This is a genomic window from Nonomuraea sp. NPDC052634 (assembly GCF_040678535.1).
Classification (GTDB): Bacteria; Actinomycetota; Actinomycetes; order Streptosporangiales; family Streptosporangiaceae; genus Nonomuraea; species Nonomuraea fastidiosa.
Genome location: NZ_JBFATY010000009.1, coordinates 226,123 through 282,766, shown reverse-complemented (window position 1 = coordinate 282,766; position 56,644 = coordinate 226,123). Strand labels below are relative to the sequence as shown.

At 72.3% G+C, this 56,644-nt stretch carries 46 protein-coding genes and 1 pseudogene (2 of these 47 running past the window's edge); 22 read left to right on the top strand and 25 right to left on the bottom strand.

The genetic code is table 11. The features are described from left to right. The 3 genes in view from AB0K67_RS31735 to AB0K67_RS31725 are tightly spaced (at most 57 nt apart) and all read left to right on the top strand, a layout consistent with a single transcriptional unit that may run on beyond the window. Positions 1-903: the 3' portion of a hypothetical protein gene (locus AB0K67_RS31735; protein WP_364067627.1), read on the top strand. The gene continues 300 nt to the left of window position 1, outside the view; 903 of the gene's 1,203 nt are visible here — the last part of the coding sequence; its start codon lies beyond the left edge, outside the window; it ends in the stop codon at positions 901-903. After that, positions 896-2,131 (top strand): hypothetical protein, encoded by a 1,236-nt coding sequence (locus AB0K67_RS31730; protein WP_364067625.1) that lies wholly within the window; start codon positions 896-898, stop codon positions 2,129-2,131. The genes AB0K67_RS31735 and AB0K67_RS31730 overlap by 8 nt, the downstream gene beginning before the upstream one ends. Positions 2,132-2,188: 57 nt before the next feature. Further along, a complete protein-coding gene (locus AB0K67_RS31725) occupies positions 2,189-5,308 on the top strand; it encodes a chromosome partitioning protein ParA (protein WP_364067624.1) in 3,120 nt (1,039 codons plus the stop codon). 140 nt (positions 5,309-5,448) lie between these two features. On the opposite strand, the gene AB0K67_RS31720 is transcribed toward AB0K67_RS31725, so the two are convergent. Then, entirely contained in the window at positions 5,449-6,843 is a 1,395-nt protein-coding gene (locus AB0K67_RS31720; RefSeq protein ID WP_364067622.1) for a citrate synthase, read from the bottom strand. A 28-nt stretch (positions 6,844-6,871) separates the two neighbouring features. Further along, positions 6,872-8,158 (bottom strand): MFS transporter, encoded by a 1,287-nt coding sequence (locus tag AB0K67_RS31715; protein WP_364067620.1) that lies wholly within the window; start codon positions 8,156-8,158, stop codon positions 6,872-6,874. A gap of 107 nt (positions 8,159-8,265) precedes the next feature. On the opposite strand from AB0K67_RS31715, the gene AB0K67_RS31710 reads away from it, so the two are divergent. Further along, positions 8,266-8,898 (top strand): HAD family hydrolase, encoded by a 633-nt coding sequence (locus AB0K67_RS31710; RefSeq protein WP_364067618.1) that lies wholly within the window; start codon positions 8,266-8,268, stop codon positions 8,896-8,898. 63 nt (positions 8,899-8,961) lie between these two features. Here the strand turns inward: AB0K67_RS31710 and AB0K67_RS31705 are convergent, their stop codons facing one another. The 3 genes from AB0K67_RS31705 to AB0K67_RS31695 form a co-directional block, all read right to left on the bottom strand. Continuing rightward, positions 8,962-9,846, bottom strand: coding sequence for an NAD(P)-dependent oxidoreductase (locus AB0K67_RS31705; RefSeq protein ID WP_364067616.1), 885 nt, complete (start codon positions 9,844-9,846; stop codon positions 8,962-8,964). A 76-nt stretch (positions 9,847-9,922) separates the two neighbouring features. Continuing rightward, positions 9,923-13,888 carry an AAA family ATPase gene (locus AB0K67_RS31700; RefSeq protein ID WP_364067614.1) on the bottom strand — a complete coding sequence of 1,322 codons (3,966 nt, stop codon included), beginning with the start codon at positions 13,886-13,888 and terminating at the stop codon, positions 9,923-9,925. Then, positions 13,889-15,007, bottom strand: coding sequence for an exonuclease SbcCD subunit D (locus AB0K67_RS31695; protein WP_364067612.1), 1,119 nt, complete (start codon positions 15,005-15,007; stop codon positions 13,889-13,891). A 107-nt stretch (positions 15,008-15,114) separates the two neighbouring features. On the opposite strand from AB0K67_RS31695, the gene AB0K67_RS31690 reads away from it, so the two are divergent. Beyond that, a complete protein-coding gene (locus AB0K67_RS31690; RefSeq protein ID WP_364067610.1) occupies positions 15,115-16,608 on the top strand; it encodes a prolyl oligopeptidase family serine peptidase in 1,494 nt (497 codons plus the stop codon). Here the strand turns inward: AB0K67_RS31690 and AB0K67_RS31685 are convergent. Both AB0K67_RS31685 and AB0K67_RS31680 read right to left on the bottom strand, forming a co-directional pair. Further along, positions 16,581-17,558 carry an alpha/beta hydrolase gene (locus tag AB0K67_RS31685; protein WP_364067608.1) on the bottom strand — a complete coding sequence of 326 codons (978 nt, stop codon included), beginning with the start codon at positions 17,556-17,558 and terminating at the stop codon, positions 16,581-16,583. The genes AB0K67_RS31690 and AB0K67_RS31685 overlap by 28 nt on opposite strands. A 1-nt stretch (position 17,559) precedes the next feature. After that, positions 17,560-18,420, bottom strand: a complete 861-nt coding sequence (locus AB0K67_RS31680; protein WP_364067606.1) for an enoyl-CoA hydratase-related protein — start codon at positions 18,418-18,420, stop codon at positions 17,560-17,562. Positions 18,421-18,619: 199 nt separating this feature from the next. On the opposite strand from AB0K67_RS31680, the gene AB0K67_RS31675 reads away from it, so the two are divergent. Both AB0K67_RS31675 and AB0K67_RS31670 read left to right on the top strand, forming a co-directional pair. Further along, a complete protein-coding gene (locus tag AB0K67_RS31675; protein WP_364067604.1) occupies positions 18,620-20,101 on the top strand; it encodes an LCP family protein in 1,482 nt (493 codons plus the stop codon). A 68-nt stretch (positions 20,102-20,169) separates the two neighbouring features. Beyond that, positions 20,170-20,388: a hypothetical protein gene (locus AB0K67_RS31670; protein WP_364067602.1), complete on the top strand. Its 219-nt coding sequence runs from the start codon at positions 20,170-20,172 to the stop codon at positions 20,386-20,388. Positions 20,389-20,492: 104 nt separating this feature from the next. Here AB0K67_RS31670 and AB0K67_RS31665 read toward each other — a convergent pair whose 3' ends face one another. The 3 genes from AB0K67_RS31665 to AB0K67_RS31655 all read right to left on the bottom strand — a co-directional run bounded on the left by AB0K67_RS31665 (position 20,493) and on the right by AB0K67_RS31655 (position 23,722). Further along, complete coding sequence (locus AB0K67_RS31665) at positions 20,493-21,497, bottom strand: enolase C-terminal domain-like protein (protein ID WP_364067600.1); 1,005 nt, start codon at positions 21,495-21,497, stop codon at positions 20,493-20,495. A gap of 11 nt (positions 21,498-21,508) precedes the next feature. Continuing rightward, the gene (locus AB0K67_RS31660) at positions 21,509-22,903 is read right to left on the bottom strand and encodes an MFS transporter (RefSeq protein WP_364067598.1); all 1,395 of its coding nucleotides are present in this window, start codon (positions 22,901-22,903) and stop codon (positions 21,509-21,511) included. A gap of 72 nt (positions 22,904-22,975) precedes the next feature. Next, positions 22,976-23,722, bottom strand: coding sequence for a TetR/AcrR family transcriptional regulator C-terminal domain-containing protein (locus tag AB0K67_RS31655; protein WP_364067596.1), 747 nt, complete (start codon positions 23,720-23,722; stop codon positions 22,976-22,978). A 102-nt stretch (positions 23,723-23,824) separates the two neighbouring features. Here AB0K67_RS31655 and AB0K67_RS31650 point away from each other — a divergent pair, with 102 nt between their 5' ends. Beyond that, entirely contained in the window at positions 23,825-25,270 is a 1,446-nt protein-coding gene (locus tag AB0K67_RS31650; RefSeq protein WP_364067594.1) for a DHA2 family efflux MFS transporter permease subunit, read from the top strand. A gap of 10 nt (positions 25,271-25,280) precedes the next feature. Here the strand turns inward: AB0K67_RS31650 and AB0K67_RS31645 are convergent, their stop codons facing one another. The 5 genes and pseudogenes from AB0K67_RS31645 to AB0K67_RS31625 form a co-directional block, all read right to left on the bottom strand. Further along, on the bottom strand, positions 25,281-26,441 hold the full coding sequence (locus AB0K67_RS31645) for a VWA domain-containing protein (RefSeq protein WP_364067708.1): 1,161 nt from the start codon (positions 26,439-26,441) through the stop codon (positions 25,281-25,283). A 59-nt stretch (positions 26,442-26,500) separates the two neighbouring features. Further along, the gene (locus AB0K67_RS31640; RefSeq protein WP_364067592.1) at positions 26,501-29,104 is read right to left on the bottom strand and encodes a DUF5682 family protein; all 2,604 of its coding nucleotides are present in this window, start codon (positions 29,102-29,104) and stop codon (positions 26,501-26,503) included. A gap of 485 nt (positions 29,105-29,589) precedes the next feature. Then, positions 29,590-30,654, bottom strand: a complete 1,065-nt coding sequence (locus AB0K67_RS31635) for an AAA family ATPase (protein ID WP_364067590.1) — start codon at positions 30,652-30,654, stop codon at positions 29,590-29,592. Beyond that, the gene (locus AB0K67_RS31630; protein WP_364067588.1) at positions 30,651-32,084 is read right to left on the bottom strand and encodes a DUF5691 domain-containing protein; all 1,434 of its coding nucleotides are present in this window, start codon (positions 32,082-32,084) and stop codon (positions 30,651-30,653) included. Before AB0K67_RS31630 ends, AB0K67_RS31635 begins: the two co-directional genes overlap by 4 nt. A 1,510-nt stretch (positions 32,085-33,594) precedes the next feature. Continuing rightward, positions 33,595-33,816: pseudogene (locus AB0K67_RS31625) on the bottom strand (SWIM zinc finger family protein); the annotation flags it as partial. A gap of 472 nt (positions 33,817-34,288) precedes the next feature. Between AB0K67_RS31625 and AB0K67_RS31620 the strand changes: the two are divergent. The 4 genes from AB0K67_RS31620 to AB0K67_RS31605 all read left to right on the top strand — a co-directional run bounded on the left by AB0K67_RS31620 (position 34,289) and on the right by AB0K67_RS31605 (position 38,103). Beyond that, positions 34,289-34,831 carry a cupin domain-containing protein gene (locus AB0K67_RS31620; RefSeq protein ID WP_364067586.1) on the top strand — a complete coding sequence of 181 codons (543 nt, stop codon included), beginning with the start codon at positions 34,289-34,291 and terminating at the stop codon, positions 34,829-34,831. Between the two features lie 281 nt (positions 34,832-35,112). Further along, positions 35,113-35,382 carry a DUF1876 domain-containing protein gene (locus AB0K67_RS31615; protein ID WP_364067584.1) on the top strand — a complete coding sequence of 90 codons (270 nt, stop codon included), beginning with the start codon at positions 35,113-35,115 and terminating at the stop codon, positions 35,380-35,382. A gap of 74 nt (positions 35,383-35,456) precedes the next feature. Beyond that, positions 35,457-36,359 carry an alpha/beta fold hydrolase gene (locus AB0K67_RS31610; RefSeq protein WP_364067582.1) on the top strand — a complete coding sequence of 301 codons (903 nt, stop codon included), beginning with the start codon at positions 35,457-35,459 and terminating at the stop codon, positions 36,357-36,359. Positions 36,360-36,564: 205 nt separating this feature from the next. Then, complete coding sequence (locus AB0K67_RS31605) at positions 36,565-38,103, top strand: aldehyde dehydrogenase family protein (protein WP_364067580.1); 1,539 nt, start codon at positions 36,565-36,567, stop codon at positions 38,101-38,103. 69 nt (positions 38,104-38,172) lie between these two features. On the opposite strand, the gene glnII is transcribed toward AB0K67_RS31605, so the two are convergent. Together glnII and AB0K67_RS31595 are read right to left on the bottom strand one after the other, a co-directional pair. Beyond that, entirely contained in the window at positions 38,173-39,192 is a 1,020-nt protein-coding gene (gene glnII / locus AB0K67_RS31600) for a glutamine synthetase (protein ID WP_364067578.1), read from the bottom strand. An 89-nt stretch (positions 39,193-39,281) separates the two neighbouring features. Then, positions 39,282-39,773, bottom strand: a complete 492-nt coding sequence (locus tag AB0K67_RS31595) for a hypothetical protein (protein ID WP_364067576.1) — start codon at positions 39,771-39,773, stop codon at positions 39,282-39,284. A 71-nt stretch (positions 39,774-39,844) separates the two neighbouring features. Here AB0K67_RS31595 and AB0K67_RS31590 point away from each other — a divergent pair, with 71 nt between their 5' ends. Then, on the top strand, positions 39,845-41,338 hold the full coding sequence (locus tag AB0K67_RS31590) for an LLM class flavin-dependent oxidoreductase (RefSeq protein WP_364067574.1): 1,494 nt from the start codon (positions 39,845-39,847) through the stop codon (positions 41,336-41,338). 18 nt (positions 41,339-41,356) lie between these two features. Here the strand turns inward: AB0K67_RS31590 and AB0K67_RS31585 are convergent, their stop codons facing one another. After that, positions 41,357-42,523 (bottom strand): TerC family protein, encoded by a 1,167-nt coding sequence (locus tag AB0K67_RS31585; RefSeq protein WP_364067572.1) that lies wholly within the window; start codon positions 42,521-42,523, stop codon positions 41,357-41,359. Here AB0K67_RS31585 and AB0K67_RS31580 point away from each other — a divergent pair. Both AB0K67_RS31580 and AB0K67_RS31575 read left to right on the top strand, forming a co-directional pair. Further along, the gene (locus AB0K67_RS31580) at positions 42,405-43,202 is read left to right on the top strand and encodes a class I SAM-dependent methyltransferase (RefSeq protein WP_364067570.1); all 798 of its coding nucleotides are present in this window, start codon (positions 42,405-42,407) and stop codon (positions 43,200-43,202) included. The genes AB0K67_RS31585 and AB0K67_RS31580 overlap by 119 nt on opposite strands. Further along, positions 43,148-43,402, top strand: coding sequence for a hypothetical protein (locus AB0K67_RS31575; RefSeq protein WP_364067568.1), 255 nt, complete (start codon positions 43,148-43,150; stop codon positions 43,400-43,402). The genes AB0K67_RS31580 and AB0K67_RS31575 overlap by 55 nt, the downstream gene beginning before the upstream one ends. Positions 43,403-43,424: 22 nt before the next feature. Here AB0K67_RS31575 and AB0K67_RS31570 read toward each other — a convergent pair whose 3' ends face one another. Continuing rightward, a complete protein-coding gene (locus tag AB0K67_RS31570) occupies positions 43,425-45,620 on the bottom strand; it encodes an AAA family ATPase (protein WP_364067567.1) in 2,196 nt (731 codons plus the stop codon). A 248-nt stretch (positions 45,621-45,868) separates the two neighbouring features. Here AB0K67_RS31570 and AB0K67_RS31565 point away from each other — a divergent pair, with 248 nt between their 5' ends. Together AB0K67_RS31565 and AB0K67_RS31560 are read left to right on the top strand one after the other, a co-directional pair. After that, positions 45,869-46,204, top strand: coding sequence for a carboxymuconolactone decarboxylase family protein (locus AB0K67_RS31565; protein WP_364067565.1), 336 nt, complete (start codon positions 45,869-45,871; stop codon positions 46,202-46,204). Between the two features lie 254 nt (positions 46,205-46,458). Beyond that, the gene (locus AB0K67_RS31560) at positions 46,459-47,208 is read left to right on the top strand and encodes an SDR family oxidoreductase (RefSeq protein WP_364067563.1); all 750 of its coding nucleotides are present in this window, start codon (positions 46,459-46,461) and stop codon (positions 47,206-47,208) included. A 128-nt stretch (positions 47,209-47,336) separates the two neighbouring features. Here the strand turns inward: AB0K67_RS31560 and ugpC are convergent, their stop codons facing one another. Then, positions 47,337-48,551 carry a sn-glycerol-3-phosphate ABC transporter ATP-binding protein UgpC gene (ugpC, locus tag AB0K67_RS31555; protein ID WP_364067561.1) on the bottom strand — a complete coding sequence of 405 codons (1,215 nt, stop codon included), beginning with the start codon at positions 48,549-48,551 and terminating at the stop codon, positions 47,337-47,339. A gap of 177 nt (positions 48,552-48,728) precedes the next feature. On the opposite strand from ugpC, the gene AB0K67_RS31550 reads away from it, so the two are divergent. After that, complete coding sequence (locus AB0K67_RS31550; protein ID WP_364067559.1) at positions 48,729-49,793, top strand: LacI family DNA-binding transcriptional regulator; 1,065 nt, start codon at positions 48,729-48,731, stop codon at positions 49,791-49,793. Positions 49,794-49,867: 74 nt separating this feature from the next. Here AB0K67_RS31550 and AB0K67_RS31545 read toward each other — a convergent pair whose 3' ends face one another. Both AB0K67_RS31545 and AB0K67_RS31540 read right to left on the bottom strand, forming a co-directional pair. After that, on the bottom strand, positions 49,868-51,016 hold the full coding sequence (locus tag AB0K67_RS31545; RefSeq protein ID WP_364067557.1) for a hypothetical protein: 1,149 nt from the start codon (positions 51,014-51,016) through the stop codon (positions 49,868-49,870). 96 nt (positions 51,017-51,112) lie between these two features. After that, positions 51,113-51,598: a glutathione peroxidase gene (locus AB0K67_RS31540; RefSeq protein ID WP_364067555.1), complete on the bottom strand. Its 486-nt coding sequence runs from the start codon at positions 51,596-51,598 to the stop codon at positions 51,113-51,115. A gap of 189 nt (positions 51,599-51,787) precedes the next feature. On the opposite strand from AB0K67_RS31540, the gene AB0K67_RS31535 reads away from it, so the two are divergent. Together AB0K67_RS31535 and AB0K67_RS31530 are read left to right on the top strand one after the other, a co-directional pair. Continuing rightward, on the top strand, positions 51,788-52,189 hold the full coding sequence (locus AB0K67_RS31535) for a transglycosylase SLT domain-containing protein (RefSeq protein ID WP_364067553.1): 402 nt from the start codon (positions 51,788-51,790) through the stop codon (positions 52,187-52,189). Positions 52,190-52,523: 334 nt separating this feature from the next. Continuing rightward, positions 52,524-52,976: a transglycosylase SLT domain-containing protein gene (locus AB0K67_RS31530; RefSeq protein WP_364067552.1), complete on the top strand. Its 453-nt coding sequence runs from the start codon at positions 52,524-52,526 to the stop codon at positions 52,974-52,976. 28 nt (positions 52,977-53,004) lie between these two features. On the opposite strand, the gene AB0K67_RS31525 is transcribed toward AB0K67_RS31530, so the two are convergent. Next, entirely contained in the window at positions 53,005-53,376 is a 372-nt protein-coding gene (locus AB0K67_RS31525; RefSeq protein ID WP_364067550.1) for a TetR/AcrR family transcriptional regulator C-terminal domain-containing protein, read from the bottom strand. 148 nt (positions 53,377-53,524) lie between these two features. Here AB0K67_RS31525 and AB0K67_RS31520 point away from each other — a divergent pair, with 148 nt between their 5' ends. Next, positions 53,525-54,283 (top strand): hypothetical protein, encoded by a 759-nt coding sequence (locus tag AB0K67_RS31520; protein WP_364067548.1) that lies wholly within the window; start codon positions 53,525-53,527, stop codon positions 54,281-54,283. A 14-nt stretch (positions 54,284-54,297) separates the two neighbouring features. Here the strand turns inward: AB0K67_RS31520 and AB0K67_RS31515 are convergent, their stop codons facing one another. Continuing rightward, complete coding sequence (locus tag AB0K67_RS31515) at positions 54,298-55,608, bottom strand: ATP-binding protein (protein ID WP_364067546.1); 1,311 nt, start codon at positions 55,606-55,608, stop codon at positions 54,298-54,300. Between the two features lie 36 nt (positions 55,609-55,644). Beyond that, a complete protein-coding gene (locus AB0K67_RS31510) occupies positions 55,645-56,136 on the bottom strand; it encodes a nucleoside deaminase (RefSeq protein WP_364067544.1) in 492 nt (163 codons plus the stop codon). A gap of 222 nt (positions 56,137-56,358) precedes the next feature. Here AB0K67_RS31510 and AB0K67_RS31505 point away from each other — a divergent pair, with 222 nt between their 5' ends. Beyond that, on the top strand, positions 56,359-56,644 hold the start of the coding sequence (locus AB0K67_RS31505) for an ABC transporter ATP-binding protein (protein WP_364067542.1). It continues 1,439 nt past the right edge of the window; only the first 286 of its 1,725 coding nucleotides appear in the window; the start codon lies at positions 56,359-56,361; its stop codon lies beyond the right edge, outside the window.

Below are 56,644 nucleotides of genomic sequence, written 5' to 3'. Positions count from 1 at the left end.
CGCTACCGCGCGTCGTTCACGAGCGTGGTGGGGCTGATGTTCATCAGGCGGATGATGGACGACGGCGGCCAGTCAGAGATGCACCGGCTGCTCGCGCTCGAGGACCTCAATGTCGCCGATCCGCGCACCACGATGGAGGAGGCCAGGCAGAGTGCGCTCAACCTGGCGCGGGCGTTCCGGCTGTGGGCGCTGGAGCTGATCACGCTCACCCACGGCACCATCGAGGAGCTGCGCGAGCAGGCGCCCAAGCTGTGGGGCACCGAGGAGATCGCCCAGCGGGCGCAGGGCCTGCACGCCACGATCCTGACCCGCTGGCCGGAGCTCGACCGGGTCTGCACCGACCTGCGCGCGGCCATCTACGCCTACAGCGACGCCTCACGGCGGGCGGCCGGCCGGCTGGCCGACTCGGCGGGCACCACCCGTAATCTCACGCTGCTGCCGACCGAGACGTGGCGCACGTTCGCGCAGACCGCGTCGAAGGAGCGGCTGGCGGCGGTGCTCGACGGGTTCGTGTTCGACGCGCCCGCGCCTTGGCACGATCCCGCGGCGATCGCCCGCGCGGTCGACGAGGCGCCGCGTCCCGCGCCCGCGCAGCCCACTCCCCCGCGTTCCAACCTGCCCGATCCGGGTCCCGAGTCCGAGCTGGACACCTCGCAGGACGCCGCGCTCGAGCGGCTGCGGCAGACGGCGGAGTCGCTGCTCGGCGATGCCGACCGGGTGGCGCTGCGCGACGCGCTGGGCTCCGACTGGGCGGCGGCGCGGCGTGTGCTGGCCGACCTGACCACCGTCGATCTGCGGCCCGAGCTTCCCTACCGCCTGGTCTGGTCCGACGGGCTCGCCATCGATCCCGACCGCGAGCCCACCTGGCTGTCCGAGGGTTACCTGGAGCGCGTCCATGGCTGAACGTCCCGTGCCGGAGCCCGCGGCTCTCGCCCACGCCCGCGCCCGCTCGGGCGGTCCCGTCAAGCTCGGCGCCGCGGAGCCCGCGCCGCCCGGCATGATGCGCCTGACCAGGGCCGACTCCACCGGCGAAGCGCTGCCGGTGTGGCCTGACGGTGTGACGCCGTCGCTGCTCGACGAGCATCAGGTGGCGCCGGTGCCGGTGGAGCGCTCCGGCGAGACGCGGCGGGTGCTGGCGGCGGTGCTCAAGTGCTGCTGGCAGGACCTGTCGGCCGGCCCGTGGCCGGGCCGGCCCGCCCCCGTCGACGTGGTGCTCGACACCTATCGCGAGCTGATCGGCCGTACCGACGACCTGATGCGCAACTGGGCGGTTGGCGCGCTGCGGCGGCTGCACGACTCCGCGTGGGTGGTGCTGGACGACGGCGTGGTGACGCTGGGCCCGCGCTGCGCCCTGTGGCCGCCCGAGTCGCACGCGCAGCTTCAAGAGCTCGTACGCCGGCTGCCCGAGCCCGCGCGTCCCGAGCTGACCGTGGTGCCCGACGACGACCTGGTGGCCGCCGGGCAGAGCGCCGTCGGCGGCGAGGCGGGCGGCAGGGCGGAGCCGGCCATGGCCGAGTTCGACGACCTGCTGAGCGGCTACGACGAGCGGCGCAGGGCCGAGCTGGTGGCGGCGTTCATGGTGGTCGAGCACGCGGCCGAGCCGGTGCAGGAGGTGCGCTTCGCCGCCCTGCGCGACCCGGCGCTGCGCCACACGCTGGCCGAGATGCTGGCCAGGCGCGGCCGTACGCTGATCCAGCACCGCGACCGCTGGATCTCCGGCTACGACGACGCCGTCGCCGCCCGCGTCGCCGCCGATGGCCCGGCCCGGCTGGGGGTGAGCGAGCGCGCGGTGCTGACGCTCATCCTCGTGCACTCGGTCGCCATCCCGCGCGCCGAGGGCCTGCTGCCCGAGGACTCCTGGCTGTCGCCGCACCCCACACCGGCCGACGAGCTGCGCCGCCACACCCAGCTGCCGATCGGCGAGCTGGAGTCGGCGCTGCGCGTGCTGCGGCACGCGGGGCTGATCAGCCAGGTGAAGGCGGGCGAGGAGGCGGGCGGCTACGTGCCGGGGCCGCAGTTCCACCGGCTCACCCCCGCGGCGCGGCGGCGGTTGCAGGAGGAGCTGATCCTGGCAGCCGGGCCCAACACGCCGCTCGCGGCGGCGGTGCTCGCCCGAAGGTCGGCCAAATGAGTCACATGTCAGCGTTGATGAGGGATGGAAGGGTTACGGGGGGTTTAGGTGTCGCAGGTGGAGAACGTCGTCGGGGACCGCGTGCTGATCGCCGTGCAGGCGGTCAACATCTCGCGGTTGTCGACCCATCCGGTGCCCACCGTTCCCGGCACGCTGATCGTGGTGGCCGGCGCGGGGCCGAAGGACTCCAACGGCGCGGGCAAGTCGTCGTTCATCGCCTCGATCACGGCGCTGCTTGGCGACGAGCAGTGGCGGTTCGCCTCGGGTGCGAAGGCGGTGTCGGAGCTGCTGTTCAACGCGGAGCTGGCCAGCGGCGCCGGGTCGCGGCAGTGGGCGAGCGCCGACCACGGCTACATCGTGGGGGTCTTCGCGCCGCCCGGGATGAACGGGTTCGCCCCGCCGGCCTCCGGCTCTCGGGAGGCGGCGGCAGGCGTTGCCCCGTCCGATGGCGAGCCGTCCGGCGGTGGCTTGTCCGACGACGGGCCGTCCAAGGGGAGGCCCTCCGATCGCGGGTCGTCCGGCGGGGAGCCGTCCGGCGGCGACCTGTTCGGCGCGGAGCCTTCCGACGGCGAGCTGTTCGACGTGCCCGACACCTCAGGCGGGGCGCTGACCGTGTGGCTGCGGGTCAACCAGGAGGCGCCCCACCTGGAGATCCGCTGGCGGGAGGGGATTCACCTCGCGGCGTCGCCGTCGGAGGCCGAGCGGGTGGCGCGGGCCGACGAGATCTGGGCGTCGCTGCCGCGCTCTGCGGGGCGGCGCGACGTCGTGGCCCGCGACCTCACCAAGGTCCTCTACGGCGACAAGGTCAGGTGTGTGTCGTTCCTGTCCACGTCCGTGCGCAGCAAGGTCGCCACCAACCTGCTCTCCCAGCCGCTCAACGAGATCTCGCCCGAGCGGGTCTTCGAGGCCATCGCCGCGCTGACCGGCCTGGACGCCGAGCTGGAGCAGGAGCGCGAGGCCCGCCGCGACGAACACGCCAAGCGGGTGCGGGCGGCGCAGGCGGCCGACCGGCTGGCCGAGTTCGAGTCGGAGTCGAAGGCGCTGCTGAGCACGTTCGACCGGCGCGACCAGGCGCGCATCCGGCTGGCCGACGCGCAGCGGTGCTGGCGCGGGCGGCAGGCCCGCAGGCTGGCCGACGCCGCCGCCAAGGACGAGGCGCTGGCCGCCGACCTTGAGCGCCACCGCGCGGCTGGCGAGGCGGCGGCCGAGGCCGTCGCCCTGGTCAAGGCGGAGATCGCCACGCTGCGCGAGGACACCCTCGACCGGCAGGTGTCGCAGGCGCGCAAGGAGCTGGCGGCGCTGCAGGCGCGGGCGAGCAAGCTCGACGCCGACCGCGCCGTGACGGAGAACTCCGCCGACGAGCTGCGCGGGCTCATCCCCGCCCTGGAGGAGACCCGCCGCTTCGCCGACGGGCGCGACGTGCCGGCGGCCGAACGCGAGCTCGGCGAGGCGCGGCTGCGGCTCAACGAGGCGCTGAAGGCCCTCGGCGTGGCCGACCAGGAGGTGGCCTCGGCGCAGGCGGCCCTCGATGACGCTGAGGGCGGTCCGGCGGCGGCCCAGCTCAACGCGCTGGCGGCGGCGGGGATCGGCGCGACCGGGCTGCTCGACGCGCTCGACGTGGCCGAGCAGGCGCGCGACGCGGGCGCGTCCGGTGGCCTGCGCGGCTGGCCGCACGAGCACGCCGTGATCGTGGACGCCACTCAGCTCGGCGCGGCCGCCGAAGCCCTGGCCGACCTGCCGGGGTCGGTGCTGGTGAGCGCGGCCGGGGTGAGCGTCGTCGGGGCGTTCGAGGGGGTGGCGACCGGGCGCGAGGCCCGCATCAAGGCCGCCGAGCAGCGGCTCAACCGGGCCAAGGACGTCCAGGAGAGCGCGGCCCAGGCCGTACGCGACGCGGAGGAGACGGTCGCCGAGGCGCAGCGGCGGCTCGAAGGCGCCAGGGCCGGGGTGCGGCTGGCCGAGCTCGAGGTCAAGCTGGGCGAGCGGCGGGCCAAGCTGGCCGAGCTGAACGCCGCCATCGAGGAGCTCGCGCCCAAGGTCGCCGAGGCCGAGCGCCAGGCCGCCGCGCTCGACTTCCGGGCACGTACCCGCGACATGGAGATCGAGCGGCTGGAAGGGCGCAGGCACCGGCACGAGAGCGAGCGCGCGCAGGCCCGCGAGCAGGAGGCCAAGGTCACCGCCGAACGCGAGGCGCTCAAGCTCGACGCGCTCGCCGAAGACTGGGGCGGCACCATCGACAGCGCCCGCGAGTGGCTGGAGGCGCTGCCCGACGAGGAGCGCACGCGCACCGCCGACGAGTGGTGGCGGATCGCCGAACGCCACCTCGACCAGGCGCTGCGCGACACGTTCCCCGACGAGGACGCGGAGCTGCCCGAGGAGCTGCGCTTCCTGCTGAGCGAGCGGGAGGGCAGCACGGCGCGGGAGCAGGCGACGTTCTCGGCGGTCTGCGGGTCGCTGTCGTCCTATCTGCGCGGCCAGGAGGAGTACGAACGCCACCAGCGGCGGCAGATCGAGGCCCAGCTCGTCTCCCGGCAGCGCGACCTGGCGGCGGCGGCCAGGGGCGCGGAGGAGGCCGCCCAGTCCACGGCCGTGCACCGCGCCGCGCTGACCGCCGCGATCAAGGCGCGGCTGGCGCGGGTGGCCGAGGAGTTCGACAAGCTCGACACCTCGTACGGCGGTTACGGCGCCACGCTGGAGTTCCCCGTCCCGCCCGCGCCCGCCGACCCCGAGCAGCGCTGGCAGTGGCGGGTCACGCCCAAGTGGCGGCGGGGCGAGGGGCAGGCGTTCGTGCCGTACAACCGGCGGGCCAACACCGCGCTCATGGACGAGAAGGCCGTCAAGCTGGTGTGCGCGGCGGCCATCGCCTCATCCGGCGGCGGCCACCTGTGCCTGGTGCTCGACGAGCTCGGGCGCAACCTGGGCAAGGAGCACCGGCGGGAGGCGGTGGCGCTGTTCCGGCGGATCGGCGAGACGTACGGGATCACGGTGATCGGGGCGCTGCAGGACGACATGGAGCCGTACGCGATCGACGCGTGCGGGCAGTACATCAAGCTGCGGCGGTCGTCGGACGCCATGCCGTACAACGAGCCGCCGGTCATCGTGGGGCACGACCAGCACGCGGAGCGGGTCCGGGCGCTGGCGGCGTACGTGGAGCGCGGCGCGCCCGCGCTCACGGCGTGAGCCTGCCCGCGAACGGCGGGGCGGGCGCCCGCGGTCACGGCGTGAGCCCGCCCGCGAACGGTGAGGCGCCGGGCGCGGCCGGCTGAGCCCAGCGCGGGCTGCGCGCGGGCGGCGGTGGTGGACGTCCGGGGGCTTCGTGGTCACTTCGGTGGCGGGCCGGTGTAGGAGGCGCGGAGGCGGAGGAGAGAGCCGCGGCGATATTCCTCCATCGCGTGCGCCAGCCAGCCCGCCGCCCTGGCCACCGCGAAGATGGCCTCGCCCGCGCCGCGCGTCATGCCGCTGACGGTGACGAGGGTGGCGAGGGCGAGGTCCACGTTGGGGTGGGGCAGGCGGCGCCGGCGCATCTCCGCCAGCACGGCATCCACCACGTCGATCCGATCCGGCCGGAGAACGATCTCGCCCGGATCCCCAGGGCGCGCGGGCTCGCCCGGTCCGCCCCGATGCGCGCGCTTGGCCGGTGGGCAGGGTGCGGTGCGGGCGCCGGTTTCCGTGACGGCCTTCCTGATCAGGTCGAGGAGGAGGGTGCCGCGGGCGTCGCCGTTCTTGTAGACGCTGTGGCCGAAGCCGGGGATGCGCTCGCCGCGCCGTACGCGCTCGCCGATGACGCGGGGCGCCTCGCCGGGGTGGGTGATCTCGTCGAGGAGGCGTTCTGCGGCGTACGAGGCCCCGCCGTGCAGCGGTCCGCCCAGCACGCCGAGCCCGGTGAGGACGACGGCGTACGGGTCGGCCTTGGCGGAGGCGGCCACCCGGGCGGCGAGCGTGGAGGCGGCGAGTTCGTGGTCGGCGAGCAGCACCAGCGCGGCCCTGAGCGCGTCGAGCAGGCCGGGCGTGGCGGGGTGCGGGCACAGGCGGGACCAGAGACGTTCGGCGATCGTGTCGCCCTGGGGCTCGCCGAGCGGCGGCAGCGCGTCCACCAGCCCCGCGATGAGGCGGCGGGCGGTGGCGGTGACGGAGTCGGGGTCGAGCTGGTAGCGCAGGGAGTCGGACGCGCCGAGCACCGTGACGATGACCTGGAGGCGGTCGAGCGGCATGAGGTCGCCGGGCAGGCCGCGCTGAGCGGCGACGGCGGCCCGCAACCCGTCCCCGGGCTCGAAGCGCCACGTGCCCGGCGCGCCCCGCAGCCCCGCGTCAGGCTCGAGCCGTCGCTCGCCCGGCGTGGCCCGTAGCCCTCCGTCGGGCTGGAGCCGCCGCCCGCCTGGCGCGGCCCGTAGCCATACGCCGGGGTCGCCGGTCCACAGCCACTCGGCGACGGTCTCGAACGCCGCCGTACGCGCGAGCGCGAGCGCGTCCGTGCCCCGGTAGTAGGGCCGGTCCACGCCGAGCGACGTGACGGCGGACTCGATGACGAGCTCCGGCGGCTGGGCGCGCGGCCGGCCGCGGCGGGCGAGGCGTTCGATCTCCTCGGCGGAGAAGAGGCTGCGCCGGCCGTCCTCGCTGTGCCGGCGCTGCACGACGCCGCGGCTCACGTACGCGTACAGCGTGGCGGGCTTGATCCCGAGCCGCTCGGCCGCCGTGGCCGCGTCGATCCACTCCACCCCGGCAGAACCCTCCGTTGACGACACCTCACAGGGTACGGTCGCCGGTCTCCGGCAGGGCGAGCAGGCAGAGCAGGCTCAGGATCGCCATCGCGGAGACGTAACCGCCGACCGCCATGACGCCCAGCCCGCTCGCCTGCATGCTGGTGGCGACCAGCGGCGGCACCGCGCCGCCGAGCACGCCGCCGAGGCTGTAGGCGACGGACGAGCCGCTGTAGCGGTACTCGGTCTTGAACAGCTCGGGCAGGAACGCCCCCATCGGCCCGAAGACCAGCCCCATGAGCGCGAGCGCGCCCGCGAGGGCCAGCCCGACGAGGAACGTGGAGCGGGTCTCCATCAGCGGGAACATCACCAGCCCCCACACGACGGCGCCGATCGTGCCGGTGATGAGCGTGCGGCGGCGGCCCAGCCGGTCGGACACCATGGCCGAGGCCACCGTGCCGGCCGCCATGAACACCACGCCGACCATCGACAGCGCGAGCATCGTGGTCTTGGAGATCTTGAGGGTGTCGGTGCCGTACGCCAGGCAGTAGGTGGTGGCGGTGTAGAAGAGCGTGTACGCGATGGTCATGGCGCCGGCGCCGAGCAGGACACGCTTCCACTGGTGCTTCATCAGGCCGACGAACGGCACCCTGGCGATGCGGTGCTGGTCCATGGCGGCCTGGAAGACGGGCGTCTCGGAGATCTTGAGCCGGACGTACAGGCCGACGATCACCAGCAGCAGGCTCGCCACGAACGGCAGCCGCCATCCCCAGCTGTCGAACTGCCCGTCGCTCAGCACCTCGCCGAGGATCAGGAACAGCCCGTTGGCGACGATGAACCCGGCCGACGGGCCGAGCTGCGGGAACATCGCGTACAGGCCGCGCTTGCCGGGCGGGGCGTGCTCGGTGGCCAGCAGCGCCGCGCCACCCCACTCGCCGCCGAGCCCGATGCCCTGGGTGAAGCGCAGCAGCACGAGCAGGACGGGCGCGATCACGCCGATGGCGGCGTAACCGGGCAGCAGGCCGATCAGGACCGTGGACAGCCCCATCACCAGCAGCGAGACGACCAGCATGGACTTGCGGCCGATGCGGTCGCCCCAGTGCCCGAACAGGGCGGAGCCGAGCGGGCGGGAGATGAACGCCACGGCGAACGTCGAGAACGAGGCCAGGCTGCCCGCCACCGGGTCCATGTCGGGGAAGAACGCGGTGTTGAGCACCAGGGCGGCGGCGGTGCCGTAGATGTAGAAGTCGTAGAACTCGATGGCGGTGCCGATGAGGCTGGCCGCAGCGATCCTGGACCGGCTGGGGGCGCCGGTCTGAGGGGAAACCTTCATGGGTGTCTCACTATGTGGACGTGCGTCTTGTGAAGCGATACGAGGACGCTATCACCTGCGCAATGTTAGGTTTCACATACGGAACATCCATGTAGAAAGGGGGGCATTTGCCCGTCGAGCTGGTGATCTTCGACTGTGACGGCGTCCTGGTGGACAGCGAGTCCATCTCCGTACGCGTCGGGCTGGCGGCCCTGCGCCGCCTGGGCCGGACGATGACCGAGGCCGAATACATCGAGAAGTTCGTCGGCGCCACCGGCGACTACTGGGAGCAGCAGATCGGGCCCACCCCGCCCGGCTGGCGCGACCGGTTCAGAGCGGAGTACCGCGCGGCGATCCAGAGAGAGCTGCGCGCCGTCGAAGGCATCACCGACGTGCTCGAACGGCTCACCATCCCGTTCTGCGTGGCCTCCAACGCCCGCCATGCCACCATCCGCCGCAACCTGCGGCTGGCCGGGCTGTCCCACCACTTCGACGGGCGCGTCTTCAGCGTCGAGGACGTCGCCGCGGGCAAGCCCGCGCCCGACCTGTTCCTGCACGCCGCCGCCACCATGGGGGCCGAGCCGGACAAGTGCGTGGTGGTGGAGGACAGTCCCATCGGGGTGACGGCGGCGATCAGCGCGGGCATGCGGTGCTTCGCGTACGCCGGCGGCCTCACGCCGATCGCACGCCTGAAGGGGCTGGGCGCGACGCTCTTCCGCCACCCCGCCGAGCTCCCCGGCCTGATCGCGGCCCTCACCTGACAGGCCCCGCCTGACGACAGGCCCCGCCCGCAGACGAGGCCCGGCTCAACCGCGGGCCGGCCGTCACTTCTGGCGGGCGCGGCCGTTGTCGTCCAGGTAGTCGCGCCACGTCCGCTTGGGCGTCCAGCCGAGCATCCGGTACGCCTTCTCGCACGAGATGCCCGACGAGTCGGCCCTGGACAGCGGCCGCAGCTCGATCTTGTCGCCGAAGCTCCGCCGCAGCATGGCCGCGAAGTCGTGCCCGCCCGCGTTGTCAGGCGCGGCGATGTAGAACACCTCGTGCCCCGGCAGGTCGGACTCGACGGCCAGCACGATCGCATCGGCGAGGTCGTACACGTCGGTGTAGCTGCACAGCCCGGCCCCGACCTCGACCTCGCCGCGCACCTCCGGCCCGAGGTTGCGCTCGTAGTTGCCCTCGTGCTGCACCCAGCTCGGCCGCAGCGAGATGCACCTGATGTCCGACCGGCGCACCGCCGCGTCCATGAGCTGCTCGCCGAAGTATTTCGACAGCGCGTACGGGTCCTGCGGCCGGATCGGGTGCTCCTCGTCCACCGGCGCGTAGTCCGGCAGGAACGGCCGCTCGGCGAAGAAGAACCCGGGCACGGTCTCGCTGGAGATGTTCACGAACCGCCGCACGCCCAGCCGTACCGCCGCCTCGATCATGTTGAACGTGGCCATCAGGTTGTTCTGGAACACCACGTGCGGCGCGTTCATGGTGGGGTCGGGGATGGCCGCCGCGTGCACCACGGCGTCGGCCCCGTGCGTCACGGCGAACGCCTGCCCGGCGTCGGTCAGGTCGGCCTGCTTGTAGCGGGGCTCGCCGGGATCGTGGCGTTCCCAGACCGGGCGGGTGAGATCGGTGGCGGTGACCTCGTGCCCCGCCTCCTGCAGGGCCTTGACGGCGGCCCTGCCGACCTTGCCGTGTGCTCCGGTGACGACGACGCGCATGAGCCGCTCCTCGCAAGCTGGACCCCTCGATCTCGCCCACAACCTATACCCGCCCCGGCGGCCGGCCCTGCGGGGGTCAGCCGGTGCCGGCGGCGCGCAGCGTGGAGCCCGTACGGGTCTTGATGACCTTGAGCTGAGCCGTGATCCGGGAACGCAGCTCCGACACGTGGCTGACGATGCCCACGGCGCGGCCGCCGTCGCGCAGCCCGTCGAGGATGTCGAGAACGCCGTCGAGCGTGTCCTCGTCGAGCGTGCCGAACCCCTCGTCCACGAAGAGCGCGCCCAGCTCCGCGCCGCCCGCCTCGGCGGTGACGACGTCGGCCAGCCCGAGCGCCAGGGCCAGCGAGGTGATGAAGCTCTCGCCGCCGGACAGCGTGGCCGGGTCGCGGTCGACGCCGGTCCAGCCGTCCACCACGCGCAGGCCGAGCCCGCCGCCCGCGCGCGTCCGGGAGCCGGCCGTCTTGCCCAGGTCGTGCCTGAGCAGGTAGCGGCCGCCGGACATGTGGTCGAGCCGCTCGTTGGCGGCGGCCACCACCTGCCGCAGCCGCTCGCCGAGCACGAACGACGACAGGCTCATGCTCCACTGGTTGTCGCTGGAGGTGCCGCTGGCCAGCGAGGCCATGCGTTCGGCCAGGCGGTGCCGGTCGGCGGCGGGACGCCAGCGTTCGAGGTGGCCGGCCAGCTCGTCGTGCAGCTCGGCCAGCCGCCGCGCCCTGGCCGCCGCCCTGTCGCGTACGCTCGCCAGCCGCGTGTACGTCTCCTCCAGCGCGTCGCGCTCGGCCTGAACCGCCGCCAGGTCGGGCGCGGGCTCGGCCGCCGCGGCCACCAGCTCGGGGTCTGCCAGCACGCCGCTGACGGCCGCGTGCTGATCGTCGAGTCGCCGCAGCAGCTCGGCCTTGCGCTCGCGCTCCGCCTGGCTCCGGTAGGCGGCCTCCGCGTCGCGCACGTCGCCGAACCCGGCCTCGGCCGCCGCCTCCTCGGCCGCCTGCTTCGCCCTGGCCAGCTCGTCGCGCGCGGACACCGCCGCCTGCGTGGCCTCCAGCGCCTCGCGCAGCAGCTCGGCCTCGTCGCTCAGCCGGGACAGGCGGGCGGTCAGCGTGGCGTCGCCGCCGCGGGCCGCGTCGAGCCGCGCGGTGAGCCGTCCGGCGTCGCCGCTCAGCTCCTCCTGCCTGGTGCGGGCGGCCGCGAGGCGCGCCGCCACCTGGCGGCTCTGCTCCTCCAGCTCATTGCGTTCCTGTCCGAGCCTGGCCACCTCCTGCGCCAGCCGGGGCTCGGCGGCCGCCGACTCCTGCAGCCTGCGCAGCTCTCGCTCGGCCTCCGCCAGCACGGACTCGGCCACCGCGTCGGGGTCGAGGTCGAGCTGGGCGCGCACGCGGGCCCGCTCGGCCTCCCGCTGCGCCCGGTTCGCCCGGTGGGCGGCCAGGGCTTCGGCGATCTCGCGGGCCTGGTCGCGGACGCGTTCGCGGTCGGCCTCGACCCGTTCGAGGGCCTGCGCCAGCGCGGGCTCGCGGTCGGCGATCGCCTGGAGGCGGGCCAGCTCCTGCTCGGCCTGCTGCACCTGCTCCTCGGCGGCGGCCACGTCGAGATCGCCGGTGGCCGCGGCCGCGTCGGCGTGGCGGGACTCCAGCGAGGCCAGGGCCCGCTCGGCGGCCTCGCGTTCGCTCAGCGCGGCGTCGTGGGCGGCCTCGGCCTCGCGCTCGTCGTCGGCCGACGGGGCGCTCGGCGCGGGCTTGGCGGGCTGGGGGTGGTGCTCGGAGCCGCAGACCGCGCACGGCTGCCCGTCGGCGAGATCGCGCGCCAGCTCGGCGGCCATGCCGTCGATGCGGGCCTGCCGCAGGTCTAGCCAGCGCTCGCGGGCGGCCTGCGCCTGGTCCACGAGCACCTGGTGCGCGGCCCTCGCCTCCTCCAGCTCGGCGGCGAGCGCCTCCCTGCGGTGCGTCGCCTCCAGCGCCGCCCTGGCCGCCTCCAGCGCCGCCATCTGCGCGGGGATCGCGGCGGCCTGCGCGCGTACGTCGTCCAGCGCGGCCTCCGCCTCGGCGAGCCTGGCCGGCAGCTCGGCCTCCGCCGCCGCCACCTCGGCCTCCCGCTGCGCCAGGACGTCCAGCTCTTCCGCCAGGGCGGCCAGCTCGCGGTCGATCTCGATGAGGTGCGCGGCCGCGTCGCGCGCGGCCTTCGCCGCGGGGATCCGCGCGGCGTCCGTACGCGCGGCCGCCAGCCCCGCCTCGGCCCGCTCGATCAACGCCGGCAGCTCGGCCAGCCGGGCGCTCACCCGCTCGTCGGCGCGGAGCAGCTCGGCCAGCTCGTCTTCGACGCGCAGCAGGTCGCGCCGCACCACCGAGAGCCTGGCCTCCTCGGTCAGCAGCTCCTGCAGCCGCGCGATCTCGTCCTGCCGCGCCCGCTCCAACGCCGCCAGCTCCCCGGCACTCGGCGCACCCGCATCGATCCGCCCCTGGTCCGACGGGCTCTCCGTGGCAGGAGCCTTCCCGGCGGGCCACTGCGCGGCGGCGCCGGGAGCGGCGGGCCGCTGCGCGGTGGGCGCATCCGCACCGGGTGCGGTGGGCCGCTGCGCGGTGGGGCCGGGAGCGGGGGCGCCCTGCCTGGGCGCGCCGGATGGGTGGCCGGAGCCCGCGGGCGGGGCTGAGGTCAGGAGGGGGCGGGCGCGGGCGATGGCGTCGGCGGCCAGGGCGCGGGCCTTGGCGGCGGCCTCGGCGCGCTGCCGGGCGGCCGTGACGAGCGGGACGACGCGGTCGGCCCTGGCGGCGTCGTCGAGGATCGCTTGCAGGTCGGCGCGCTCGTCGGCCCGCTCGTCGAGGATGCGGCGCAGGGTGAGCGCCTCGGCGTACCGGCGCTGGCGCTCGGCCAGGGCGGCGGCCTGCTCGAAGCGCGTCCGCGCGGCCCGCAAGGCGGCACCCGCCGCGGCGTGCTCCTCCTCCGCCCGCGTCACGACGGCCCGCGCGGCGTCGAGCAGCGCGCCCGCCCACCGCAACGGCTCCTCCTCAGGCGACGGCGCCTCTCCGCCGGCGTCCACTTGTCCCTGCTCGTCGGAGGCGGCCCGCCCCTGCCGGTCGGAGACTGCTTGCCCCTGCCCGTCAGCGGCAGCCCGCACCTGTCCGTCGGCCGAACCCGCCGTACGGTCGTCCCCCGCCACGACGCCGGCCGCTCCGGCGCGCCCGTCCCGTAGGGCGGCCTCACGGTCCCGGCCCGCCGCCGCAACGGCCTCGCCCTCGCGATCCGACGCCGGAGCGGTGCCGGCCGAGGCGTCCTCGCCGCGCGCCGCCGGAGCGGGATCGTCGTCGAAGGCCAGGGTGGCGTGGACGCCGCCCCCGGCAGCCGCGCTCCCCAGCGCGGCCGAGGTGAGCCGGCCGAGGAGGTCGGGACCGGCGGCCTCCTCGACGCGTTTGACGGCGAAATCGACCTCCTGCCGCAGCTCCTGCGCCTCGCGCCAGGCCTGCTTGCGGTGCTCGGCGAGCCAGGACTCGGCCGCGGTGAACACCTTGACGCTGAAGAGGCGTTCGAGCAGCTTGGCGCGCTCGTCGCCGCCGGCGCGCAGGAAGCGGGCGAAGTCGCCCTGCGGCAGCATGGCGACCTGGCAGAACTGGTCGGCGTTCATGCCGAGCAGGCCGCCGATGAGGTCGCCGGCCTCGTCGAGGCGGGTGGTGAGGCCGTGCCAGTCGGAGCCCTGCCACTCCGAGACGACCACCTTGGCCTTCTCCTCGGTGAAGCCCGTGCCGCGCAGCTTGGGCCGCTGCCAGGCCGGGGAGCGCTGGATGCGCAGTAAACGCCCTCTGATGGACACCTCGAGGGTGACCGACGGCCCGGTGCCGGGCGGGGCGTGGTCGCAGCGCAGGCTGCGGGCGCTGTTGCGCTGTCCGGGCACCTGGCCGTAGAGGGCGAAGCAGAGCGCGTCGAGGATGGTGGTCTTGCCCGCCCCTGTGGGGCCGTGGACGAGGAAGAGCCCGGCTTCGGCCAGCGCGTCGAAGTCGACGGTCTCGGTGCCGGGGAAGGACCCGAACGCCGTCAGCGTGAGCCTGTGGGGGCGCATCTACGCCATCGTCTCCTTCACCCTGGACGCCTCGATGGCCTGTCTTAGCAGCTCCTCCTCTTCGGGTGCGGCAGGCTCGCCGCGTACTTCCTTGACGAAGTCGAGCGCGACCTCCGCCTCGGGCCGCCCGGTGACGCGTACGGGCTCGGCGGCGGCGACGGCGCCGACCGGCTCGAACGAGAGGGCGAGCGTGTGGGGGAAGCGGGCGCGCAGGCGGTCCATCGCGGACTTGGGCCGCACGGGGTCGGTGAGGACGATCTGCAGCCAGTGGTCCTCGTAGGCGGCGTAGCGGGGGTCGGTGAGCAGGTCGTCGATGTCGCCGCGCAGCCGGCCGACGGGGCGGGGCACGGGCGCGGGCACGAAGTCGACGTCCTCCACCTTCTCCCCCATCGTGACCAGCCAGGAGCCCTTGACGTGGCCGGCCTCGGAGAAGGAGTAGGCCAGCGGCGAGCCGGAGTAGCGCACAGTCTCGGACATGCGCTGGCGGCCGTGCAGATGGCCGAGTGCGACGTAGCCGACCCCGTCGAACGCGCTCAGCGGCACGTGGGCGACCCCGCCGACGCTGATGTCGCGCTCGCTGTCGCTGGCCTGCCCGCCGGTGACGAAGCAATGGGAGAGCACCACGGAGGCGCGGTGGCGGGCGGCGTCGGCCCTGATGCGGTCCATGGCGTAGGTGATGGCGGCGGTGTGGCTGCGGTCGGGCAGCTCCCACTGGGCGCGTACGAGCTCCGGCTCCAGGTAGGGAATGCCGTAGAAGGCGACGTCGTCCACCACGACGGGCTCCCACGACCTGTCGGGCGCGGTGCGGACGTGGACGCCCGCCGACTCGAACAGCGCCGAGCCGAACCGCAGCCGCAGCGCCGAGTCGTGGTTGCCGCTGATCAGCACCACGCGCGCGCCGGCGCCGCGCAGCCTGGCGAGCGCGTCGTCGAGCAGGGCGACGGCGTCGACGGGCGGCAGCGCCCTGTCGTAGACGTCGCCGGCCACCGCCACCACGTCGACCCGCTCGGAGCGCACGGTCTCGACCAGGTGATCGATGAACGCGGCCTGCCCGGCGAGCAGGCTCTCGCGGTGGAAGGAGCGCCCGAGATGCCAGTCGGAGGTGTGCAGGATCCGCATGTCGCAGGAAGCTAACAGGTCTCACTGACATATGGGGTCTCTCCAGCCCCACGCGCCGGGAGTACTCTGGAAGATCGGCGGGCAAACCAACGCACATGGGGAGGCCGATGCGCACTGGCCGTGGCACCTTGAGCGTCGCCGCCGGCCTGGTGCTGGTGGCTCTCGCGGCGGTCGGTTACGTCCTTCCGCCCGCGTTCGATCCGCCGCCGCTCAAGGTCGATCCCGCGTTCCAGGCCATCCCGCCGCAGCCCGCCGCCGAGCTGAAGCCCGTCGCGACCGTCCACGAGTTCCGCGAGGAGGAGATCTCGGTCCCCGCGGAGGGCCAGCGCCTGGAGGGCACGCTGCGGGTGCCGATCGCTCCCGGGCGGCATCCGGCGATGGTGTTCGTGTCGGGGTCGGGCAACGGCTCGCGTACGGAGTTCACGCCCCAGGCGGAGTTCCTGTCCAGGGCGGGCGTGGTGACGATCGCGTTCGACAAGCGCACGGTCGGCTACGACTTCCGTCACCGCGACTTCGGGCTGCTGGCGGACGACGCGCTGCGCATGGTCGAGTACCTGCGCACGCGGCCCGAGGTGAACCCGGATCTGGTGGGCGTGTGGGGCGTGTCCGAGGGCGGCTGGGTGGTGCCGATCGCGGCGGCCAAGAGCACGTCGGTGGGCTTCATCGTGCTGGTGTCGTCGCCCAACGTCTCCCCGCTGCGCCAGGTCGCCTGGGCGCTGAACGAGCAGCTGCTGCGGCTGCGCGCCCCCGTCGGCGTACGCGACCTGCTGACCAGGGCGATGGGCGGGGTCGGCTTCGACTTCCTGCGCTACGACGCGATGCCCGCGTTAAGCCAGGTCAAGCAGCCGGTCCTGGCGTTCTACGGCACCACCGACCCCTCGATCCCCTTCGTCGAGTCCACCAAGGCGCTCATCACGGCCCTGGAGAAGGCGGGCAACGACAAGTACACGATCCGCTTCATGGCCAAGGGCGACCATGCCATGCGGGTCAACGGCGGCGACTTCACCGCGGGCTACCTGGAGACCCTGGCCAACTGGATCAAGGGCCTGCCGGGCACGGCCAAGCCGGCGGTCCACATGGCGGGCGCGACCCCGGTGCAGCGGTTCGAGGCGAGCGACGTGCCCGCCGCCCCCTGGTACGCGGGCGGCACGATGCTCGGCCTGACGATCTGCCTGGCCGCCGTCGGCTACGTGGCGGGCCCGGTGGCGGCCATGGTCGTACGGCTGCGCCACCGCGACCAGACCCCCGTCGAGACCAACGCCCGCCTGTGGGCGCCGATCAGGCGCCGGCTGACCAGGATGGCGTGGACCGGGCTCGCCCTGCTGGCCTCGGTGGCGGCGTTCATCACGCTGCTGGTGCTGTTCTCGGTCAACCAGGCGGGCGCCTGGCCGGCCGTGCTGGCCGGCTGGCTCGTGGTGCGGCTGCTCGCCGTGCTCATGCTGATCCAGGAGGTCACGGCGGTGGCGGCGTACGTGTCGGCGCTGCGCGAGGGCCTGCAGCCCACCCGCTGGCAGTACGTGTCGGTCGGGGGCGTGCTGGGCGGGACCGGGCTGCTGCTGGTGGCGGCGGCTTACTACGGCCTTTTCTCGTTCCCCTGGTGAACGCCCTGGTGAACGCCCTGGTGAACGTCCTGGTGAGCGTCCTGGTGAACGAAGGCCTCCATCCAGCGGTCCATCTCGGCGAAGACCTGCTTGCGCACGGGCTCGGCGGACAGCACGAGGTCGTGCACGCCGTCCTGGATGCGCACGCACGTCACGTGCGGCCCGACCGAGGTGGACCAGCGGGCGATGTGGCGGGGGTCGAGCACGATGTCGGCCGAGCGGGCCTCGGGGACGAAGTCGCGGACGCGCAGGCCGTTGGCCGAGGCGAGCACCAGCACCGGCACGTCCACCGACAGCCCGGCGTGCAGCCGCCGCTGGGCGCGCCGGATGGCGGCCAGCCACATGGCGTGCACGGAGAACCCGCCGAGCGGCTTCAGCTCCAGGTCGTAGTCCCATTCGCCGCCGTGGCTGCGGTGCAGCGTGCGCCCGTAGACGTCGCTGGACGGCAGCGGCAGCACCCATTTCGTGTACGACAGCGGCGTCTTGAGCAGGTCGGCGGCCAGCCTTAACGGCGTGGGCACGTTGAGGTCGAAGAACGGGCTGTTGAGCACGAGCCCCTGCACCAGGCCGCGGCCGCGCACCCGGTCGGCCCACAGGGCGGCGACCAGCCCGCCGGTGGAGTGGGCGTTGACGGTCAGCTCGTCGTGGTCGCGCCTGATGATGCGCACGGCCTCGTCGATCTCGGCGAAGTACTCGGTGACGCTCCTGATCAGGCCCCTGGTCTGGTGCGGCAGCAGGGAACGGCCGTACTTGCGCAGGTCGAGCGCGTAGAAGTCGATGCCGCGCTGCACGTAGTGTTCGGCGAGGTGGTCCTGGAAGAAGTAGTCGGTGAAGCCGTGGAGGTAGAGCACCGCCCTGCGGGAGGCGGTCTCTGCCCTCCTGGACACCAGCGTCGCCACGACCTCGCCCTCGAAGTCGTCGGGCATGGACAGCACGGTGATCTCGTACATGCTAGACACCATAGGGATCATCCGGCCATGAGGGCACCCCGGGCGGCAGGTCGCTGCTAACCCGCATGGGGAAGTCGGGCCGCCGCTTCTCCAGGAACGCGGTGACGCCCTCGACCGTGTCGGGCGCGCCACCGAGCTCGGCCATCAGGCGGGAGTCCGCGGCGTGCGCCTCCCAGGGCGAGGACGCCGACAGGCCCGACCACATGAGGCGGCGGATGGCCGCGACGGAGACGGCGGAGGTGTTGTCGGCGATCTCCCTGGCCAGCTCGTACGCGGCGGGCAGCAGCTCGTCGGCCGGGCAGACGCGCGAGACCAGCCGCCCTTCGAGCGCCTCGGCCGCGGAGAAGACGCGGCCGGTGACGGCCCACTCCATGGCCTTGGAGATGCCGACGATCCTGGGCAGGAACCAGCTCGACGCCGCCTCGGTGACGATGCCGCGCCGCGCGAAGACGAACCCGAACCTGGCCGTCTCCGAGGCGAGCCTGACGTCCATCGGCAGCGTCATCGTGACGCCGACGCCGACGGCGGGGCCGTTGATCGCGGCGATGACGGGCTTGAGCGAGCGGGCGATGCGCAGCGCGACCGTGCCGCCGCCGTCGCGCGGCACGCCGTCGACGGTCTCGCCCCATGCGCGGCCCTTGAACGTGCCTCCGCCGCCGCCCAGGTCGGCCCCGGCGCAGAAGGCGCGGCCCGCGCCCGTGACCACCACCGCGCGGACGTCGTCGTCGGCGTCGGCCAGGTCGAAAGCCTCGATCAACTCTCCGCGCATCGTAAAGGTGAAGGCGTTCAGCCGGTCGGGGCGTTTCAATGTCACGGTGGCGATGCGATCGGTCACCCCGTACTCGATCTCAGAGAAGCCCATGCACAGAATGTTATTCGGTTGCTGAAGTTCACCCCCTGATAACGACATTTTTCGTATTAAGTGCATAGGCTGCCGCCTCAATGGAGCCTGGGGCGACCGCGCCACGCGGTTCACCGCGGGTGGAGGTCTCAGCACCTATGGTGGTACGCGGGGAAACGGGGAAGGCGTGGAGCAGGCGAAGAAACCAGTGAGCGCCCCAGTGAGCGCCGCGGGGGTCCTCGGGTGGCTCGTGCTGGCGGCACTGGCACCCGGGGCCGCTCATCTGCGTGCCGGCCGGCGCAAGACCGGCCTCGTCCTGATCTCCCTGTACGCCGTCGCGCTGCTCGGCCTGCTGGCGTTCGTGCTCTCCAACGACCTCGGCACGCTGCTCGGCTCGGCCACCCAGGACTCGTGGATCACCGCCGTCATGATCGGCTCGGGCGTGCTGGGCGCGGCCTGGTTCGCGCTGATCGTGCACTCGTTCGTGGTGCTGCGGCCCCACCGGCTCGGTCAGGCGGGGCAAGTGCTCACCGGCACGCTGGCCGGGCTGCTCGCCGTCGTGGTGGTGCTGCCGTTCGCGTACGCCGCGCACTCGGCGAGCACCTACCGGCAGGCGCTCGACGACATCTTCCAGGCCCCGGTCGAGGCCGTCGATGAGCCGACGCCCCCCGCGCCCAAGCCCGAGGACCCGTGGGCGGGGCGCGAGCGGATCAACATCCTGCTGCTGGGCGGGGACGCCGACGACCACCGGGTGGGCGTGCGCACCGACAGCATGCACCTGGCCAGCGTCAACGTGCGGACTGGCAACACCGTGCTGTTCAGCCTGCCGCGCAACCTCGAGGACGTGCGCTTCCGTCCGGGCACGCCGATGGCCCGCCGCTTCCCCCACGGCTTCGACCTGCCGAAGGACCCCAACGGCGGCAGCAGCGACCTGCTCAACAGCGTGTGGGAGTACGCCGACGCCCACCCCGAGCTGTTCGGCGGCAAGCAGCACCAGGGCGCCAAGGTCCTGATGGACACCATCGGCTACACGCTCGGCCTCCGCGTCGACTGGTACGCCCTGGTCAACATGTGGGGCTTCGCCCGGCTCATCGACGCCATCGGCGGCATCACGATCACCGTCGAGCAGGACGTCGTGTTCGGCAAGTACAACGAGGGCCTGGTCAAGGCGGGCACGCGCCGGCTGAAGGGCGCCGACGCCATGTGGTACGCCCGATCCCGTACGTTCAGCGACGACTACACGCGCATGCGCCGCCAGCGCTGCGTGCTCGGCGCACTGCTCGACCAGGCCGACCCGGCGACGCTGCTGACCAGGTTCAACCAGGTCGCGCGGGCCACGAAGGGCCTGATCAGGACCGACATCCCGCGGCCGATGCTGGAGCACCTGGTGCCGCTGGCGCTCAAGGTGAAGAACGCCAAGGTGACGAGCCTGCAGTTCGTCCCGCCGCTGATCAACACCGGCTACCCCGACTGGGAGCTGATCCGGTCGCTGGCCGCGAAGGCGATCCGCGAGTCCGAGCGCGCCGAGCGGCCGGTCGCCGCCACCGCCTCGCCGTCGCCGTCTCCGACCGGCTCCGGGACGGCCGCGCCGGCGAAGACGCCCAACCCGAAGAAGACCGCGAACAAGCGGCCCAAGCAGGACGACGACAACCCAGTGCAGGGCCTCACCCAGGGCTGCGGCGCCCCCTCGAACAAGGGGTAAAGAACGCGCCTGGCCGCTGTGGCGTACCCGCGATGAGGCGGGCCGGTCGTGATCTCCTGGGCGGTGTCGTGATCACACACCGCCTCGGGAGGTTCATCGTGCACCGCCGCAGCCACCTGCTCGCCCTCGCGGCGCTCGCGTTCGCCATCGTCGCCGGCACGCCCACGGGCGCGATCACGGACAGGACGGCCGGCATCCGGGACGCGCTCATCGCGGCCGGCGCCCACTTCTCCGGCATCTCCGAGTACATCACGCGCGTGAACCTGGCCCGCTCGCTGCATTCATGACCCCGCCTGAACGAGGGGCGCGGCGGGACGCGTACGGCCCGCCGGAAGGGGTGGCGTAGTGGTGGGACGAGGACGGCGACCCGATCCCCGCCCCCTGACACGCCCTACGCGTGGAACGACTCCTTGGTCATCCGCCGCAGGCGCTGCTCGTCGACGTCGTGGCCGAGCCCCGACCGGGTCAGCGGCACCGCGATGACCCCGGCGTTCGCGCCGACGACGGGCGTGACGATCTGGTTCTGGCGGGGCGGCTGCGTCACGTCGCACGGCAGCGTGCACCCCGGCAGGCTGGCCACCGCGACCGTGGCCGCCCTGGCCAGGCCCGCGCCCTGGCCGCCGGTGCACTGGATGTCCCACCCCGCGGCGGCGGCGCGGTCGTGGGCGCGCCTGGCCTCCGACAGCGACGGGAACGCCGACGGGCGCAGCAGCAGCACGCGGGCCGCGCGCAGGGTGAGGAAGTCGTCGAGCTCGGCGGATGAGGAGACCTCGACCGCGACGGAGGCGGCCACCTGGTCCTGGAGCGCGGCGTGGGAGTAGACGTCGGTGACGGCGAAGGGGCGTTCGATGACCTCGAGGCCGTAGGAGTCGAGCGCGACGAGCTGGCCGAGGTCGCTGTAGGCGTTGCCGCAGTCGACGGCCAGGGTCAGCGCCGGGTACGCCTGCCGCACCGCGCGTACGGGCTCGACGTCCCAGCCCGGCCTGACGTCGAGCGTGACGTGCCCGTATCCGGCGCAGATCTGCTGGTTGACCCGGGACACCAGGCTCTCGACCGACGTGTCGGGGCCGAGCCGCACGGTCGCCACGAGGGAGGTGCGGGTGCCGCCGATCGCCTCGGCGAGCGGCACGCCGCGCATCTTGGTCCACAGGTCCCAGCAGGCCATGTCGACGGCGCTGTCGCCGCTCGGCACGGTGTCGGGATGCTCCCAGTCGACGCCGATGAGCAGCGCGGCCAGCGTCTCTTCCAGCCTCGACCAGGCCTTGGCCGGAGGAGCGGTCGCCTCACCCCAGCCGACCATGCCTCCATGGTCGGTGAGCTTGACGAGCAGGGTCTCCGTCTTCCTGCCGAAGGGCAGGACAAGCCGGAAGACCTCAAGCTCCCGCACTCGCGGCATGCATCCCCCTTTTATGACGCGGCTCCCTCCATAGTGCCCGGTGCCGCGGCGTGCACGAAACGCGGGGCGAGCAGAAAGGCCCCGGCGGCGAGGAGGGCGGTGAAGGCGAGGCCGATCAGGTAGCTGCCGCCGGCGGCGGTGAACAGGGCGCCGCTGAGCGCGACGGCCATCACGGTGAACACCGACTCGCCGACGCCCACGGCCGCGCTGTTCGCGCCTTCCTCGCCTTCCTTGGACATCTCCAGCACCAGGACGGACACCGTGGGGTGCAGCACGCCGATACCGAGCCCGGCGATGGCCATGGCGACGTAGGCGACCGCGATCGGCACGGCGTCGATCAGCACGAGCGTGACCATCGCGATGCCGATGGCGATCATGGCGGCGCCGCCCCTGATGGCGACCAGGTTGCCGATCACGCCGCGGCCCTTGATCCAGGAGCCGGTTGACCAGCCGAGCGCACCGATGGTGAGCACGACGCCGGCGCCGGTGGCGCTCATCCCGCGCTCGTTCATGAGCATGAGCGGGATGAACACTTCGGTGGCCGTCAGCGCGCCGAAGGCCAGGCCGCGCAGGACGGGCGCGGTGGGCAGGCCGCGGGCGGCCCGCAGCGAGCCGGGCAGCAGCAGCTTGGGCAGGGCCACGGCCAGCAGCACGAGGCCCGCCGCGAGCAGGGGCAGGCCGGCCGTCTTGAGCGCGCCGCCGTACTGCAGCAGCGCGGCGGCGACGGCGGTCAGCGTGGCCCAGACGAGCTTGCGGCCGAGCGCGGGTGCGGGCTCGGCGTCGTCCTGGGTCTGGCCGTCGCCGTCCGTACGCCCGGCGGAGCCCCGCCACAGCAGCAGCGCCGACGGGATCACGATGAGCGTCACGCCGAGGAAGATCCACCGCCAGTTCGCGTTCTCCACGACGAACCCGGCGATGGCCGGGCCCACCATGGACGGCACGACCCAGGCGGCCGAGAACACGGCGAACACGCGGGGATGCATCTCGGGCGGATAGGCGCGGGCGACCAGCACGTACATCGACACCTGGATGAGCCCGGCGCCGAGGCCCTGCACGAACCGGCCGACCACGAACACCTCCATCGTGGGCGCCAGCCCGGCCAGCAGCAGGCCCGCCACGAAAGCGGCGACCCCGGCCGCGATGGGCTGCATGGGCCCGCGCAGGTCCGCCCACCGCCCGCCCAGCACGGTCGCGATCACACTGGCCGCCAGGGTGGCGCTGAAGGCGAGGTTGTACAGCGGCAGGCCGTCGAGGTCGCGCGCCACCACCGGCATCGCGGTGTTGACCGCCATGGCCTCGAACGCCGTCAGCGTCACCAGCGCCACAAGGCCGATGCTCAATGCCCGGTAAGCGGCGGACAGCACCCTGGCAGGGGCCGCCGCGTTCTTCTCCACAGTCGTTGTCATGCGGGCAAACTACGGGCCGGCCCCGTCCGGCACATCGGGCATCGGGCCTAGGCAATTGGGCCTAAGGCATGCCTACGCCCGCTTGCCCGGCATGCGCGCCTCGATGCCGTCGAGTATGAGGTCGAGCCCGTAGCGGAAGCGTTCCTCGCCGCCGGCGTCCACCAGGTCGTCGACGTGCTTGGTGACGTGGGGGAACTGCTCGGGCGGCAGCGCCCGGTAGTAGGTCATGATCTGGCCGACCCACGACTCGAAGTACTCCCGCTTGTCGGTGAAGCCGGCCGCGCGCATGCGGGTGTAGTGCAGCGACGCCTCGTAGGCGTCGCCGACGATGTAGAGGGAGAGCCGGTCAAGCGCGATGGCCGCCTCCCTGGGCGGCATGCCCGCCTCCACGAGCAGGCCGAAGATGAACTCGCCCGCGCGCACGGAGTTCTCGCCCGTGGGGATCGTGGCCAGCGCCGCCCTGGCGACGTCGCCGTGCGCCATGAGCACGCGGTGCACCTCCAGCGCGTACGCCCGCAGCTGCTCCTTCCAGCGGGCCGGATCGCGCTCCGGGAGCCGGATCTCGCCGAGCACCCGGTCGTAGAGCAGCTCCAGCAGCTCCTCCTTGTTGGCGACGTGGGCGTAGAGCGAGGCCGGGCCGGTGTCGAGCTCCTGGGCCACGCGTCTCATGCTGAGCGCGTCGAGCCCCTCGGTGTCGAGGATCCGCAGGCCGGTCTCGATGATCAGATCCTGGCTGAGCTGCCGCTTGGGCTGTGCCGGCTTGCGCGTCTTGCGCCACGGCGGCGCCGGGACGCCCTCCGCTCCTTTGCGATCCACCATGACGAACAGCGTACTTGACACGAACGGCGTTCGCCACTAAAACGATGTTCGTTTACGAACGCTGTTCGTTCGCTGGAACACCGTTATCGAAGGAGACCGCTCATGACCGTGACCGCCGCCTCGGCGCAGGCCGGGGTCCATCCGTACCGATGGCGGTGGATCGCCCTGTTCGTGATCCTCGCCGCCGAGGTCATGGACCTCCTGGACGCGCTCGTCACCACGATCGCCGCACCCACCATCCGGCGGGACCTGGGCGGCTCGGAGAGCCTCGTGCAGTGGCTCGGCGCCGGCTACACCCTCGCCATGGCCGTCGGCCTGATCACCGGCGGGCGCCTCGGCGACCTGTACGGCAAGAAGCGCATGTTCGTGATCGGCGCCTCCGGCTTCACCCTTGCCTCACTGCTGTGCGGGATCGCGGTCAGCCCCGAGATGCTGATCGCCAGCCGCGTGCTGCAGGGCCTGTTCGGCTCGGTGATGATCCCCCAGGGCCTGGGGCTGATCAAGGAGATGTTCCCGCCCCATGAGGTGGGCAAGGCGTTCGCCATGTTCGGGCCCGTCATGACGATCTCGTCCGTGGGCGGTCCCGTGCTGGCCGGCTGGCTGGTGGACGCCGACTTCTTCGGCACCGGCTGGCGCATGATCTTCCTGATCAACCTGCCGCTCGGCCTCACCGCCGTGCTCGCCGCGCTGCGCTACCTGCCGGAATACCGCTCCCCCGCCGCCACCCGCCTCGATCTGCCCGGTGTCGGGCTCGTCTCGCTCGCCGCGTTCCTGCTCGTCTTCCCGCTCATCCAGGGCCGCGAGCTGGGCTGGCCCGCCTGGACGTTCGTGTCGATGGCCGCCTCGATCGCGGTGTTCGCCCTCTTCGGCCGGTACGAGGCCCGCCGCACCGCCTCAGGCCGCGACCCGCTCGTCACGCCCAGCCTGTTCCGCAAGCGCGCCTTCACCGGCGGCCTGGTCGCCGGGCTCGCGTTCTTCTCCGGCATGATCGGCTTCAGCCTCGTCTTCACCCTCTACACGCAGCTCGGGCTCGGCTTCAGCCCGCTCGAGGCCGGTCTCGCCGCGCTGCCGCAGGCGCTCGGCGGCGTCGTCGGCTTCGGCCTGGCCATGTCGGGGCTACAGGAGAAGCTCGGCCGCGGCCTGCTGCAGATCGGCACGCTCGTCATGGCGGCCGGCGCGGCCGTCCTGGCCCCCACCATTCACCTGGCCGGCACGGACGTCTCCACCCTGCAGCTCGCCCCCGGCCTCGCGCTCGCCGGCATCGGCATGGGGCTCGTCATGGCGCCGTTCTTCGACATCGTGCTCGCCGGCGTCGAGCCGCACGAGTCCGGCTCCGCCTCCGGCACGCTGACCGGCATCCAGCAGCTCGGCGGCGCGTTCGGCACCGCGGTGCTCGGCACGCTCTTCTTCCACCTGCTCGCCGACCGGTGGAGCTTCGGCTCGGCCATGCAGCTCACGGTATGGGTCGAGGTGGGGCTGCTGGCGCTCACGTTCGGACTGTCGTACCTGCTGCCCCGCCACGCCCGGCCCCAAGAGCCGGGCGCGTGAGACGGGACGCTCAAGGGACAGGGGTGTGCTGCTCGGCCCAGCGGGCGATGTCGCGCCGCTCGATCGCCGCCGCCATGAGGCCGGGGAAGGCGTCAGGGGTGCAGGCGAACGCGGGCACCCCCATCGCGGCGAGCGCGGCCGCGTTCTCGTGGTCGTAGAACGGCGCGCCCTCGTCGGACAGCGCGAGCAGCACGATCACCTGGACGCCGGCCCGCGTCATCGCCGCCACCCGGCGCAGCATCTCCTCCCGGACCCCGCCCTCGTACAGGTCGCTGATCAGCACGAAGATCGAGTCTGTGGGGCGGGTGATGAGGCCCTGGCTGTAGGCGACGGCCCGGTTGATGTCGGTGCCGCCGCCGAGCTGCGTACCGAACAGCAGCTCCACCGGATCGTGCAGCCGGTCGGTGAGATCGACCACCGCCGTGTCGAACACCACCAGCGACGTCTTCAGCGCCCGCATCGACGCCAGCGCCGCGCCGAACACGCTCGCGTACACCACCGAGGACGCCATCGACCCGCTCTGGTCGATGCACAGCACCACCTCCCGCTGCACGGACCGCCGGCGGCGGGCGTACCCCACCAGCCGGGAGGGGACGACCGTGTTCTTCTCGGGCAGGTAGTTCTTCAGGTTCGCCCGGATCGTCCGGTCCCAGTCGATGTCGGCCACCCGTTTCGGCCGGTGCGTCCTCGCCGACCTGTCCAGCGCCCCCGACACCGCCGCCCGCGTCTTCTGCGTCAGCCTGCGCTCCAGCTCCGCCACCACTGTGCGCACCACCGCCCTGGCCGACTCCCTGGCCTGGTCGGGCATCACCTTGTTGAGCGCCAGCAGCGTGCCCACCAGGTGCACGTCGGGCTCGACGGCCTCCAGCATCTCGGGCTCCAGCAGCAGCCTGGTGAGGTCGAGCCGCTCGATGGCGTCCTTCTGCATGACCTGGACGACCGTGGACGGGAAGTACGTCCGGATGTCGCCCAGCCACCTCGCCACCCGAGGCGCCGACGCGCTCAGGCCGCCCTCCCGCCGGGCCGCCCGCCCGCCGTCGCCGTCCCTGGACGCGCCGCCTTGGTCGTAGAGGGCCGCCAGCGCCGCGTCCATCTGCGCGTCGGCGCCGTCCAGCGCGCACCCGGTGCCGTCGGCCGGGCCCCCGCCCAGCACCAGCCGCCACCGCCGCATCCGCTCATCCCGCTCACCGCTCACTGACGCCCCCCCGACTCGGCCGTTGCTGCTGACGATCATCCGCGTGACCTCGCTGCGGGTGCCGTCCCGCCGAGGATCGACAGGACGGTGGCGACGGCGGGGGCGGCGCGGCGCTCGTCCACGTCGTCCCGGCCCGCACCCTCGTCGCGACCCGCCGCACGCAGGCGCTCGCCGACGGCCCTGCGTTCGGGTGCCGCGAACGCGCCGAACGTGCGGCGCAGCAGCGGCAGCACGTCGGTGAACTGCTCGCGGGACAACCCCGTCAGCCACTCGTCGACCAGCCCCAGCAGGCGCGGATCGTGCACCAGCAACAACCCGCCGCCCGCCAGGAACCCCTCCACCCAGGCTGCCGCCCGCGCCGGGGCCTGCCCCCGGGACATCGCCCTGGCCATCCGGTCACCGGCGTCGTGCAGCTCACCGGCGTCCAGCAGGATTCGCGCGAGCCGGCCCTCGATCAGCCCGTGCAGGTCCTGGCGATCGCTGATACCGCGCAGCGTCGCCATCCACCGTCCCCGAGCCGTCCCGCTCCCGCGAGCCTCGTCCCGTGCGGCACCGCCCGCCGGAGGAGCCCCGGCGGCACTGACGGCCCGCCCTGCGGGGGTGCCCGCGTCGGGGGCGTCGAGGAGGGCGACCGCCGAATGCACCGCGTCCACATGTTTGAGCAGGTCGGCGGCCGCGTCGTCGTCCAGGCCGGTCACCGCGACCGGCAGGCCGACGCAGATGCGTTCCAGCATCGACCGGACGATCACCTCCAGCCCCTCCGCCGACGTGCCGCGCACATCGCCGTAACGGTGGGCACGCACCATCGCGGGCAGCGCCGCCATCAGCTTGGTGACGTCGGTGTCGAGTGCCGCCTTGGCCGACAGAGCGCCCAGAACGTCCGGCAGTGCCTCCGGCAGGTCGGCCAGCAGGCACTGCTCCACCAGCCCCGTCAGGTCCGCCAGCGTCGCCGTCCCGGTCGCCGCCAGGTCGCGGGCGCGCTGCGCGGCGGCGGCGACCACGGTGGTGCCCAGGGCGGCGTGTTCGATGAGCGCGAGGTCGTGTTCCGGCCGCCACCGCAGCGTCCACGTCTCCCTGAACGTGCCCTTCCCGCGCGCCTGCCCCGGCGTGCCCCAGCCGACCCCCAGCAGCCGCAGCCGGTGCAGCAGGTTGCTGCGGCCGACGTCGAGCGGTTTGCGCAGGTCGAGGTCGATCTCCCGGTCGAGCGCCTCGGGCTTGAGCTTCAATTTCCGCTGCCGGTCGCGCAGGTCACGCTGGAGCGGCACCATCGGTACGCCGTCGCAGACGTGCCCGAGCCGGTCGCCGACCACCATGCGCCGCTGAATCAGCTCCACCGCCAGGTCGTCGCCCTCGCATAGCACCGCCCTGGCCGCCTCGGTGACCTCCCCGAGCCCCGCCAGCGGTCGGCCGCGCAGCGTGGCGAGGGCCTCGGCGAGCCGTACCGACTCGATGACGTGCGCCGACGACACCGCCAGCCCCTCGTCGCGCAGCACCTCCGCCGCCTGTGCCAGCCACCGCTCGATCGGGCGGTCCCGGGCCTCGAACAGGTGGTGGTACCAGCCGGGCGAGGTGATCCCCGCGCCGTAGCCGCTCCAGGACGCCAGCCTCCCGTACGTCCACGGCACCCACGTCAGCTCCGCCTTCACCTTCGGCAGGCCGCGCAGGAGCGCGTTGTCGGCGGCGGCGGGCGGGAACGGGGCGGTGAGCGCGGGCACGTGCCAGGCGCCGCAGATCACCGCGATCCGGGTGAAACCCTGCTTGAGCGCCGTACGGATGGTCTTGCGCATGTACGCCTCGCGCCTGGCCTCCCGCTCGTCCGGCCGGTACCCCTCGCGTACGGCGGCCATGGCCTCGGCGATCACCGCGAACGGCGTATCACCGCCCCGGTGCTCGACCACGCCCCGGTGCTCGACAACGTCCTCCCACCAGCGCTCGGGATCGTCGTACCCGGCCGCCGCGGCCAGCGCCCCGATGGGGTCGATACGCGCTTTGCCGGGGCCTGCTTGGGCCGCTGGCTGCTCGCGAGGGTCCTGCGTGGCCCCGCCGCCCGTATCCCCGGCCTCGCCGCCCGTATCCCCGGCCTCGCCGCCCGGCCTCCCGGCCACGCCGTCACCCGACCCGGCCAGCCCGCCACCCGGCCTCCCGACGTCGCCGTTGCCCGGCCTTCCGGCTAGCTCGCCAGGCGAGGGGCCGGTTATTCCACCGGCCGCTTCCCCGGCCCGCCCGCCGACCACCCCCTCGGCTCGTCCACCTGCCGGAGCCTCGGCTGAGCCGCCTGCTTGCCCCTCGGCGGGACCGCTCGCCAGGGCTTCGGCGGGCTCTTCACCGGGGTCTTCGGCGAGGGAGTGGGCGGCGGGCAGGTCGCAGAAGCGGACCGGGATGCCGGCGGACGTGCCGTACAGGATCGCCTGCCACTCCGGCGAGAACGCGGCGAACGGCCAGAACGCCGCGCGCGACGGCGCCCCTGGCACGTGGGCGAGCAGCGCGACCGGCGGCTCGAGGCCGGGCGCGTGCGCGATCAGCGCGTCGGCTTCGGGCGGGCCTTCGATGAGGATGATGTCGGGACGCAGCCGCTCCAGCTCCCGCCGCACGGCCCGCGCCGACCCGGGGCCGTGATGCCGCACGCCAAGGACGGACACCCGCGGGTCCCCGCCTCCAGATTCCGCGCCACCAAACCCGGTGCCAGGCAGCACCCTGCCATCGGTCGTCACCCTGCCGTCGTCCGCCAATCCCGGTATCACCCCATCGCCATCCGACTCTCCGTCAAGGGCCGTCACGCCCTGCGTCGCGCCACCCAGTGCCTCCGCTCCCGGACCTAAGGCACCCGGCGTCCCGCCACCCGCTGCACTCCGGGCACCGCCGTCGAAAACGCCGCGCCCCAAGCCGGAACCGTCGAACACGGCACCACCGTCGAAAACGCCGCGCCCCGAGCCGGGACTGTCGGACTCGGCACCGCACGAAGTCGAAGCGCCACTGGCCGCAGCGACACCTTCCGCAGTGACACCGAGCGGAGGCGGACCGGCCGGTGAAGCGGCGGGCGACGCACAACCTGCCGGGGCGTCGCCGGGCCCAGGGACGCCGGACCCGGTGCCGGGAGCCGAAGACGAGGGCAGAGGTGAGATGGTCATGACACCTCGCGGCAGGCGCGGTAGAAGTCATGCCAGTCCGTACGCTCGCGTATCACCGTCTCCAGGTACTCCCGCCACACCACCCGATCCGACACCGGCTCCTGCACCACCGCGCCGACGATCCCGGCGGCCACGTCGGACGGGCGCAGCACCCCGTCGCCGAAGTGGGCGGCCAGGGCGATGCCGTTGGTCAGCACGGAGATGGCCTCGGCGGTGGAGAGGGTGCCGCTGGGCGACTTGATCTTGGTGCGGCCGTCCTCGGTCACCCCGTTGCGCAGCTCCCTGAACACGGTCACGACCCGCCGGATCTCCGCCAGCCCTGTGGTCGTCTCGGGCAGCTCGAGCGAGCGGCCGAGCTGGGCGACGCGGCGGGCGACGATGTCGACCTCTTCCTCTGCGGTGGCGGGCACGGGCAGCACGACGGTGTTGAAGCGGCGGCGCAGCGCGCTGGACAGCTCGTTGACGCCCCGGTCGCGGTCGTTGGCGGTGGCGATGACGTTGAAGCCGCGCTGGGCCTGGACCTCGCGGTTGAGCTCCGGGATGGGCAGCGTCTTCTCGGACAGTACGGTGATCAGCGCGTCCTGGACATCGGACGGCATGCGGGTGAGCTCCTCGATCCTGGCCACCCGGCCCTCGGCCATGGCGCGCATCACCGGCGACGGGGTGAGCGCGTCGAGCGACGGGCCTTCGGCCAGCAGCCGCGCGTAGTTCCAGCCGTACCGGATGGCCTCTTCCGCGGTGCCGGCCGTGCCCTGCACGAGCAGCGTCGAGTCGCCGCTGATGGCGGCGGCGAGGTGTTCGGACAGCCAGGTCTTCGCGGTGCCGGGCACGCCGAGCAGCAGCAGCGCGCGGTCGGTCGCGAGGGTGGCGACGGCGACCTCGACGATGCGGCGCGCACCCACGTATTTAGGGGTGATGTGGTCACCGTCGCCCATGATGTACGTGGTCACCGCCCACGGCGACAGCTTCCAGCCCGGTGGCCTTGGACGGTCGTCGTCCTTGGCGAGGAGGGCCAGCTCCTCGGCGTACTGGTCTTCCGCGTGCGGGCGCAGAACGGTCATCGGGTGAGCTCCTTGTACATGTCGGCGCGGAACCGCAGCAGGGAGGCGACCTTCTGGACGGGTTCGGCCGGTGAGAAGTCTTCGGCCAGCTCGTGCAGGGCCGGGTCGATGTGCTCGCCGGCCAGCTTGACGAGCTCGGCGAGGTTCCACGGCTGCGTGGTGTTCACTTTCACGATCTTGCGGAGGACGGCCGTGGCCAGGCCCTCGCCCCAATGGGACGACACCCCGCCGAGCACCATGATGAGCTGGCTGTCGAGGTCGTGCTCTGCGACGAACCTGGCCGCCAGCTCCTGCTGCTCCTCCGGCGGCAGGGCGACCAGCAGGTCGGCGATCGGGTCCCAGCCGAACATCGCCCGCGCCCACTCCGGATCGCGCTGCAAGACCGCCGCGCGCACCCAGGCGCTCTTCACGTCGGCGTCCCAGTCGGGGATCTTCATGGCGAGCAGCCGGGCGGGCCGGTGGCCCCATGCGCTGAGCGGGGCGCGCGCGATGATCTGCTGCAGCCACCAGGCGCGCTCGCCGATGCCGCGGGGCGGCTTCTGGCGGATGCCGTCGCGTTCCATCTCCTTATCGCAGTACGCAGGCGCCTCGACGGCGATGACGTCACCGTCGATCGTGACGCAGGCGCGCAGCCGTTCGGCCATGCGCCGGGACATGCGGGAGGACGGCAGACGGGTCAGCAGGTTGGCGGCGGCCTGGCGCACCTCCCTGCGGCGGTCGTCCAGCGCCTGCTCGAGGAACGGCTCGTCGGCCATGCTCAGCCCCTCGGCCAGCACCTCCACGAACCCGGCCCGGTCGTCGGGCGTCTCCTGCTCCCACGTGCTCTCCAGCAGCGCCCTCGCCTGGCCGGGGTCGGCCGCCCTGAGCGCGCTCAGGTGGGCGCGCCGGTCGGCGGCGCCGCCCAGCTCCCACGTTTCGCCGGTGGGCTCGTCCAGCAGGTAGTCCCACGCCGGGTTGAGCCCGGCCAGCCAGCGGCCCCGCTGCCCGGCCAGCACGCCGAGGTGCACCCGTATCGAACGGTCCCTCCGGCCGCGATCGAGCAGCTCGGGCAGCACGTACGGCGGCACCCTGCGGCCGGTCGCCGCCGCGGCGGCCAGCCACTCGGGCAGCAGGCGCTCGTGCTCGCCGTCGAGGATCCGCCGCAGCCGCTCCGCCGCCCGCCGCCCGATGGCCGCCCGCTCCTCCTCCGGCGCCCGGCCACCGCCCGGCTCCCGCCCTTCGCCGGCTCCGCGTTCTTCGGCGGCTTTCCGTTCTTCGCCGGACGCGCCATCGCTCGGCTTTCCGCCGTCGGGCGTGTGCTCGCCGGGGGTGCTAGCGCCGGCTCGCCGCCGTACGGTCTCCACGGCCGCTGCCTCCAGCAGGTCACCGGTGTACGGGCGGCGGTCGGTGCCCACGAGCGCGGTCGAGGTCAGGTCGTCCCATCCGGTCATGGCGCCCCCGTTCGTTCGTCGTCTCGGCCGGTCACAAGATCACCGTCGTTCCCTCTTCGTCCCAGGTGGTCAGGGGACGCAGCCCGACCGGGGTCCATTCGACGGCCACGGTCAGCGGGTGCCCGCCGGAGACGGCGATGAGCCGCCACGGGTCGATGGAGCGCGGGTGCAGCGGGAGGCCGCCGAGGGTGCGCCGGTCGGGGATCACGTCCTTGAGTACGAGCGGCCAGGACTCGGTCCACGGATCCTCGGCCAGCACTCCGGCGATCTCGTCGAGCGCCTCGGCGACCGTCATCCCCGGCGGCACGGAACCGGCCTCCGCCACCGCCGATCCAGGCGATACCGAATCAGTCCCCGCCACCGCCGATCCGAACGGCACCGAACCAGTCCCCGCCGCCGATCCGAACGGCACCGAACCAGTCCCCGCCGCCGTGGATGCGGGCGGCACCGAACCGGGCCCCGCGAGTCCTTGCGCCATCGCACGGGCCGCCGTGGCCGGGCGAGGCGCTGCCACGGCGTAACGGGTCGCCACCAGGGCTCGAAGTGGGGCGGCGCCCGGGTAGTACGCCAGGTCGGCGTCGATCGCGGTGCCCGTCACCAGGGACGCGTCCAGCGGCCGGCCCTGGGGAGCGAAGGACAGGATCAGAGCGGCCCGCCCCGTGTGACGGCCGCGCAACCACACCCGGCGGGCCGTCAGCCGGTCCTGCGTCTCGTCACGCCGGCCCAGGACGTGCCACACATCGCGGACCACCGGCCCGGCCAGCACCTCCTCCTTCGTCACCGGGAACCCCACGCGGATGAGCACCGTACGCGCGAGGTCCGGCGGCAGCTCGGCCCTCCGGCGGTAGGCGACGGCGAGCAGGTTGAGCAGGGCGTATTCCTCCAGCAACCGCCCCGGCCAGCCTTCTTCGGCCCGTACGCGGGCCAGCCGCGACACCATGCCGGCCACTCCGGGCGCCTGAGCGTCGATCAGCCGCTCGGCCAGACCCTCCCAGTCGTGCTCGGCCGCCACCGCCAGACCTTGGCGTACCTGGTCGGCCAGCCACCGCTCCAGCTCGGCCAGCCCGGCGGCGACCCGCCCATGACGTACGGACTCCGCCCCCGAGCCACGCGAACCACCTCGCCCGCCTGCGCCCGCCTCACCCCTGCCGCCACCCGGCCCACCGCCGGGGGTCACGCTCGCGGTCTCGCCATCCCCGGCCGACACGGCACTCGTGGAATCAGCGACGGTGTTCGTCTCGGCGACCTCCCGGGCGGAGGTGCTCACCGCGGATTCTTCCGGCACGGCGGTCCTAAGCGCGGCGACCTCCGGGATCGCGGTCCCCGACCCGCCGGCCTCCGAGACAGCGGTCCGCCCCTCGGCGGCCTCTGAGACAGCGGTCCCAGGCTCGGCGGTATCCGAGACTGCGGTCTGCCCATCAGCGGCCTCTGAGACAGCGGTCTGTCCATCAGCGGCCTCTGAGACAGCGGTCTGCCCATCGGTGGCCTTCGAGGCGGCGGTCTTGCGGCGGGCGGCGCGTTCGGCGCGTGCGTCGAGCCACTCCGTCACCCACTGCGGCGCCGCCTCCTGACCCGGCACCGCCTCCTCCGACCACAGAAGCAGCAGCCCCAGAGCGTGCTTGCACGGGAACTTCCGGCTCGGGCAGCTGCAGCGGTAGGCGGGCTCGCTCAGGTCGACGCACGCCAGGTAGGGCTTGGCGCCGCTGCCCTTGCACTCGCCGTAAACGACCATGCCCGTACGGCCGCGCACCGGCCATTTCCCGGGCGCGGCCACGCCCTGCGCCGCCTTGCGAGACGAGGCATCGGGGGCGAGTGCGAGGACCTGATCACGGCTCCACCGTTCGATCACCTGCCGCAGACTAGCCAGCCGCACCGACAATTCCCGGCCCTGTTTTCCAGCCGTGACCAGCCTCCTCACCACCTCACGAACCCGCCCATATCTCTCCGGTTCGACCACCCCTGCCGGCGCCCCTACAGCCGTGGTCGGCCGACCCAGTCAAGTCGCCGGCTCGATTCGTGGCGCTTGTCGGGGAGGTGACCGACCCACCCTCGGACCCGAGTCCCGGCGCCAGCGGTGGACCGGGCCTCAGAGAAGCCGTCGTGGCCGGCTCCGCCCTGGTGCACCCGGCCGTGATCCGTCGCTTGTACGGGCAGATAGGTCAGGTCTCGTCCTTGATCGAGGTGGTACGTCCTAAACTCGGCGTGTGGAGTTGCGGATCTACCCCGACGGCCCGTCCATCGAGGTGGCGGACGAGGCGGAGGCACTGGCCGGCGATCTGGAAGGCCAGCTCGTCCTCGACGGTCGCTTTCTGCGCAGAGACGTGACCGGCGCCCCCGTCGCCTTCGTCGAGCGGCCGCCCATCGCCGCTGCCCTCGATCTTCTGCCCCACCCCGAGGGCGGCTGGTTCAGGGAGACGTGGCGGTCGCCGGTGACGTTCACGCCGGACGGCTATCCGGGCGAGCGGGCCAGCGCCACCGCCATCTACTTCCTGCTCCACCCGGGCGAGGAGTCCGTGCCGCACGTGGTGCGCTCGACGGAGCTGTGGCTGTGGCATCGGGGTGGGCCGCTGGCGCTGACCATCGGCGACTCCGTGGTCACCTTGGGCCCCGATGTCGAGAACGGCCAGGTGCCGCAGGCGATCGTGCCGGGCGGGGTCTGGCAGTCGGCGCGCCCGGCCGGGGACGAGGCGGTGCTGGTGAGCTGCATCGTCTCCCCAGGCTTCGACTTCGCCGATTTCTCCGCCTGACGCGCCCAGGCGTCTCCACCTGACGCGCACCCAGCGCCTCCACCTGACCGCACCCCAACCGTGTCTCCGCCTGACACGCCCCAAGCGCCTCCGCCTGACGCGCCCAGGCGTCTCCACCTGACGGCAGGCGTTACGGCAGCCCGTCTTCCGCCGGGTTCGGCTCATCCGCTCCGATCAGTACGCCCGTGTCCGCGCCGCCCCGCACAAGCACCTGGCGCCGATCTTCGCGGACAGGTTTAAGGGGATCCGCATGGGAAGGCGGCTGGGTGGAGGTGTTGGTCATGGAGACGAAGGAATGGATTGTACGGATCGCGCTCGACGAGGTCGGCGATGACACCTCGGCACGGGCGACGCTGACCACCACCGGCGGCCAGCGGGTGGAAGGAAGGGGCCACGCACGGAGAAACCCGTCGGACCCGGCCGTGCCGCGGATCGGGGACGAGCTGGCGGTCTCCCGCGCGCTGTCCGACCTGGCCGGACAGCTGGCGGCGATGACGAACCGCGACATCTCCGAGTCGATGGCGGCGGTCCCGACCTCCCGTTCTTGGTAAATCTATTATATCACGAATTCCGCTAATTCTGCATTTATTCGATAAATGCAGAATTAGCGGTTATATTCGCGGCCATGGCAGCCGACGAAGCACGATTCATCAATTCCGGGAACCTGCGTTTGTGGACCGAGCGCTCCGGCGATCCGGCCGATCCGGCGGTGCTGCTCGTCATGGGCACCTCGACCCCGGGCCCCGGCTGGCCGGACGAGCTGGTGGAGGTTCTGGTGTCCGGCGGGCGGCGGGTGATCCGGTTCGACCACCGCGACACGGGCCGCTCCGACTGGGTCGATTTCTCCGTCCACCCGTACGCGCTCGCCGACCTCGCCGGTGACGCCGTGGCCGTGCTCGACGCGTACGGCATCGGCGCCGCCCACATCGCCGGGGCCTCGCTCGGCGGCGCGGTCGCGCAGTGGCTGGGCGTGCACCGGCCGGAACGCGTCACGGCGCTGACCCTCGTCATGAGCACGCCCATGAACGTCGACCAAGGCCCCATCTGGGCACGCGCGCTGGCCGGCCAGGACCCCGACCCCGGCACGCTGCCGCCACCCCACCCGCGCTTCCTCGACCACCTCAAGACGGCGGCGACGACCCCGCGCACCACCCGCGAGGAGAGCATCGCGGCGGGCGTCGAGACGTGGCGGGTGCTGAGCGGCGACGCGCTGCCGTTCGACGAGGACGCGGCGCGGCGCCTGGCCGAGTACGCCCACGACGAGGCGGAGAACCCGGCCGCCGCGGCCAACCACGACCTGGCCGGGCGGGTGCTGAGCGACGACAGGCGCGCACCGCTCTCGCGGATCAAGGCGCCCACGCTGGTCGTGCACGGCACCGAGGATTCGCTGCTCCCGCTCCCCCACGGCGAGGCGCTGGCCGCCGCGATCCCGGGCGCGCGGCTGGAGACGGTCGAGGGGATGGGGCACTCGCTGCTGTCGGAGGGCGTGCCGCGCCGCGTCGCCAAGCTCATCCTGTCGAACGCATGATCGCGTCGCCGAACCGGCCCTCTCGAAGGTGCATCCCGCCGTCGCCTGCCACCCTCGGGGCGTGCGCGGCACCTGACCGCATCGCGGTCCTCGCCTCGGCCGGGAAGTCGCACGCCCACCCCGGCAAGGCGCGCCCGCCCGACCCACCTTGGGTTTTTTGCGGCGAGATGATTGTCTAGCCGAAGGAACTATGAGGAGGGCAGCGGTGAGCCGTCAGATCGTTTCCATCGTGGGTGGCAAGGACGCGGAGTCCGCGTCCACGTACGACTCCATCAACCCCGCCCGCACCGGCGAGATCGTGGCCCGGGTCGGGCTGGCGGACGCCGAGACGTTCGCCGCCGCCTGCCGTACGGCCAAGGAGGCGCAGCGCGAGTGGGCCAAGGTGCCCGCGCCGGTGCGCGGCCGGGTGATCGCCTCGATCGGGCGTCTGGTGGAGGCGAACGCCGAGCGCCTGGCGGCGCTGGTGACCGAGGAGATCGGCAAGCCGTACGGTGAGGCGCTCGGCGAGGTCAGGGAGATCGTCGACACCTGTGACTTCTTCCTCGGCGAGGGCCGCAGGCTGTACGGGCAGACGGTCCCGTCGGAGATGCCGGACAAGAACCTGTTCACCTTCCGCACGCCGGTCGGTGTGGCGGCGGTGGTGACGGCGGGCAACTTCCCCGTGGCGGTCCCGTCGTGGTACCTGGTGCCGGCGCTGCTGTGCGGCAACGCGGTGGTGTGGAAGCCCGCCGAGTACGCAGCCGCCTCCGCCCACGCGATGTACCGGCTGTTCGTGGCGGCCGGGCTGCCCGACGGCGTGCTGAACATCGTGTTCGCCGACGGCGCGGAGACGTTCAGGGGCCTGGAGCTGGCCCTTGAGGCGGGCAGCGTGCAGAAGGTGGGCTTCACCGGTTCGAGCGCGGTCGGCAGGAAGATCGGCGAGCTGGCCGGTCGCCACCTGCAGTCGCCCTGCCTGGAGCTGGGCGGCAAGAACCCGATGGTGATCATGCCGGACGCGGATCTCGACCTGGCCGTGGAGGGCGCGCTGTTCTCGGGGTTCGGTACGGCGGGCCAGCGCTGCACGAGCCTCGGCACGGTGATCGTGCACGAGAGCGTCCACGACGCGTTCCTCGAGCGGTTCGTACGCGCGGTGGACGCCGCCCGCATCGGCGATCCGCGCGAGGACGTGCTGGCCGGGCCGCTGCTCGACCAGAAGTTCGCCGACCGCTACGAGAAGTACCTGACCTGGATCGAGCCGCATCACCGCGTGGCGACGGCCGCGAAGGGCCGCATCACGAAGGACAACCCGCGCGGCGACTTCGACGGCGCTGACGGGCTCTACTACCACCCGGTGGTGGTGGACGGCGTGCGGCCGGGTGACCGGCTGTTCATGGAGGAGACGTTCGGCCCGATCGTGGGCGTGACGTCGTTCTCGACGCTGGACGAGGCGATCGAGCTGGCCAACCTGCCCGGGTACGGCCTGTCCAGCTCGATCTACACGACCGACGCCAAGAACGCCTTCCGCTTCCGCGAGGGCATCTCGGCGGGCATGGTCAGCGTCAACAACTCGACCTCGGGCGCGGAGGCGCACCTGCCGTTCGGCGGCAACGGCAAGTCGGGCAACGGCAGCCGCCAGTCCGGCATGTGGGTGCTGGATCAGTTCACCCGCTGGCAGGCGATGAACTGGGACCACTCGGGCCGGCTGCAGAAGGCGCAGATGGACGTCGCGGAGATCGTCCCCGACCTGGACTTCCGCCTGGCCTGAAAACGCGCTGACGGGCCCCCGCTCCCGCGAGGGGCCCGTCAAGCAGGGCAACGCGTCAGATCGCCGGGGTCAGACCTGGCCGGCCTTCTCCAGGGCGGCGCAGCAGGTGCTCACCAGCAGGCGGGTGACCACGTACGGGTCGACGTTGGCGTTGGGGCGGCGGTCCTCGATGTAGCCCTTCTTGTCCACCTCGACCTGCCACGGGATGCGCACCGAGGCGCCGCGGTCGGACACGCCGTAGGAGTACTTGTTCCACGGCGAGGTCTCGTGGTGGCCGGTCAGGCGCAGCTCGATGTCGGCGCCGTACTGGGAGACGTGCTCCATCGGCTTGTCGCCCTCACCGAGCGCCTCGCAGGCGGTGATGATGGCGTCGTAGCTCTCGCGCATGGCCTTGGTGGAGAAGTTGGTGTGCGCGCCGGCGCCGTTCCAGTCGCCGCGGGCGGGCTTGGGGTCGAGGGTGGCCTCGACGCCGAACTCCTCGGCGGTCCGGTAGAGCAGGTAGCGGGCGACCCAGAGGTGGTCGGCGACCTCGATCGGGCCGGCCGGGCCGACCTGGAACTCCCACTGGCCGGGCATGACCTCGGCGTTGATGCCGGAGATCTTCAGGCCGGCGGCGAGGCAGCGGTCGAGGTGCAGCTCGACGATCTCACGGCCGAACACGGCCTCGGCGCCGACACCGCAGTAGTAGTGGCCCTGCGGGGCGGGGAAGCCGCCCTCGGGGAAGCCGAGCGGGCGGCTGCCCTTGAAGAAGGTGTACTCCTGCTCGATGCCGAACCAGGACTCCTGGGCGGCGTACTGCTCGGCGACCGGGCGCAGCAGGGCGCGGGTGTTGCTGGCGTGGGGCGTGCCGTCGATCTCCTCGACCTCGCACAGCACGAGCTTGTTGTCGCCGCCGCGGATGGGGTCGGGGCAGACGAACACGGGCCGGAGCACGCGGTCGGAGGAGTGACCCTCGGCCTGGTTGGTGCTGGACCCGTCGAACCCCCAGACCGGCGGCTCGGCCCCGTCAGCCAGGATCTTCGTCTTCGAGCGCAGCAGAGCCGTCGGCTCGGTGCCGTCGATCCAGATGTACTCAGCCTTATAGCTCACGGCGGTCCTTTCGGGGTTCTTCTCAAGCCACGCCGAGTCTTACGGACAGCCGTTTCCCGGTTTTTGCTCTGATGTGAACGCCGTGTTAATCAGGATTCCGCCTGCATGTTCCCATCGGCCCCGACTGTAACAGTGGTGTTAGGGCCACCCGCGCCGCACCGGGGCCCGTTGGGATAGCGCTCCTTGGGGGTGGCCCGCACCGTGCCCTCGAGCAGCGGCCGCGATCCGGCGTCGAGCAGCGTGAGCCGTACCTCCACCGGTCGCGTGGGCAGCCCGGCGACGCCGGCGAAGCCGTGCTTGTCGCCGGTCGGCACGGCCGTCGCCGCGCACGTGTCGCCAGAGCACGTCTGCCCGCTCGCCCGCGTGCTGGGCAGCAGCTCGGTGCGGGTGCGCCGGCAGGAGCCGTCCCAGCAGACCTCCAGCTCGGCCGCCTGCGCGCGGGCGGCGAGCGGCGCGCGCACCGTGACGCCCACCCCCACCGGGGTGCCGATCGCCGTGCACTCCACCCCGCCGCCGCAGGCGACGGAGGCGACGCAGGTCAGGAGCAGGGCGGCGGTCAGCGGCGCGCGAGATCGAAGCACACCCTCAAGACGGAGGGCAGCGGGCGGCGGTTCACGGGGGCGTGCGAACATCGTCTCGGGGGGATTTCGACATGCACGATCTGTGGTTCGGCGCGTTCCTGTCGCCGGAGGCCGAGGGGCGCGAGCGGCTGCTACGCCACGTGACGCTGGCCGACCGGCTCGGCCTGGATCTGGTGGGGGTCCAGGACCATCCGTATCAGGAGGGGTTCCTGGACACGTGGACGCTGCTGTCGGTGGTGGCGGCGCGTACGGAGCGGATCCGGCTGGTGCCCGACGTGGTGAACGTGCCGCTGCGGCCGCCCGCCGTGCTGGCGCGCGCTGCCGCCTCGCTCGACCTGCTCAGCGGCGGCCGGGTGGAGCTGGGGCTGGGCGCGGGGGCGTTCTGGGACGCGATCGCCGCGATGGGCGGGCGGCGGCTGTCTCCGGGTGAGTCGATCGAGGCGCTGGCCGAGGCCGTCACCGTGCTGCGGGCGCTGTGGACGCCGGGCGCGCCGGTGACGTTCGAGGGCACGCATCATCGGCTGCGCGGGGCCAAGCCGGGGCCGTTGCCCGCGCACCCGATCGGCATCTGGATCGGTGCGATGAAGCGCAGGATGCTGGAGCTGACCGGGCGGATGGGCGACGGCTGGCTCACCTCGTCCTTCCACAGCCCGCCCGAGGCGGTGGCCAGGCAGGCGAAGGTGCTGGACGCGGCGGCCGAGGACGCGGGGCGCGACCCGGCCGGCATCCGCAAGGTCTACAACGTGGGCGGCGTGTTCTCGCCGCTGCCGGGCCGCGGGTTCCTGGAGGGGCCTGCCGCGTTGTGGGCGGAGCAGCTCACGGAGCTGGTGTTCGAGGTGGGGATGACCGGGTTCGTGCTGGCGCCGGGCGAGGACGCCGAGCGGGACCTGCGGGCGTTCGCCGAAGAGGTGGCGCCGGCCGTGCGCGAGGCCGTGTCCAAGGAAACGGCCAGGGAACGCGGCGCGCCGGGGGAGCCGGCCGAGGCGCCCGTCACACTCTCTTCTCCCGCGCCCGCCTGGGCCGACCTCGACGAGGACGACCGTCCGCGCATGCCCAAGCGGGACCCGGCCGCGCTCACGCCCGAGCAGCTGCGCATGGGCCGGCATCTCGTGCAGGTGCACAACGGCTACCGGCAGGAGCTGCGGCAGGTCCAGGACGCGGTGGAGCAGGTGGCCGCGGGCCAGGGGGACGCGGGCGCGCTGCGCTCGGCGATCAACCGGCTGAGCGTGCGGCAGAACCACTGGACGCTGGGCACGTTCTGCGCCACCTTCAACCGGCTGCTGACCGTGCACCACACGATCGAGGACGAGTCGATGTTCCCGGCGATCCTGGAGCGCGACTCGACGCTGGCACCGGTGATCAAGAAGCTGGAGCAGGAGCACGAGGTGATCGCCGAGATGCTCGGCGAGCTCGACGCCGCGTGCGTGGCGCTGCTTGCTGATCCGGCCGCGATCGAGCAGGTGCGGGCCGGGGTGGACCGGCTGGTGCAGGTGCTGTCGTCGCACTTCGCGTACGAGGAGGAGGAGCTGGTCGAGCCGATCGCCCGGCTCGGCATCCGCATCTGAGCCCCGGTCAGGCGCCGGTCAGGCTCTGTCGTGCTCCTCGTGGGCGCGGCGCACCAGGGAGATCAGCCGGTCGTCCACGAGGTCGCGGTGCCTGGCCGGCAGCGCGCGCAACCGGGCCTCCTCGTCCAGCAGCCGCCGGTAGATCTCCTCGCGTACCTCCGGGTCGCGCTCGATGTCCAGGTACTGCTGGGCGTGGCGGCGGACCCTGGACACCGTGTTGCGGGAGCGCCCGCGCGGGCTGAGCAGCGAGGCGATCACGGTGATCGCCAGCACGCCGATGATCACGCAGAGGGACAGCCCGGTGCTGATCTCGACGACCTTCACCGGCTGGCCGTCGTTGATGAACGGCACGTTGTTCTCGTGCAGCGCGTGCAGGATCAGCTTGACGCCGATGAAGCCGAGGATGACGGCCAGGCCGTAGGTCAGGTAGATGAGGCGGTCGAGCAGGCCGTCGATGAGGAAGTAGAGCTGGCGCAGGCCCAGCAGGGAGAACGCGGTCGCGGTGAAGACGATGTAGACGTTCTGGGTGAGGCCGAAGATCGCGGGGATGGAGTCGAGCGCGAAGAGGATGTCGGTGCCGCCGAGGGCGATCATGACGAGCAGCATCGGGGTCATCTCGCGCCGCCCGTTCCGGGTGGTGAACAGCCGGTCGCCGTCGTACTCCTGGCTGGTGCGCACGAGCCTGCGCGCCGTACGCACCATGAGGTTGTCCGGTGAGTGGCTCTCCTCCCCCTCCGGCTTGAGCAGGTTGCCCGCGGTGATCAGCAGCACGAGGCCGAACACGTAGAAAACCCAGGCGAACAGGTTGATCAGCGCGGCCCCCAGCACGATGAACGCGCTCCGCGCGAGCAGCGAGAAGACGATGCCGAACAGCAGCGCCTTCTGCTGGTCGGCGCGCGGCACCTTGAAACTGCTCATGATGACGAGGAAGACGAACAGGTTGTCCACCGACAGCGCCTTCTCCGTCACGTAACCGGCGAAGTACTCCGCACCCGGTTCCGAGCCGCCGAACCACCACACGCCCACGCCGAACAGCAGCGCGATGCCGACGTACAGGGCGGACCAGATGGTCGCTTCGCGCAGGGTGGGCACGTGCGCCTTGCGGACGTGGAAGAAGAAGTCGAACGCCAGCAGCGCGACGATCCCCAGGATCGTCAGCCACCACACCGCCGCTGATACGTCCATCGGGCTCCCCCACGGCTGGCCGGGCCGTCGTGGGGGCTGCGACTGCTCGCGTGCGCGTACTCCTCGCAGGGTGGTACCCGATACGGCGGCCATCCCACCATGGGACCCGTACGGTTCAGCGGCAGGAGACAGAGGGGAGCGCCGTGACAGAGCCCGCGTTCGACGCCGAAGGTCTCTTCGGAGACGACTATCTCTACTTCTTCGCCGACCACCTCGACGCCCGCGGCGACGCCGAGACCGATCTGGTCTGGCGGCTGCTCGATCTGCGGCCCGGCATGGAGGTGCTGGACCTCGCCTGCGGCCACGGGCGGACGCCAACAGGCTCGCCGCGCGCGGCTGCCGCGTCACCGGCCTGGACTCCTCGCAGCCCTTCCTGGACCGCGCCCGCACAACGGCCGGCGAGCTCGGCGTCACCGTCGACTACGTCCACGGCGACATGCGGCGGCTGCCGTGGACGGGCCGCTTCGACCGCGTCGTCAGCTGGTTCACCGCGTTCGGCTACTTCGACGACGCCGATGACCGGCGCGTGCTCGCCCAGGCGCCGCGGCGCTCAAACCAGGCGGCAGGCTCGCGCTCGACCTCAACAACTACGCCGCCGTCGTCCGCACCTACCAGGCGTCAACGGTGGTCGAGCGCGACGGCGACCTGCTCATCGACCGCTACCGGCTCGATCTGCTGACCAGCAGGAACGTGGTCAAGCGGACGGTCGTCCGGGACGGACGGGTGCGGCACGTGCCGTACTCCGTGCGCATGTTCACCTTCCCCGAGCTGCGCGACCGGCTGCTCGACGCCGGGTTCGCGGCCGTGCGGGGCTTCGGCGCGGACGGCGGGCCGCTCACGATGGACAGCCGCCGCATGATCGTGGTCGCCGAGCGCTGACCTCGCTTCGGTGCGGTTTCGTTCACGTACGTCCGGTGCCGTCGTAGCCGAGCAGGCGCATGGCCGTGGCCGGGTCCAGCGTGGCGGCCAGGAATTGGGCGCGTGCGTGCGCCTGGTCGCGTTCGCGTTCTGCGGCGAGCTGCGCCGTACGCATGCGTCTCACGGCCGCGTACGCCAGCCCCGCGCCGACGATCACCGCCACGATCACCACGAACAGCACGAACAGCAGCCCCGCTGACGGGACGCCGGGCTCGGCCACCGCATCACCGCCCGCCCCGACGATGGTGACGCCCGCCCTGCCGCCCGGCTCGGCGACACCGCCGGTGCGAGACAGCGTGCCCGTGACGGCCAGCGCGGTGAGCAGGGAGAGCAGGACGAGGACGAGGGCGCTCGCGACGACGGCCCAGACCCGCCCGGCGGTCCGCCGCCACACCGACGACCCGGCCCCCGCCGCCGCCGGAGCCGTCGCCGGAACCGCCGGCGGGGCCGACGGCTGAGCCGGCTGCCCGGGTGGCCGAGCGGACGGTCGTCCGGGCCGCTGGGCGAACGGCTGCCGGGGCGGCGCCGCGGCGGCCCAGGGCACGAACTGCGGCCGGTCCCCCGGCACGGCGGCCCCGGGCGGCACGGCGGCCTTGGGCGGCAGGGCGGCACCCGGTGGCAGGACGGCCCCGGGCGGCAGGGCGGTGCTGGGCGGCACCGGCGGATCCCTGTCGATCGGGCTGTGCGCCCAGTGCGCCTTGACGGCGTCCCGGTGGTAGTCCTCCAGCGCCTGGTAGAACGCGTCGGAGGCGTACACGGTGCCGTCGATCAGCGGCCCCCGCTCGGCGCGGATGACCGCGACGGCGTCGTCACCGTCGAGCGTCCCGTGCGTCTCCAGCGCGTGCGCCAGGCACAGCACCTCGCGGCGGTGTTCCCGCAGCAGCTCCCCGGTCCGTTCGAGCAGCCGGGCGAGGCCGGCCTCGACACGCTCGCCGACGGCGCCGGGCGCGGGCCTGATCTCCAGCTTCTGGAGCGCGGGCAGGGAGGCGAGGCCGGTGCCCATCCCCCAGCGCGACTCCATCGAAGCCATCAGGTACGTGGCGGCGTACAGGTCCTCGGAAACCCCGCAGGAGCTGTCGCCGCCGAAGAACATGCGCTCACCCGCCAGCGAGGCGAGGGCGACCATGATGTCGGCCTCGTGATCGGACTTCCACCGGGCCTCCTCTGTCCTGACCGGACCGAGGTGGCAGGTGCCCTTCTCGACGGTGGCGACGTCGAGATCACGGTGGGGGCGGGTGACGTACGCGATGACGGCGTGGCACGCCTCGTGCACGGCCAGGGCGTGCCGTTCGGCGCGCTCGACCTCCTCGGCCGCCCCGAACCGCTTGAGCCGTCTGGCCCGCAGCATGTCAGACCAGGTGATGACCTCCCGTCCGGCCCCGATGGCGGCGATGAGCGCCTCGTTGACGAGGTCCTTGATCTCGGCGCCGGTGGCGTACGGGGTGACGGCGGCGAGCCTGTCGATCTGCTCGGCGGTCAGCTGGTGCGCCACCTTGCCGAGGCATCCCTGGAAGATGCGCACGCGCCCGGCCTTGGACGGATGGCCGACCTGGTAGACGCGGTCGATACGGCCGGGCCGCAGCAGCGCCTCGTCGAGCGCGTCGGGCCGCCCGGCGGCCATGATCACGAAGATGCGGTACGCGGGCGGCGGCTCGGGCGGCATGCCGAGCAGCGGACGGACCAGCCGGTTGACGAACCCGCGCGGCCTGGTGAGCCCGGTCAGCTCGGCGGTGAGGGATCGCAGGACGCCGGAGCCGCCGAGCGCGTCCGCCTGGTCGAAGAAGACGACGACGCCGCCATGGCGCGCTGCGAGCCCGCGCAGCCTCCTGAACAGGAACCTGACCTTGAGGACGCCGAGTCCCATGAACGTGTTCGAGTCCACGTACACGTACGGCTTGCCGGTCTCCCCTGCCACCGCCTCGGCCAAGAGCGACTTGCCGGTGCCGGGCGGCCCCCACAGCAGCAGGCCGCCGGGCACGTACCCGCCGCGCCGCTCGATCTCGTCGGGCCGTTCGAGGACGACGATGTCCTCGCGTACGCGCTCGACGACGTGGTCCTGCCCCCACACGTCCCGCAAACGGGTCGTGATGTCGCCGGGAAGATACGTCTCGACGCCGCCCCGAGCAGCGTGTACGAACCCGCGCCGGGCATGCGCGAGCGCGGCCCGTGCCGTCTTCACCAGGGCTTACCTCCGCTTAACGGATCACCGCAGAGGTTGTGCCCGTTTCTCGCGGATTGAGGCCCGATTGCGCGCAGAAATTCTTGACCAAATCTTGGCCGCGCGTTGGCTTTACTTGAGATACGGCATCCGAGGGCCGGGGGCGGGTTCGCAACGCGGAGTTCCAACGTTCATGCAACCTCCCATTGGTTCATCTCGGGAAGTAGCGAAAGATATGAGGATCCCTTCCGACACCCGCGGAGTGCGCAATGACAGAACCCGCCATGGAGACCGTCGACTCCTTCGGCATGACCGCCGAGCGGATCTTCGCCGAGGTCTGGTCACGTCCGGTGCTGTCGGTCAGGGAGCGCCGGCTGCTCCTGCTCGGATTGCTCGTCGGCCAGGGCCTGCATGACCTGCTCGACGTGCAGCTCGACGTCGCCCTGCGCGCCGGAGAGCTGAACGAGGCGGAGCTGCGCGAGGTGGTGATCTTCCTCACCCACTACGCCGGCTGGGCCCGCGGCGCGAAGCTGAACGACCAGGTCGAGTCGCTGATCGAACGCGTCAGGCAGGATCGACGCGATCGAGCGGACCCCGCAGGCTGAGCGCGTAAAGCTCGCCGCCCGCGTCCTCACCGCACAGAACCCGGCGCCGCCCTTCGCGCCGGCCGGCTGCCGGTCGGCCTCCTGCCAGGCGTTCTCGTGCCGAGGTCCTGGCCGTGGTGGGGCGGGCGGCGGCGTGCCGGGAGCCGGGGCGGCCGGCGTGCGTGCCGGCAGGGCACCGGGCAGGAGCGCTGAGGAGCTCACGGCCGCGACGAGGCGCACGGGCCTCATCCTGCCACGAACGTTAGGGTTCAGACATGCCTACCGCACTGATCACCGGCGCCACCTCTGGGATCGGCGCCGCTTTCGCCCGGCGCCTGGCCGCCGACGCGTTTTCGCTCGTCCTCGTGGCCCGGGACGAGCTCCGTCTTGCCCGCACCGCCGACCAGCTGAAGCTGAGATACGGCGTTCCCGTCGAGGTGCTGCCCGCCGACCTGGCCACCGAGGAGGGCCTGGCCAAGGTGGAGTCACGCGTGCGCGAGGGCGTCGATCTCCTGATCAACAACGCCGGTTTCGGCAACGCGGGCCACTTCCCCGACGTTCCCGCCGAGCGCGAGGTGCGCATGCTCAGGGTGCACTGCGAGGCGGTGCTGCGGCTGACGCTTGCGGCCCTGCCCGGCATGCGCGAGCGCGACCGCGGCGCGATCGTGAACGTGGCGTCGGTGGCGGCGTTCTTCACCCGGGGCACCTACAGCGCCTCGAAGGCGTGGGTGGTGAACTTCAGCCAGTCGGCCGCCGCCGAGGTGGGCAACCCGCGCATCAAGATCATGGCGCTGTGCCCCGGTTTCGTCAGGACCGAGTTCCACCAGCGTGCGTCGATGGACACGTCGTCGATCCCGGGTTTCCTGTGGCTCAAGGCGGACGACGTGGTGCGCGCCGCGATGCGGGACCTCGCGCTCGGCAAGCGGGTGTCGATCCCCGACCTGCGTTACAAGACGATCGTGGCGGTCGGGAGGCTCGTACCGCGCAGCGTGCAGGAGAAGGTGTCGCAGCGGATCGGCCGCTGAGGGCCGCCGCGCCGTACACGCGCCGGGGGCTCTGAAGAAGCATGGGCCCCCGCCGCGGGAGGGGGTCGCGGTGGGGGCCCGGACGGTCGCGGGCGTCTAGCCGCGACCGGGAATGGGAGGCCGGTGCCTCAGCGGTTGGCCTCGTGACCGATGGCCAGACCCGAGGACGCGTCGAAGAAGTGCATGTTGTGCGTGTCGACGACCAGGTCGATCTGCTGGCCGGGGCGCACGTGGCTGCGGGCGTTGACGCGGGCGGTCCACAGGGACTTGTCGCCCGACAGCGGCAGCGAGGCGTCGTCGTCGTCACCGGCGTCGGCGGCGGCCACGGTGTCCTTGTGCTCGACCGGCGGGGCGTCGATCAGGAACAGGACGTTGATCTCGGAGCCCAGCTCCTCGGTGACCTCCGCCTTGACGGGCAGCGTGGCCCAGCCGTTGGCGTGGTTGCCGGCGGAGGCGGCGTCCTCGAAGTCGGAGGGACGGATGCCCAGGATGATCTTCTTGCCGATGTACTGGTCGAGGCCCGGCTTGTCGGAGAAGGTCGACTCGGGGATCGGCAGCTTGACGTCGGCGAAGGCCACCGCGGGGCCGTCGTCGGTGCGGACCAGCTCGGCGGTGACGAAGTTCATCGCGGGCGAGCCCATGAAGCCGGCCACGAAGAGGTTGACGGGCTTGTCGAACAGGTTCTGCGGGGTGTCGACCTGCTGGAGGATGCCGTCGCGGAGCACGCAGACGCGGTCGCCGAGGGTCATGGCCTCGACCTGGTCGTGCGTGACGTAGACGGTGGTGACGCCGAGGCGCTCGTGCATCTGGTTGAGCGAGGCGCGCATGGAGACGCGGAGCTTGGCGTCCAGGTTGGACAGCGGCTCGTCCATGAGGAACGCCTGCGGCTCACGCACGATGGCGCGGCCCATGGCGACACGCTGACGCTGACCACCGGAGAGCGCGGCCGGCTTGCGCTTGAGGTAGGTCTCCAGGCCGAGCATCTTGGCGGCCTCGTTGACCCGCTTCTGGATCTCCGGCTTGGGCATCTTGCGGAGCTTGAGGCCGAAGGCGAGGTTCTCCTCGACCGTCATGTGCGGGTACAGCGCGTAGTTCTGGAAGACCATCGCGATGTCGCGGTCCTTCGGCGGGAGGTGGTTGACCACCTTGCCGCCGATGGCGATCTCACCGGCGCTGATGTCCTCCAGGCCGGCGATCATCCGGAGCGCGGTCGACTTACCGCAACCGGACGGGCCGACGAGCACCATGAACTCGCCGTCCTTGATTTCAAGGTTGAGTCCGTTCACGGCCTTGACGCCACCGGCGTAGACCTTGTCGACGTTCGTCAGAACGATGGATGCCATGACATTCCTTCGCGCTCCAGGGCTGCAGCCCGGATGTTGGTCCCGTTTCCCACTTGCGTGGATACGTTTTCAAGCATCTCACCCGAAACGGACATGAGTGTCAAGGGTTACGGCATGACCAGCCTTTGTCGTCTCTAAACCTTTTCCTTTACCGGAAACCATGATGGAATCGTTTCCATGGCGAAGCGGGCGACGATCAAAGATGTGGCGGAGGCGGCCGGCGTGGGCGTCGCCACCGTCTCCCGGGTGCTGTCGGGAGGCTCGGCCAGCCCGCAGACCCGCGAGCGCGTTCTGGCCGTCGCCGCGCAGCTCGACTACCGCCCCAGCGCGCTCGGCCGCAACCTGCGCCAGCGCCGCACCGGCGGCATGGGCCTGCTCGTTCCCGACCTGACCGACACCTTCCACGCGCAGCTCGCCGAGGGCGTGCTCGCCTGCGCCCGCTCGGCCGGTGAGCCGGTGGTGATCGGCTCCACGGGAGGCGACCCCGAGCAGGAGTCGGAGCTGATCGGCATGCTGCTGGAGCAGAGCGTCGACCGGCTCATCGCGGTGCCGTCCGGCGACGAGGAGAGCTGGGCGCCGGCGATCCGCGCCGGCATGACGGTGGTCTTCGCCGACCGGCTGCCCGCCGCACCGCCCGTGGAGGAGGATCCCGCGGTCAGCGCCCTCAACGACCTGCTGCTGCTCGACGGCGCCGCGCCTCCTCCGGCCCGCGCCAAGCCGCTGGACGTGCCGTCCGTGGTGGCCGACGACCGGGGCGGCATCCGTACGGCGGTGCGCTACCTGCGCGGGCTCGGCCACCGGCGCATCGCCTTCATCGGCGGCCCAGGCCACGACCGGCGGGCCGCGGCCTTCAGGGAGGCGGTGGGCGAGCCGCTGGACGAGGAGCTGATCGTGTTCGGCACCGGCAGCCGCGACTCCGCCTACGCCGCCGCCTCCGGGCTGTTCCAGAGCCGCCCCGACCTGACGGCGGTGGTCGCGGGCGGAAACGTGCTCGGCGAGGCGGCCGTGCTCGCGGCCAGGGAGCTGGACCTGCGGGTGCCGAGGGACGTCTCGCTCATCATGTACGACGACGTGCCCTGGGCCGAGCTGTGCTCACCGCCGCTGACCGTCGTCGCCCAGCCGGGACGCGACATGGGCTATCGGGCGGCCGAGCTGGTGCTGCGCTCGGGCGGGCGGCGGCAGCGCTCGGTGGTGCTGCCCACGGAGCTGATCGTCCGGGGTAGCTGCGGCCCCCGCCGCTGAGCCGTTTTCACGCGACGCTGGTACCCGTGCGCTGGGCGGGGCCCGACGCTCAGGAGCCGGGCGGGCGGCTCTCGTTACGCGGCGCCGCCCGTGTAGCGGCGGGGCAGGACCATCACCGGGTTGTCGTCGAGGATCACCTCGGGCGGGCCGAAGCGGGCGGCCACCAGCTTGATCTCCGGCTCGTCCAGCATCAGCAGCCGCCCGTCCTCGACGAACAGCTCGCCGTCCACCACCACGGTCGGCCGGTCCACCTGGCAGTCACAGTGGGCGAAGCCGGGCCCGGACGTCACCGGCACGCCGCCGGTCAGTCCGTCGAGCCCGCAGTAGAAGGCGCCGGCGTGCTTCTCCCGTTCGAACTGGGTGCCGCCGGCCAGCCGCACCTTCGGATTGAGCCCGAACAGCGCGTGCCGCATGTAGAAGCCCTCGGGCGCGTACCTGCGCAGCTGCGCGGCGGCCGCGCCGCCCTCGATCTTGCGGACGAGGTTGCCTTCGAGCGTGATGCGCAGCGGCTCCTCGGGGACGCCGGTGACCGTGGAGTCCTCGACGACGAGCACGCCTTCGGTCTCGGTCGGCCAGAAGTTGACACCCCCGTACGGGAACGGCCGCCAGTCGCCGGGCCGCAGCCCGCCGGGCCCGGGGTCCTCGAACGTGAAGCCGCCGAAGGTCAGGTCGGTGCCCCGCGCGGAGGTCACCCTGATCGACGAGGCCGTGGAGAGCTGCCGCAGCGCCCTGGCCACCAGCGCGTAGAAGACCTCGACGGGCAGCCGGGCGCCGGTCAGCAGCGCGCCGGCCGTCGCGGTCATGTGCAGCGACACGAACCGGGCCGAGCGCGCCCTGATCTGGTCGAAGAACAGCGGCGCCGTGTGGACCTCGCCCCACCAGGTGCCGCTGATCACCACGTCGGCCTCGTGGAAGGCGGCGGTCTCGATCTGCAGCGGCGCCTCGCGGTCCCAGCCGCCCGCGCTGAACGGCGGCACCGACAGGATGCGCACGTCCGCGTCGCGCAGCGCCGCCGCTGCGGCGATGGCCTGCACCACCACCGGGTCCACGGTGTGCTCCATCAGCAGCAGCACCCGGTCACCCGGAGCCACGCGGGCGTACTCGCACAGGTTGCGCACGCCGGGCATGAGCTCGACGATCGCGTACGGCGACACGGCGGGCTCGGCGGCGTAGGTGAAGGGCGATCCCGCGTACGGGTTGCCGGCATACGGATTGATCGTCATCACGCTCCCTGCGGGCCGACCAGCGACAACGGGGTTGATTACCCACCGGCCCGCACGCGTAGCGTCATGACTTCGTAACGCTTGGCGATCAGGCCTTCACAGGAGTTTCTCGATCGCGGCGATGACCGCCGGGTCGTCGGGCGTGGTGCGCGGGCGGAAGCGCGCCACGACCTTGCCCTCGCGGTCCACCAGGAACTTCTCGAAGTTCCACTGCACGTCGCCGGCCTCGCCCTGCTCGTCGGGCGCCTGGGTCAGCTCGGCGTACAGCGGGTGGCGGCCGGGGCCGTTGACGTCGGCCTTCTCCAGCAGCGGGAAGTCCACGCCGTACGTGGCGGCGCAGAACTCCTTGATCTCCTCGGCGGTGCCGGGCTCCTGGCCGGCGAACTGGTTGCAGGGCATGCCGACGACGGTGAAGCCGCGGGGGCCGTAGCGGCGCTGGAGCTCGACGAGGGCGGCGTACTGCGGGGTCAGGCCGCAGCGCGAGGCCACGTTCACGATCAGGGCGGGACCGCCGGAGGTGAGGGCGCCGAGCGTGGTGGGGGCGTCGTCGAGAGTGCGCAGCGGGATGTCACTGAGGCTCATGATCCGACCCTACAGAACGAGTCAGGGCCAGATTTGTGACACAGTCCTCATTTTCCGGACAAATCCCCAGAAGATGGTATATATCGTGATCTTTACTGACGATCTTCGTATACAAGGTCAATTCCCTGTCAAGGGAACCGCTCGGGCACTGTGGCGCGGTCCGTGAAACCCCCTCGAAAGGGAACCCGCATGCCCATGCTTCGCCGTACCGGCGTTCTGGTGCTGGCCGCCACGCTCGTGACGACCGGCGGCGCCTCGGCCGCACAGGCGCAGAGCTCCCAGGCCACCAGCAGCAAGAACAAGTCCATCGCCAAGGCCATGGTGGCCAAGCGCGGCTGGGACACGGCCCAGTTCAGGTGCCTGGTCAGGCTCTGGGCCCGAGAGAGCGGCTGGAACCACCGAGCGGGCAACCGCCACTCCGGCGCCTACGGCATCCCGCAGGCGCTCCCCGGCCACAAGATGGCCTCGTCAGGGCGCGACTGGCGTACCAATCCCCGCACGCAGATCCGCTGGGGACTCGGCTACATCAAGCAGCGTTACAAGACGCCGTGTCGGGCCTGGAGCCACTTCCAGTCCCACCATTGGTACTGAGCCAAACCCCAGGCTCGCTCGCTTTTTCCGTCAAGGCCCGCCCAGCCCGGGAGCGGAGCGTGCAATCCCGCTCCAGCGAGGGGGCCTTTTATCCGCAACGATCACACAAACACCCGCCCTTCGAGTGTCACTGTGAGTGACCGATGGTGACCGTGCGTAATAGGAATCGTGCTAAAGGACACGTCGCGGTGCCCTCCGGGCCGCCCAGCACGATCGGGCGGTAGCAGGATCCCGGAGGGCCGCGCGGACCCTCCGCGCCCGAGCCACGGGCGCGGACCGGCAAGGCGCGCCTCGAGCGCGCCCGTCCGCACGCGGCCCGGCAGCAAGGATCGATTTGGACAGCAAACGCGTGCTCACCGGCACACTCATCTCTGTCAGCGCATTCACCGCCATGGGCGTCACCGAGGCCACGGCCGAGACGCACCCGATCAAAGTGAGGACATGGACCACGTCGGCCCAGCCGAAGATCTCGGCCATCCGGCCGGCCAACAGGAACAAGAAGATCGCCCTGGGACACGTCGTCCAGCGCTCGTGGAACCTCCGCGAGTTCCGCTGCCTCGACAACCTGTGGACCAGGGAGAGCAACTGGAACCACCGGGCACGTAACCGGTCATCCGGCGCGTACGGCATCCCGCAGGCCCTCCCGGCCACGAAGATGCGCATCTCCGGCCGCGACTGGAAGTCGAACCCGGAGACGCAGATCCGGTGGGGCCTTGCCTACATCAAGGGGAGGTACGGCAGGCCTTGCGGCGCCTGGGGACACTTCAGATCGCACAACTGGTACTAGCAGGCTCCGGAGGGCATCCGGCGCCGCTTCACCGGATGCCCTCCTCCGCTCCGCTCTCCCGCCTCCCGGCCCGCTCTTCGACCGCCCTGATCAGCAGGTCGAGCCCGAATCCGAACTCCGCCTCGTGATCGCACTCCCCCAACAGCCCCGCCAGCGACGTCACCTCGGGGAACAGCGCGGGATCCACACCGTCCGCACGGATCGTCCCGGTCTGCGCAGGCGCGAACGTCGGTGTCACCCCGACCTCCCGCAGCAGCGAGCCCACGATGTAGGCGATGAGCATGCGCAGCACGCGTACCGCGCCGGCCCCGTCGAACCCGGCCTCACGCAGCGTCGCGAGCGCCCGCTCCACCGGCAGCCGCCCGGCCGCCGACCGCGACTGCCTGCTGACCACGAGCATCGTGCAGCGCGGACGCCCAGCTCGGCCGCGATCCGCCGCATGGAGACCGCGTCCGCGCCCTCCCGCTCGATCAGCTCGACGGCCGCGGCGACGATCCGTTTCCGGGGCGTACCTGGTCGCCCGTCTGGTGGCCAGAGAGCTGGCGGACATGGCCGAGGAACTGGCGTTCGCCGAGTCGCGCCGCCGCCCGGCCACGCCGGACGACGGGTTCCTGCACGCGCTGCTGTCGTACGCGGCGCTCGCGGGCCGCGCCCCCACGGTGGACTTCCTCGCCCACCGCCTGGCCACCGACCTGCCGCCCGACCGGCGCACGCTGCTATGCCGGCATCTGTGTGAACTGTTCTCGCGGGCGCTGATGACCAGACAGGGCTCGGCGTTCGACGCCTACCAGCCGGTCCGCGCGGAGGTCACCGCCCGCTGCGCCGCCTATGCCGCGAACCTCATGCTGCTCGCCGTCCTGACGGCCGGCGGGCCGCTGACCGGAGCCGAGCTGTTCCAGGAAGACCAGCAGGAGCACGCGAACGAGCGGTGGCGCAGGATGGCCCGCCTGTGGCAGTCCCAGCTCACCAGGGCCGAGTGGGACGCGCTGACCCGCACGGTCAAGGTCCGCCATCAGCTGCGCGACGGGATCAGGACGCTGGAGGTGTCATTCGAGCGGGACGCCGAGATCGATGTCGCGGACCTCGCCTTCTTCACCTGGCCGGGCAGTGGAGCGGTACCGTCTCGCCGCGTACTGTCATCGCAACTCGCCCTGGATGCGGGAGATTGGCGGTGGATGCCCGCGTGCTGCCGGGACCAGACGTGCTTCGCCTCATGCGCATGGCCAACCGCCGCTATTCGAGGTACGCCCCGTTGCTGCGCATCCACGAGGTGCTGCGCGAACGCCCCGATGTGGACGAGCGGGTGAAGGTGCAGGCAGGTCTAGTCGCGGGGCAGGCGGAGGACGAGGCGGGTCTGCGGCCCTTCAATCGTGAGCTCCCCACCGTGTTCCCTGGCGATGTCCCTGGCGATCGGCAGCCCTAGCCCACTCCCCCCGACATCCCGCGACCGCGTCTTGTCGAGGCGGGTGAACCGCTCGAACACCCGCTCTCTCATCTCCTCCGGGATACCAGGCCCATCGTCGACGACCTCGAGCACGGCCTGGTCCCCGCTGCTCCGCACGTGCACCTCCACCTTGGAGTCCCCGTAGCGGTCGGCGTTGGAGAGCAGGTTGATGAGGAGGCGGGCGAGGCGGAGCCGGTTGCCGCGGACGTACACGCCGGGTTCGGCGCGTACGGTGACGGGCAGCCGGGAGGGGCGGCGGGCCACCTCGTCCTCCACGAGGCGGCCGAGGTCGAGGCGTTTCTTCTTGACGGGCGCGCCGGCGTCGAGGCGGGCCATGAGCAGCAGGTCCTCGACGATGTCGGCGAGCCGCCGCGCGTCGTCGAGCGCGGCCCGCCAGTCGGCCTCGCTGCGGTCGTGCAGGCCCTCCTCCAGGCGGACCATGAGCCCGGTGATGGGGGTGCGCAGCTCGTGGGAGGCGTCGGAGACGAAGCGCCGGTGCCGGTCGACGGCGTCCTCCAGCCGGTCGAGCGTCTCGTTGACGGTGACGGCGAGCTCGGCCACCTCGTCCTGGGTGTCGGGCACGGCGACGCGGCGGCTGAGGTCCTCGGCGTTGATCCGCTGCAGCCCTCTCCTGATCACCTCGACAGGGGCGAGCACGCGGCCGACGCCGTACCAGGTGCCCCAGGCCATCAGCGCGAGCAGCAGCACGGCCGAGGCGAACAGCACCAGGCGCAGGTACGACGAGTTCAGCAGGAACGGCTCGCGGACGGCCGCGTACGCGACGACCGGACCGTAGACGGTGGCGCGGTTGCTGGTGCCGACCACGATGAGGCAGCCCTCGGGCCGGCATACGCGGGTGTCGACCTGGGAGTCGCCGCCGGTGGGCCGGGCGTTCGTGATCGGCGGCTGGCCGGCCAGCCCGGCGCTGGCGGCGACCACACGGCCGTCGTAGGTGACGACCTGCAGCAGACCGATGCCGTTCAGCGGCTGGATGGGGCCGTCGAAGCGCCGGTTGTCGATGATCGTGGTGACGTGCCGGCTGGCGGTGGCCACCTGCTCCGTCAGGTCGGCCCGCGCCCTGTTCGGCCACGTCACCGAGATCAGGGCCGCTCCGCCCAGCAGGACGACGCCGAACGACACCACGGTCGCCAGCGTCATCTTCGCCCTGATGGAGCGGCGGTTGACCATGTGACCGACTGTGCCACGCGGGCTGCAAACCCCAGGTCAAACGGATGTCGGACGTCCACCGTGGAAGCGGCGGTGCAGCTCGTGCACCTCTTCGGCCAGCTCGGGCACCGGGCCTTCGACGGTCACGCCGGGCGCGACCTCGTTGATCGGCAGCGTGCGTACGGGCGGTGGCGGCACGCCCAGCTCGCCGAGCCAGGCGGAGAGCTGTTCCGAGGACGTGGCGTACACGATGCGGCCGAGCCCGACCCAGGCGTGCGCGGCCGCGCACATCGGGCAGTGCTCCCCTGAGGTGTAGACCGTGGCGGCGGCGCGCTCCTCGGGCGTGAGGTTCTCGGCCGACCAGCGGGCGAGCGCGAACTCGGGATGCCGCGTACGATCGCCCGATGCGACGCGGTTGTGGTCCTCGGCGAGCACCTTGCCGTCGCCGGAGACCAGGACGGAGCCGAACGGCTCGTCGCCCTCCTCCAGCGCCTGGCGGGCCAGCTCGACGCAGCGCCGCAGGTACGGCAGCTCGTTCTGGTCGATCATGGACCCCTCCTTCTCCGACGTTGACCACGGTTAACGGACCGCCGAAAGTGCATGACCTTTCACGTTTTCCCACGTCATGTACAGGAAACCCACCCGAAGGCCACAGAAAATCGGTTGATCCGACGTATTAGATTAGAAGGGATGCCTCCCGACACGCACCAACCTCGCCCTGCCCTGCCGTCCTCCAGATCCTCCCGATCACGCGCCTACTCCCTGTGGCGCATGCGGTCGTATCTACGGCCCTACGTCTTACGTCTGATCACCATCTGGGTGACCGCTCTCGTCGGCATCGCCATGGTGATCATCTTTCCGCTCATCATCGAGAAGGTCATCGACGGGCCCATCGCCCACCGCGACCCCGACGGGCTGCTCCCGCTGGGCCTGCTCGCGGTCGGCGTCGGCGCACTCGAAGCGCTGCTGATCTTCTTCCGGCGCTACATCCAGGTGAAACCGGTGCTCGGCCTGGAGACCGCCATCCGCAACGACCTGTACGCACACCTGCAGCGGC

What these genes read in the sequence shown, in the direction of transcription:
- AB0K67_RS31730 (WP_364067625.1), top strand. Translation starts at nt 896, where the DNA reads ATGGCTGAACGTCCCGTGCCGGAGCCCGCGGCTCTCGCCCACGCCCGC.
- AB0K67_RS31715 (WP_364067620.1), bottom strand. Translation starts at nt 8,158, where the DNA reads ATGAAGGTTTCCCCTCAGACCGGCGCCCCCAGCCGGTCCAGGATCGCT.
- AB0K67_RS31705 (WP_364067616.1), bottom strand. Translation starts at nt 9,846, where the DNA reads ATGCGCGTCGTCGTCACCGGAGCACACGGCAAGGTCGGCAGGGCCGCC.
- AB0K67_RS31700 (WP_364067614.1), bottom strand. Translation starts at nt 13,888, where the DNA reads ATGCGCCCCCACAGGCTCACGCTGACGGCGTTCGGGTCCTTCCCCGGC.
- AB0K67_RS31695 (WP_364067612.1), bottom strand. Translation starts at nt 15,007, where the DNA reads ATGCGGATCCTGCACACCTCCGACTGGCATCTCGGGCGCTCCTTCCAC.
- AB0K67_RS31690 (WP_364067610.1), top strand. Translation starts at nt 15,115, where the DNA reads ATGCGCACTGGCCGTGGCACCTTGAGCGTCGCCGCCGGCCTGGTGCTG.
- AB0K67_RS31685 (WP_364067608.1), bottom strand. Translation starts at nt 17,558, where the DNA reads ATGTACGAGATCACCGTGCTGTCCATGCCCGACGACTTCGAGGGCGAG.
- AB0K67_RS31680 (WP_364067606.1), bottom strand. Translation starts at nt 18,420, where the DNA reads ATGGGCTTCTCTGAGATCGAGTACGGGGTGACCGATCGCATCGCCACC.
- AB0K67_RS31665 (WP_364067600.1), bottom strand. Translation starts at nt 21,497, where the DNA reads ATGCCGCGAGTGCGGGAGCTTGAGGTCTTCCGGCTTGTCCTGCCCTTC.
- AB0K67_RS31660 (WP_364067598.1), bottom strand. Translation starts at nt 22,903, where the DNA reads ATGACAACGACTGTGGAGAAGAACGCGGCGGCCCCTGCCAGGGTGCTG.
- AB0K67_RS31655 (WP_364067596.1), bottom strand. Translation starts at nt 23,722, where the DNA reads ATGGTGGATCGCAAAGGAGCGGAGGGCGTCCCGGCGCCGCCGTGGCGC.
- AB0K67_RS31650 (WP_364067594.1), top strand. Translation starts at nt 23,825, where the DNA reads ATGACCGTGACCGCCGCCTCGGCGCAGGCCGGGGTCCATCCGTACCGA.
- AB0K67_RS31645 (WP_364067708.1), bottom strand. Translation starts at nt 26,441, where the DNA reads ATGCGGCGGTGGCGGCTGGTGCTGGGCGGGGGCCCGGCCGACGGCACC.
- AB0K67_RS31635 (WP_364067590.1), bottom strand. Translation starts at nt 30,654, where the DNA reads ATGACCGTTCTGCGCCCGCACGCGGAAGACCAGTACGCCGAGGAGCTG.
- AB0K67_RS31630 (WP_364067588.1), bottom strand. Translation starts at nt 32,084, where the DNA reads ATGACCGGATGGGACGACCTGACCTCGACCGCGCTCGTGGGCACCGAC.
- AB0K67_RS31615 (WP_364067584.1), top strand. Translation starts at nt 35,113, where the DNA reads ATGGAGACGAAGGAATGGATTGTACGGATCGCGCTCGACGAGGTCGGC.
- AB0K67_RS31610 (WP_364067582.1), top strand. Translation starts at nt 35,457, where the DNA reads ATGGCAGCCGACGAAGCACGATTCATCAATTCCGGGAACCTGCGTTTG.
- AB0K67_RS31590 (WP_364067574.1), top strand. Translation starts at nt 39,845, where the DNA reads ATGCACGATCTGTGGTTCGGCGCGTTCCTGTCGCCGGAGGCCGAGGGG.
- AB0K67_RS31580 (WP_364067570.1), top strand. Translation starts at nt 42,405, where the DNA reads ATGGTCGCTTCGCGCAGGGTGGGCACGTGCGCCTTGCGGACGTGGAAG.
- AB0K67_RS31585 (WP_364067572.1), bottom strand. Translation starts at nt 42,523, where the DNA reads ATGGACGTATCAGCGGCGGTGTGGTGGCTGACGATCCTGGGGATCGTC.
- AB0K67_RS31565 (WP_364067565.1), top strand. Translation starts at nt 45,869, where the DNA reads ATGACAGAACCCGCCATGGAGACCGTCGACTCCTTCGGCATGACCGCC.
- AB0K67_RS31560 (WP_364067563.1), top strand. Translation starts at nt 46,459, where the DNA reads ATGCCTACCGCACTGATCACCGGCGCCACCTCTGGGATCGGCGCCGCT.
- ugpC (WP_364067561.1), bottom strand. Translation starts at nt 48,551, where the DNA reads ATGGCATCCATCGTTCTGACGAACGTCGACAAGGTCTACGCCGGTGGC.
- AB0K67_RS31550 (WP_364067559.1), top strand. Translation starts at nt 48,729, where the DNA reads ATGGCGAAGCGGGCGACGATCAAAGATGTGGCGGAGGCGGCCGGCGTG.
- AB0K67_RS31545 (WP_364067557.1), bottom strand. Translation starts at nt 51,016, where the DNA reads ATGACGATCAATCCGTATGCCGGCAACCCGTACGCGGGATCGCCCTTC.
- AB0K67_RS31540 (WP_364067555.1), bottom strand. Translation starts at nt 51,598, where the DNA reads ATGAGCCTCAGTGACATCCCGCTGCGCACTCTCGACGACGCCCCCACC.
- AB0K67_RS31535 (WP_364067553.1), top strand. Translation starts at nt 51,788, where the DNA reads ATGCCCATGCTTCGCCGTACCGGCGTTCTGGTGCTGGCCGCCACGCTC.
- AB0K67_RS31525 (WP_364067550.1), bottom strand. Translation starts at nt 53,376, where the DNA reads ATGCTCGTGGTCAGCAGGCAGTCGCGGTCGGCGGCCGGGCGGCTGCCG.
- AB0K67_RS31520 (WP_364067548.1), top strand. Translation starts at nt 53,525, where the DNA reads ATGGCCGAGGAACTGGCGTTCGCCGAGTCGCGCCGCCGCCCGGCCACG.
- AB0K67_RS31515 (WP_364067546.1), bottom strand. Translation starts at nt 55,608, where the DNA reads ATGGTCAACCGCCGCTCCATCAGGGCGAAGATGACGCTGGCGACCGTG.
- AB0K67_RS31510 (WP_364067544.1), bottom strand. Translation starts at nt 56,136, where the DNA reads ATGATCGACCAGAACGAGCTGCCGTACCTGCGGCGCTGCGTCGAGCTG.